Origin of the sequence: Serratia bockelmannii, from assembly GCF_008011855.1 — a bacterium.
Classification (GTDB): Bacteria; Pseudomonadota; Gammaproteobacteria; order Enterobacterales; family Enterobacteriaceae; genus Serratia; species Serratia bockelmannii.
Window position 1 is genome coordinate 1 of record NZ_VOUX01000027.1, and the last position, 49,151, is coordinate 49,151.

Annotated in this window: 51 protein-coding genes, 3 tRNA genes and 1 pseudogene; 21 read left to right on the forward strand and 34 right to left on the reverse strand. The window is 59.2% G+C overall.

The features are described 5' to 3' along the window. The 4 genes from FOT55_RS13520 to FOT55_RS13535 form a co-directional block, all read right to left on the reverse strand. Positions 1–73: transfer RNA gene (locus tag FOT55_RS13520), tRNA-Val, on the reverse strand. Positions 74–93: 20 nt separating this feature from the next. Then, positions 94–170, reverse strand: a tRNA-Val gene (locus FOT55_RS13525). A gap of 20 nt (positions 171–190) precedes the next feature. Next, a tRNA-Val gene (locus tag FOT55_RS13530) sits at positions 191–267 on the reverse strand. Positions 268–448: 181 nt separating this feature from the next. Beyond that, positions 449–1,825, reverse strand: a complete 1,377-nt coding sequence (locus FOT55_RS13535) for an MATE family efflux transporter (protein ID WP_043141143.1) — start codon at positions 1,823–1,825, stop codon at positions 449–451. Between the two features lie 239 nt (positions 1,826–2,064). Here FOT55_RS13535 and FOT55_RS13540 point away from each other — a divergent pair, with 239 nt between their 5' ends. Both FOT55_RS13540 and FOT55_RS13545 read left to right on the forward strand, forming a co-directional pair. After that, the gene (locus tag FOT55_RS13540; protein WP_025302652.1) at positions 2,065–2,715 is read left to right on the forward strand and encodes a riboflavin synthase; all 651 of its coding nucleotides are present in this window, start codon (positions 2,065–2,067) and stop codon (positions 2,713–2,715) included. Positions 2,716–2,769: 54 nt separating this feature from the next. Further along, positions 2,770–3,063, forward strand: a complete 294-nt coding sequence (locus tag FOT55_RS13545) for an I78 family peptidase inhibitor (RefSeq protein ID WP_049207088.1) — start codon at positions 2,770–2,772, stop codon at positions 3,061–3,063. Positions 3,064–3,136: 73 nt separating this feature from the next. Here FOT55_RS13545 and cfa read toward each other — a convergent pair whose 3' ends face one another. Together cfa and punC are read right to left on the reverse strand one after the other, a co-directional pair. Further along, on the reverse strand, positions 3,137–4,288 hold the full coding sequence (gene cfa / locus FOT55_RS13550) for a cyclopropane fatty acyl phospholipid synthase (RefSeq protein ID WP_025302653.1): 1,152 nt from the start codon (positions 4,286–4,288) through the stop codon (positions 3,137–3,139). A gap of 343 nt (positions 4,289–4,631) precedes the next feature. Next, on the reverse strand, positions 4,632–5,843 hold the full coding sequence (gene punC / locus FOT55_RS13555; protein WP_049204292.1) for a purine nucleoside transporter PunC: 1,212 nt from the start codon (positions 5,841–5,843) through the stop codon (positions 4,632–4,634). Between the two features lie 123 nt (positions 5,844–5,966). Here punC and punR point away from each other — a divergent pair, with 123 nt between their 5' ends. Further along, on the forward strand, positions 5,967–6,911 hold the full coding sequence (gene punR, locus FOT55_RS13560; protein ID WP_147823568.1) for a DNA-binding transcriptional activator PunR: 945 nt from the start codon (positions 5,967–5,969) through the stop codon (positions 6,909–6,911). Here punR and purR read toward each other — a convergent pair. Further along, entirely contained in the window at positions 6,908–7,933 is a 1,026-nt protein-coding gene (gene purR, locus FOT55_RS13565; protein WP_025302656.1) for an HTH-type transcriptional repressor PurR, read from the reverse strand. The genes punR and purR overlap by 4 nt on opposite strands. Positions 7,934–8,257: 324 nt before the next feature. Between purR and cydH the strand changes: the two genes are divergently transcribed. Then, the gene (gene cydH / locus FOT55_RS13570; RefSeq protein ID WP_019455989.1) at positions 8,258–8,347 is read left to right on the forward strand and encodes a cytochrome bd-I oxidase subunit CydH; all 90 of its coding nucleotides are present in this window, start codon (positions 8,258–8,260) and stop codon (positions 8,345–8,347) included. A 61-nt stretch (positions 8,348–8,408) separates the two neighbouring features. Here the strand turns inward: cydH and sodB are convergent, their stop codons facing one another. Beyond that, positions 8,409–8,987, reverse strand: a complete 579-nt coding sequence (sodB, locus tag FOT55_RS13575) for a superoxide dismutase [Fe] (protein WP_004931333.1) — start codon at positions 8,985–8,987, stop codon at positions 8,409–8,411. Between the two features lie 198 nt (positions 8,988–9,185). Further along, a complete protein-coding gene (locus tag FOT55_RS13580) occupies positions 9,186–10,004 on the reverse strand; it encodes a C40 family peptidase (RefSeq protein ID WP_043141154.1) in 819 nt (272 codons plus the stop codon). A gap of 416 nt (positions 10,005–10,420) precedes the next feature. Between FOT55_RS13580 and FOT55_RS13585 the strand changes: the two genes are divergently transcribed. Then, positions 10,421–10,768 carry a Grx4 family monothiol glutaredoxin gene (locus tag FOT55_RS13585; protein WP_004931329.1) on the forward strand — a complete coding sequence of 116 codons (348 nt, stop codon included), beginning with the start codon at positions 10,421–10,423 and terminating at the stop codon, positions 10,766–10,768. Between the two features lie 68 nt (positions 10,769–10,836). Here the strand turns inward: FOT55_RS13585 and rnt are convergent, their stop codons facing one another. From rnt to FOT55_RS13615, 6 genes are all read right to left on the reverse strand, one after another. Beyond that, on the reverse strand, positions 10,837–11,520 hold the full coding sequence (rnt, locus tag FOT55_RS13590) for a ribonuclease T (RefSeq protein ID WP_049295485.1): 684 nt from the start codon (positions 11,518–11,520) through the stop codon (positions 10,837–10,839). Positions 11,521–11,599: 79 nt separating this feature from the next. After that, positions 11,600–12,007, reverse strand: coding sequence for a lactoylglutathione lyase (gloA, locus tag FOT55_RS13595; RefSeq protein ID WP_004931325.1), 408 nt, complete (start codon positions 12,005–12,007; stop codon positions 11,600–11,602). Positions 12,008–12,342: 335 nt separating this feature from the next. Next, the gene (nemA, locus tag FOT55_RS13600; RefSeq protein WP_147823569.1) at positions 12,343–13,446 is read right to left on the reverse strand and encodes an alkene reductase; all 1,104 of its coding nucleotides are present in this window, start codon (positions 13,444–13,446) and stop codon (positions 12,343–12,345) included. 87 nt (positions 13,447–13,533) lie between these two features. Beyond that, on the reverse strand, positions 13,534–14,154 hold the full coding sequence (locus FOT55_RS13605; RefSeq protein WP_025302659.1) for a TetR/AcrR family transcriptional regulator: 621 nt from the start codon (positions 14,152–14,154) through the stop codon (positions 13,534–13,536). Positions 14,155–14,256: 102 nt separating this feature from the next. After that, positions 14,257–15,894 carry a phosphoethanolamine transferase EptA gene (gene eptA, locus FOT55_RS13610; protein WP_147823570.1) on the reverse strand — a complete coding sequence of 546 codons (1,638 nt, stop codon included), beginning with the start codon at positions 15,892–15,894 and terminating at the stop codon, positions 14,257–14,259. A gap of 139 nt (positions 15,895–16,033) precedes the next feature. Then, the gene (locus tag FOT55_RS13615; protein ID WP_025302661.1) at positions 16,034–16,675 is read right to left on the reverse strand and encodes an NAD(P)-dependent oxidoreductase; all 642 of its coding nucleotides are present in this window, start codon (positions 16,673–16,675) and stop codon (positions 16,034–16,036) included. Between the two features lie 139 nt (positions 16,676–16,814). Between FOT55_RS13615 and FOT55_RS13620 the strand changes: the two genes are divergently transcribed. From FOT55_RS13620 to FOT55_RS13630, 3 genes are all read left to right on the forward strand, one after another. After that, positions 16,815–17,744, forward strand: coding sequence for a LysR substrate-binding domain-containing protein (locus FOT55_RS13620; protein WP_025302662.1), 930 nt, complete (start codon positions 16,815–16,817; stop codon positions 17,742–17,744). Positions 17,745–17,767: 23 nt separating this feature from the next. Then, positions 17,768–18,007 (forward strand): DUF1289 domain-containing protein, encoded by a 240-nt coding sequence (locus tag FOT55_RS13625; protein ID WP_015377731.1) that lies wholly within the window; start codon positions 17,768–17,770, stop codon positions 18,005–18,007. A 99-nt stretch (positions 18,008–18,106) separates the two neighbouring features. Continuing rightward, complete coding sequence (locus FOT55_RS13630; protein WP_025302663.1) at positions 18,107–19,003, forward strand: aldo/keto reductase; 897 nt, start codon at positions 18,107–18,109, stop codon at positions 19,001–19,003. Positions 19,004–19,064: 61 nt separating this feature from the next. On the opposite strand, the gene FOT55_RS13635 is transcribed toward FOT55_RS13630, so the two are convergent. Next, the gene (locus FOT55_RS13635; protein ID WP_147823571.1) at positions 19,065–20,909 is read right to left on the reverse strand and encodes a polyurethane esterase; all 1,845 of its coding nucleotides are present in this window, start codon (positions 20,907–20,909) and stop codon (positions 19,065–19,067) included. 241 nt (positions 20,910–21,150) lie between these two features. Here FOT55_RS13635 and sodC point away from each other — a divergent pair, with 241 nt between their 5' ends. Continuing rightward, the gene (sodC, locus tag FOT55_RS13640) at positions 21,151–21,672 is read left to right on the forward strand and encodes a superoxide dismutase family protein (RefSeq protein WP_025302665.1); all 522 of its coding nucleotides are present in this window, start codon (positions 21,151–21,153) and stop codon (positions 21,670–21,672) included. On the opposite strand, the gene FOT55_RS13645 is transcribed toward sodC, so the two are convergent. The 3 genes from FOT55_RS13645 to FOT55_RS13655 are packed head-to-tail and all read right to left on the reverse strand — an operon-like array spanning position 21,673 to position 24,810. Continuing rightward, positions 21,673–23,703: an FUSC family protein gene (locus tag FOT55_RS13645; protein ID WP_025302666.1), complete on the reverse strand. Its 2,031-nt coding sequence runs from the start codon at positions 23,701–23,703 to the stop codon at positions 21,673–21,675. It lies immediately after the preceding gene. Between the two features lie 3 nt (positions 23,704–23,706). Beyond that, positions 23,707–24,570, reverse strand: a complete 864-nt coding sequence (locus FOT55_RS13650; RefSeq protein WP_004931305.1) for an efflux RND transporter periplasmic adaptor subunit — start codon at positions 24,568–24,570, stop codon at positions 23,707–23,709. Between the two features lie 3 nt (positions 24,571–24,573). Further along, complete coding sequence (locus tag FOT55_RS13655; RefSeq protein WP_004931303.1) at positions 24,574–24,810, reverse strand: DUF1656 domain-containing protein; 237 nt, start codon at positions 24,808–24,810, stop codon at positions 24,574–24,576. 180 nt (positions 24,811–24,990) lie between these two features. Here FOT55_RS13655 and slyA point away from each other — a divergent pair, with 180 nt between their 5' ends. Further along, positions 24,991–25,422 carry a transcriptional regulator SlyA gene (slyA, locus tag FOT55_RS13660; protein WP_004931301.1) on the forward strand — a complete coding sequence of 144 codons (432 nt, stop codon included), beginning with the start codon at positions 24,991–24,993 and terminating at the stop codon, positions 25,420–25,422. Between the two features lie 92 nt (positions 25,423–25,514). Here slyA and FOT55_RS13665 read toward each other — a convergent pair whose 3' ends face one another. Beyond that, complete coding sequence (locus tag FOT55_RS13665) at positions 25,515–25,979, reverse strand: outer membrane lipoprotein (protein ID WP_025159710.1); 465 nt, start codon at positions 25,977–25,979, stop codon at positions 25,515–25,517. 351 nt (positions 25,980–26,330) lie between these two features. Here FOT55_RS13665 and anmK point away from each other — a divergent pair, with 351 nt between their 5' ends. The 5 genes from anmK (at position 26,331) to pdxY (ending at position 30,899) form a co-directional block, all read left to right on the forward strand. After that, positions 26,331–27,452: an anhydro-N-acetylmuramic acid kinase gene (gene anmK / locus FOT55_RS13670; RefSeq protein WP_025302667.1), complete on the forward strand. Its 1,122-nt coding sequence runs from the start codon at positions 26,331–26,333 to the stop codon at positions 27,450–27,452. A gap of 45 nt (positions 27,453–27,497) precedes the next feature. Then, the gene (locus FOT55_RS13675; RefSeq protein ID WP_004931294.1) at positions 27,498–27,800 is read left to right on the forward strand and encodes an MliC family protein; all 303 of its coding nucleotides are present in this window, start codon (positions 27,498–27,500) and stop codon (positions 27,798–27,800) included. An 88-nt stretch (positions 27,801–27,888) separates the two neighbouring features. Further along, positions 27,889–28,542, forward strand: coding sequence for a pyridoxamine 5'-phosphate oxidase (gene pdxH / locus FOT55_RS13680; protein WP_147823572.1), 654 nt, complete (start codon positions 27,889–27,891; stop codon positions 28,540–28,542). 138 nt (positions 28,543–28,680) lie between these two features. After that, positions 28,681–29,955, forward strand: coding sequence for a tyrosine--tRNA ligase (gene tyrS, locus FOT55_RS13685; protein WP_025302669.1), 1,275 nt, complete (start codon positions 28,681–28,683; stop codon positions 29,953–29,955). A gap of 83 nt (positions 29,956–30,038) precedes the next feature. Further along, the gene (pdxY, locus tag FOT55_RS13690; RefSeq protein WP_049209382.1) at positions 30,039–30,899 is read left to right on the forward strand and encodes a pyridoxal kinase PdxY; all 861 of its coding nucleotides are present in this window, start codon (positions 30,039–30,041) and stop codon (positions 30,897–30,899) included. 39 nt (positions 30,900–30,938) lie between these two features. Here the strand turns inward: pdxY and gstA are convergent, their stop codons facing one another. The 4 genes from gstA to FOT55_RS13710 form a co-directional block, all read right to left on the reverse strand. Then, a complete protein-coding gene (gstA, locus tag FOT55_RS13695) occupies positions 30,939–31,544 on the reverse strand; it encodes a glutathione transferase GstA (protein WP_025302671.1) in 606 nt (201 codons plus the stop codon). Positions 31,545–31,636: 92 nt separating this feature from the next. Further along, entirely contained in the window at positions 31,637–32,521 is an 885-nt protein-coding gene (dapA, locus tag FOT55_RS13700) for a 4-hydroxy-tetrahydrodipicolinate synthase (protein ID WP_147823573.1), read from the reverse strand. 360 nt (positions 32,522–32,881) lie between these two features. Further along, positions 32,882–33,145 (reverse strand): YjbD family protein, encoded by a 264-nt coding sequence (locus tag FOT55_RS13705; protein WP_004938373.1) that lies wholly within the window; start codon positions 33,143–33,145, stop codon positions 32,882–32,884. 95 nt (positions 33,146–33,240) lie between these two features. Beyond that, the gene (locus tag FOT55_RS13710; protein ID WP_049204298.1) at positions 33,241–33,936 is read right to left on the reverse strand and encodes an HD domain-containing protein; all 696 of its coding nucleotides are present in this window, start codon (positions 33,934–33,936) and stop codon (positions 33,241–33,243) included. Positions 33,937–34,138: 202 nt separating this feature from the next. Here FOT55_RS13710 and FOT55_RS13715 point away from each other — a divergent pair, with 202 nt between their 5' ends. After that, the gene (locus FOT55_RS13715; protein ID WP_004938379.1) at positions 34,139–34,531 is read left to right on the forward strand and encodes a nuclear transport factor 2 family protein; all 393 of its coding nucleotides are present in this window, start codon (positions 34,139–34,141) and stop codon (positions 34,529–34,531) included. Here the strand turns inward: FOT55_RS13715 and FOT55_RS13720 are convergent. Then, on the reverse strand, positions 34,528–34,797 hold the full coding sequence (locus FOT55_RS13720; RefSeq protein ID WP_004938382.1) for a hypothetical protein: 270 nt from the start codon (positions 34,795–34,797) through the stop codon (positions 34,528–34,530). The two genes, FOT55_RS13715 and FOT55_RS13720, sit on opposite strands and share 4 nt — an antisense overlap. Before the next feature lie 276 nt (positions 34,798–35,073). Here FOT55_RS13720 and FOT55_RS13725 point away from each other — a divergent pair, with 276 nt between their 5' ends. Then, positions 35,074–35,454 carry a nuclear transport factor 2 family protein gene (locus FOT55_RS13725; RefSeq protein ID WP_025302674.1) on the forward strand — a complete coding sequence of 127 codons (381 nt, stop codon included), beginning with the start codon at positions 35,074–35,076 and terminating at the stop codon, positions 35,452–35,454. 712 nt (positions 35,455–36,166) lie between these two features. Here the strand turns inward: FOT55_RS13725 and FOT55_RS13730 are convergent. After that, positions 36,167–36,547 carry a RidA family protein gene (locus tag FOT55_RS13730; RefSeq protein ID WP_049300534.1) on the reverse strand — a complete coding sequence of 127 codons (381 nt, stop codon included), beginning with the start codon at positions 36,545–36,547 and terminating at the stop codon, positions 36,167–36,169. Positions 36,548–36,729: 182 nt separating this feature from the next. On the opposite strand from FOT55_RS13730, the gene FOT55_RS13735 reads away from it, so the two are divergent. Then, positions 36,730–37,584: an aminoglycoside phosphotransferase family protein gene (locus tag FOT55_RS13735; RefSeq protein ID WP_147823574.1), complete on the forward strand. Its 855-nt coding sequence runs from the start codon at positions 36,730–36,732 to the stop codon at positions 37,582–37,584. Here FOT55_RS13735 and FOT55_RS13740 read toward each other — a convergent pair. Together FOT55_RS13740 and FOT55_RS13745 are read right to left on the reverse strand one after the other, a co-directional pair. Next, the gene (locus FOT55_RS13740; protein ID WP_033652588.1) at positions 37,549–38,052 is read right to left on the reverse strand and encodes a cupin domain-containing protein; all 504 of its coding nucleotides are present in this window, start codon (positions 38,050–38,052) and stop codon (positions 37,549–37,551) included. The genes FOT55_RS13735 and FOT55_RS13740 overlap by 36 nt on opposite strands. Positions 38,053–38,152: 100 nt before the next feature. Continuing rightward, entirely contained in the window at positions 38,153–39,340 is a 1,188-nt protein-coding gene (locus FOT55_RS13745) for a benzoate/H(+) symporter BenE family transporter (protein ID WP_147823575.1), read from the reverse strand. A gap of 115 nt (positions 39,341–39,455) precedes the next feature. On the opposite strand from FOT55_RS13745, the gene FOT55_RS13750 reads away from it, so the two are divergent. Then, complete coding sequence (locus tag FOT55_RS13750) at positions 39,456–40,019, forward strand: helix-turn-helix domain-containing protein (protein WP_025302679.1); 564 nt, start codon at positions 39,456–39,458, stop codon at positions 40,017–40,019. Between the two features lie 194 nt (positions 40,020–40,213). Beyond that, positions 40,214–42,307, forward strand: a complete 2,094-nt coding sequence (locus tag FOT55_RS13755) for a prolyl oligopeptidase family serine peptidase (protein ID WP_147823576.1) — start codon at positions 40,214–40,216, stop codon at positions 42,305–42,307. A 76-nt stretch (positions 42,308–42,383) separates the two neighbouring features. Here the strand turns inward: FOT55_RS13755 and dtpA are convergent, their stop codons facing one another. The 5 genes from dtpA to rsxD all read right to left on the reverse strand — a co-directional run bounded on the left by dtpA (position 42,384) and on the right by rsxD (position 47,563). Next, positions 42,384–43,898 carry a dipeptide/tripeptide permease DtpA gene (dtpA, locus tag FOT55_RS13760; RefSeq protein ID WP_025302681.1) on the reverse strand — a complete coding sequence of 505 codons (1,515 nt, stop codon included), beginning with the start codon at positions 43,896–43,898 and terminating at the stop codon, positions 42,384–42,386. 604 nt (positions 43,899–44,502) lie between these two features. Further along, positions 44,503–45,144: an endonuclease III gene (gene nth, locus FOT55_RS13765; protein WP_019455952.1), complete on the reverse strand. Its 642-nt coding sequence runs from the start codon at positions 45,142–45,144 to the stop codon at positions 44,503–44,505. Continuing rightward, on the reverse strand, positions 45,144–45,842 hold the full coding sequence (locus FOT55_RS13770) for an electron transport complex subunit E (protein WP_060432973.1): 699 nt from the start codon (positions 45,840–45,842) through the stop codon (positions 45,144–45,146). The genes nth and FOT55_RS13770 overlap by 1 nt, the downstream gene beginning before the upstream one ends. Then, positions 45,839–46,468 carry an electron transport complex subunit RsxG gene (rsxG, locus tag FOT55_RS13775; RefSeq protein WP_025302683.1) on the reverse strand — a complete coding sequence of 210 codons (630 nt, stop codon included), beginning with the start codon at positions 46,466–46,468 and terminating at the stop codon, positions 45,839–45,841. Before rsxG ends, FOT55_RS13770 begins: the two co-directional genes overlap by 4 nt. A 9-nt stretch (positions 46,469–46,477) precedes the next feature. Continuing rightward, complete coding sequence (gene rsxD / locus FOT55_RS13780) at positions 46,478–47,563, reverse strand: electron transport complex subunit RsxD (protein WP_060432974.1); 1,086 nt, start codon at positions 47,561–47,563, stop codon at positions 46,478–46,480. 366 nt (positions 47,564–47,929) lie between these two features. Between rsxD and FOT55_RS13785 the strand changes: the two genes are divergently transcribed. Beyond that, positions 47,930–48,823, forward strand: a complete 894-nt coding sequence (locus FOT55_RS13785; RefSeq protein ID WP_025302685.1) for a helix-turn-helix domain-containing protein — start codon at positions 47,930–47,932, stop codon at positions 48,821–48,823. 33 nt (positions 48,824–48,856) lie between these two features. Here FOT55_RS13785 and FOT55_RS13790 read toward each other — a convergent pair. Further along, positions 48,857–49,151: pseudogene (locus FOT55_RS13790) on the reverse strand (electron transport complex subunit RsxC); the annotation flags it as partial.

Sequence of the window (49,151 nt, forward strand, 5' to 3'; positions counted from 1 at the left end):
GCGTCCGAGTGGACTCGAACCACCGACCCCCACCATGTCAAGGTGGTGCTCTAACCAACTGAGCTACGGACGCACTGCACTGCTTCTGGAATTTGGTGCGTCCGAGTGGACTCGAACCACCGACCCCCACCATGTCAAGGTGGTGCTCTAACCAACTGAGCTACGGACGCACTGTACTGCTTCTGGAATTTGGTGCGTCCGAGTGGACTCGAACCACCGACCCCCACCATGTCAAGGTGGTGCTCTAACCAACTGAGCTACGGACGCATCTTTTCCTGTCTGTCATGGCTGACAGCGGGGACGAATATTAACGAGCTACCTGCGCGCTGGCAAGGGGAAAAGCGCAATTTTATTCGGTATTTCACGCGATTGCTGAGGTTGTGCGCAGTCCGGCGTTTTTTTCCGCAAACCGCAGCCCGGCCGGGGATGAAACCGGCCGGGAGCGAATTCAGCGCGTGGATCGCTGCAGGATGACGGCGGTCGGCTGTTTCTGCAGCCAGCGCATACGCAGCGCCATCATGATGGCGGCGAAGGTCAGGCCAATGATAAAGCCGATCCAGAAGCCGCTTGGCCCCATTGCCGGCACCACCACGTCGGTTAACGCCAGCAGATAGCCGCTCGGCAGGCCCAATACCCAATAAGCGATAAAGGTGATGAAGAAGATCGCTCGGGTGTCTTTATAACCACGTAGCACGCCGCTGCCGATCACCTGGATCGAGTCCGAAATTTGGTACAGCGCCGCCAACAGCATCAGCTGCGAGGCCATAGCCACCACCGCCGGGCTGTCGTTGTACAGCAGGGCGATCGGTTCGCGCAAGGTGGCGGTAAACAGCGCGGTGCAGACGGCCATGGTGATGCCGACGCCGATGGCGGAATAGGCGGCGACGCGCGCGCCTTCGACCGAGCCTTCCCCCAGACGATAACCGACGCGGATGGTGGCGCCGACGCCCAGCGACAGCGGCAGCACGAACATCAGCGCGCTGAAGTTAAGCGCGATCTGGTGGCCGGCGACCGCGACGATCCCGAGCGGCGAAACCAGCAACGCCACCACGGCGAACAGCGTGACTTCGAAGAACAGCGCCAGCGCCACCGGCATGCCGATGCCGATCAGGCGCTTCAGCGCTGCCCAGTCCGGGCCGCCGAGATCGCCGGCCTGGCGTTTGATGTCGCGCTGCGACGGCGCGCGCTTCACGTACCAGCGCATCATCAGGAACATGATCCAGTAGACGCTGCCGGTGGCGACGCCGCAGCCGACGCCGCCGAGTTCCGGCATGCCGAACTTGCCGTAGATGAAGATGTAGTTGATCGGGATATTCACCAGCAGGCCGAGGAAGCCGATCACCATGCCGGGCTTGGTTTTAGACAACCCCTCGCACTGGTTGCGCATCACCTGGAAGAACAGGTAGCCCGGCGCCCCCCACATGATGGCGTGCAGGTAGCCGACGGCTTTATCCGCCAGCTGCGGATCGATGTTGTGCATCATGTCGATGACGAACTTGCAGTTATACAGCACGACGATCAGCAGTACGGAGACGCCGGAGGCCAGCCAAAAACCCTGGCGCACCTGATGGCCGATACGATCGCGGCGGCCGGCACCGTTGAGCTGAGCGATAACCGGGGTCAACGCCAGCAGCAGACCGTGGCCGAACAGGATGGCCGGCAGCCAGATTGAGGTGCCGACCGCCACCGCCGCCATGTCGGTGGCGCTGTAAGCGCCGGCCATGATGGTATCCACCACGCCCATAGCGGTTTGCGATATTTGCGCGATAATGACCGGGATAGCGAGAGCCAATAAACTACGCGCTTCAATTAAGTACTTCTGCACGCATACACCTTTTCTATTTATATATGTGGGAGGGAGGGCTGCCGCGAGAGGACAACAATTAAAATAGCGGAATTTTGTCAAAAAGATTGTACCTGCTCGGCGTCGTTAAGCAAACGCCGCAGATAAATAGTTATTAAATGCGCAGCCATTCCTTTTTTACCGTCGCGGATTTGGTTTTCAGCGCCAACTGGGGCAAACTGCCGGTAGCGTTTTAACCTATTTAGCAAGAAGAGGCACATATGTTCACCGGTATCGTACAAGGCACCGCGCCGCTGGTCGCCATTGATGAGAAACCCAATTTCCGCACCCACGTGATCGAAATGCCTACCGAGCTGCTGCCGGGGCTGGAGCTGGGCGCGTCGGTGGCCCATAACGGCTGCTGCCTGACCGTCACCGCGGTGGAAGGCAACCGCGTCAGCTTCGATTTGATCAAAGAAACGTTGCGCCTGACCAACCTCGGCGATCTGGCGCTGGGCGACATCGTCAATATCGAGCGCGCGGCGAAGTTCAATGATGAAATTGGCGGCCATTTGATGTCCGGCCATATTATCTGCACGGCGGAGGTGGCCAAGATTTATACCTCGGAAAATAACCGCCAGGTATGGCTGCGCATGCCGGATGCGGAATTGATGAAATATGTGCTGCACAAAGGTTTCATCGGCATCGACGGCATTAGCCTGACCATCGGCGAAGTGGTGAATAACCGTTTCTGCGTGCACCTGATCCCGGAAACGCTGGATCGCACCACGCTGGGTAAAAAACGCCTCGGTGACAAGGTGAACATCGAGATCGATCCGCAAACGCAGGCGGTGGTGGACACCGTCGAGCGCGTGCTGGCCAACCGGGAAGCGACGCTGGCGGCGGCGGTGGCGCCGGCGCACAAAGACTGACAGCGATTCGGGCGTTGCCGCCGGAATCGAATCATAAGCAGAGAGGAGAAACGCGTGAAGTTTTATGGGAAAACGTTGTTGTTAACCGCGTTGCTGGCGCTGAGCGCCTGCAGCAGTTCGCCTGAGCAGGGCGCGGGCGCGCAAATGGCCGATGCGGACGATACCTGTGGCGCATCACAGTATCAAAACTTCGTCGGCAAACCGATGAGCTCGCTGGAAGGCGTACGGATCGACGCCAAGGTGCGAGCCATTCCGTACAACTCTGCCGTCACCATGGATTTCAACCTGCGCCGCCTGAACTTCCTTGGCGACAGCGACGATAAAATCATCCGCGTTTACTGCGGCTAAGCCGTACGCTTCGAACGAGCAAAAAAGGCCCCGGCGATGTGACTACCGGGGCCTTTTTTGTCGGGCAAGTGGCTTAGCGGGCGACGCGGATGCCGCCTTCAACACCTTTCGGGCTGAATACCACCTGCCACAGTTGCAGATCGCGCGCCCGGAACGCGCCGGCGCAGGCGTTCAGGTAATAGCTGAACATCCGCTCGAAGCGTTCGGAGTAGCGCGGGGCAAGCTGCGGCCACGCCTGTTTGAAGCGCTCGAACCAGGCCATCAGCGTGCGATCGTAGTCGGCGCCGATGTTGTGCCAGTCTTCCATCACGAAATGGCCTTCGCTGGCTTCGGCGATATGGCTCACTGAAGGCAGGCAGCCGTTCGGGAAGATATATTTGTTGATCCACGGATCGACGTTCATGTCGGTTTTGTTGGAACCGATGGTGTGCAGCAGGAACAGGCCGTGCGGCGCTAAATTGCGTTCTACCACATTGAAATAGGTGCGGTAGTTTTTCGGCCCGACGTGCTCGAACATGCCGACCGAGACAATGCGATCAAACTGCTGATGAAGATCGCGATAATCCTGCAGCAGGATCTGCACATCCAGCCCGGCGCAGCGAGCCTGGGCCAGCTTCTGTTGTTCGGCGGAAATGGTCACGCCGACCACCGACACGCCGTAATTCTTCGCCGCATAGGCAGAGAGGCCGCCCCAGCCGCAGCCGATGTCCAGTAAGCGCATGCCCGGCTGCAGCTGCAGTTTTTCGCAGATCATCCGCAGCTTCGCTTCCTGCGCTTCCTCCAGCGTGGTGGCGTCTTTCCAATAGCCACAGGAATACTGCATGTAAGGATCGAGCATCAGGGTAAACAGATCGTTGCCGAGATCGTAATGTTCTTTGCCGACGATCCAGGCGCGCTTTTTCGATTGCAGGTTGGTCAGGCGCGCGGCGGCGATCCGCAGGGTATCTTTCAGGTGGTGGGGAAGTTTCTTCTCCAGCCCGGCGCTGACCACGCGCTGGAAGAATATATCCAGCCGTTCGCACTCCCACCAACCGTCCATATAACTTTCGCCGAGGCCCAGTGACCCTTGTTGCAAAACGCGTTTAAAGAATTCGGGATTTTTAACCTGAATATCGAAAGGGCGCGATCCATTGATTTCGATACCGGCCAGACCGAGCATTTCGTGCGCGATGCGATACCACTGGTTATCCTGGATGCTCAGATCTTCTATACACGATGAACTCATAGCTTCTCCATCACCTTCTTCTGACTGATGACCCGTTAGGAAACAGCTTAGACAATTTCTGCGGGTGCATACGTATACCGACGGGAAATAAGCCCGCGGCGTCTGATATCCGACTATGAACAGAGGAAATTTAAAGAAACGACCCGACGCAAATGGCGCAGGATAAACGCCTCTTTAAAAAAGAGTGTGACGCAAGACGCGTACACAAGAGCTAATTGAGATATAGAGATTATAAGGTGTTACTTTATAAAGTTGTTTTTGAGTATAGGCGTGCCGAGGCGTTGACTCAACTGTAAATCGCACTCGGCGCGCATATTCTTTAAGTGATTATTAAGCTTGGCAATTATGACGCTGAGTTAGCATGTTTCCGCTGCGCCTTTTGCTGTGCATCGCCCGCTTTTCCCCGCTGGAGGAAATAGCCCAGCGCGGCGAGGATCACCGTAGACACCATCACCGTCACCGTCGCCAGCAGCGGCTGGGCAATAAACGCCGACACCAGCATGCTCGCCACAAAACACAGCCCCAACTGCAGCGTATTTTGCAGCGCGGCGGCTTTGCCGCTGCTTTCCGGGAACGGCATCAGCGCATTCGCCACCATGATCGGGTAGCCCGCGCCGTTGACCAGCGCCATCACGCAGAACGGGATCAGCAGCGTGGTGAGCGTCGGAGTGGTTACGGTCGCCACCAGATACAGCGCCACCATGCTGACACCATAAGCTACCAGCAGCCACGGCAGCAGGGTTTTGCCATTGATGCGTTTGAGAGCGGCGCGGCAGCCATAGCCCCCCAGCAGGAAAGCCAGCGTCTGCGGCACATAGCTCAGACCAATGTCGCTCGGGCCATAGCCCATATCACCGAGGATGAACGGCGAGCCGGTCAACCAGGCAAAGAAGCCGGCCGAGCAGGCGGCGTACATGGCGACGTTGCCGCTGAACACCGGGGATTTCAATAATTGCCAAAAACTGACGCTGCTTTTTGGCGCATCGGCAGCGGGTTGAGTTTTGGCGCGATCTTTGAGCAGCAACGTCGGCAGCAGCAGCAGGGCGGTGATGGCCAGCAACACGGCGAAGATCGCACGCCAGCTGGCGTGGTTAAGCAGCCAGGCGCCAAGCAGCGGCGCCAGCGCCGGCGACAGCGCGACCAGCGGCATGATGGTGGCGAATACGCGATTGGCCTGGCCTTCGCGATAGCGGTCGACCACCAGCGCTTGCCAGATGGCGGCGGCGGAACAGACGCCGACGGCCTGAATAAAGCGCAGTATCCAGAGTTGCACGGCATTTTCCACCCACAGCATGCCCAGGCAGCCGAACGCGAACAGCGTCAGGCCAATCAATAATACCGGTTTGCGGCCCAGCCGGTCGGAGAGCGGCCCCCACAGCAGCTGCGCGAAGGCGAAGCCGGCCAGAAATATGCTCAGGCTGGCGCTGACCGCGCCGGCGGAAATTTGCAGTTCCTCCCGCATGGCGCCAAAGGCGGGCAGGTACATATCGGTCGCCAGATAACCCAGCATGCTCAGGCCGGCGAGATAGAACATAAAACCAAAGGAGTTTCGCATGGTATTTCTCGTTAATATTTTAGTGTCGCAGGTTTTTAGCGCCGGCCAGTGTATCCGGCTGGATCTCTGCTTGTGAAACGGTAATATTTGCAAAGTGCTGTTAAAAAAATTGAAGGCAAAGCGATGTGGTCTGAATATTCTCTTGAAGTGGTTGACGCGGTGGCGCGCACCGGCAGTTTCAGCGCGGCGGCGCAGGAGCTGCACCGGGTGCCGTCGGCGGTGAGCTACACCGTGCGGCAGTTGGAACAATGGCTGGCGGTGCCGCTGTTTGAGCGGCGTCACCGTGATGTGGAGCTGACGCCGGCCGGCGCGTTATTTATCAAGGATGCGCGAGCTGTTATCAAAAAAATGCTCGACACACGCCGCCATTGTCAGCAGGTGGCTAACGGGTGGCGCGGTCAGCTGAATATCGCCGTGGACATCATCGTCAAACCGCAGCGCAGCCGCCAACTGGTGCTGGATTTCTACCGCCATTTCCCCGACGTTGAACTGATGTTGCAACCCGAGGTGTTTAACGGCGTGTGGGATGCGTTGGTGGACGGCAGGGCGGATATGGCGATTGGCGCCACCCGCGCGGTGCCGGTCGGCGGCGGCTTCGCCTTTCGCGACATGGGGTATATGAACTGGCTGTGCGTGGTCAGCCCGCAGCACCCGCTGGCGCAATTGGCAGGGGCGTTGAATGACGATCGGCTTAGGCCGTACCCTGCGCTTTGTCTGGAGGACACTTCGCGCAATCTGCCCAAGCGCGTCACCTGGACGCTGGATAACCAGCGGCGGCTGGTGGTTCCGGACTGGACCTCGGCGTTCGACTGTCTGTGCGCCGGGCTGTGCGTCGGTATGATGCCGGCGCATCTGGCGCTGCCGCGGGTGCAGCGCGGTGAGTTGAAGGCGTTGCAGCTGCAGCAGCCGTTTCCCGCCAGCCCGTGCTGCCTGACCTGGCAGCAGGATAAACCGTCACCGGCGATGAGCTGGCTGCTGGCGTATCTGGGTGATGGAGAGACGTTGAATCAGGAGTGGCTGAGTGAGGTGGAGCCGGAAGCTGCGCAGGCTTCCGGCGCGGGGGATTAGCGGCGGTAGTCGATGAACGGGCCGTCGGCGACCGAGCGGCGTTCGATCAGCTTCGGATGCACTTCGATCACCTGCGACTCTTCGCGCTTGCTGATGATGCGATCTAGCAGCATGGTGAAGGCCATTTCGCCCAGGCGCTCTTTCGGCTGGTGAATGGTGGTCAGCGCCGGGGTGAAGTAGCGGGCGTTGCGCACATTGTCGTAGCCGATCACGGAAATATCCTGCGGCACGCGCAGGCCCAGCTCGTCGGCGGCGCAGATGGCCCCCATCGCCATGATATCGCCGCCGCAGAATACCGCGGTCGGCCGCTGTTTTTGCGACAGGATTTGGTGCATCGCCTTATAGCCGGACTCCGGCTCGAAGTCACCCTGGACGATCCACTCTTCGCGAATGTCGATATTCGCTTCCTGCAGCGCCTTCATAAAGCCCTGGTGACGGCCACCGCCGGTGTTGCGTGACAGTTGGCCGGGAATGGCGCCGATATCGCGGTGGCCGCGCTCGATCAGGTAACGGCCGGCCAGATAGCCGCCTTCGAACGCGTTATCGATGATGGTATCGGTGAAGTCGCCGCGCGCGGCGCCCCAGTCCATCACCACCATCGGGATGTTACGGTAGTCTTCCAGCATGCCCAGCAGCTGATCCGGATACTCGGAGCACATGACCAGCAGGCCGTCGACGCGCTTTTGCGCCAGCATCGCCAGGTAGGCGCGCTGCTTGTCGAGATTATTGTGCGAGTTGCACAGGATCAGGGTGTAGCCTTTGCTGTAGCAGCTGTTTTCCACCGCCTCGATCACTTCGGCAAAGTAGGGGGCTTCGCTCGAGGTGGCCAGCAGGCCGATCGACTTGGTGTGATTGACTTTCAGGCTGCGCGCTACGGCGCTCGGCGAGTAGTGCAGCTCTTTAATGGCGGCCCACACGGCCGCTTTGGTCTCTTCGGCGACGAAACGAGTCTTATTGATGACGTGCGAAACGGTGGTGGTGGAAACGCCCGCGCGTTTGGCCACATCTTTAATCGTTGCCATGTAAGGAATGACTCCTGAACTCACATGTTTACAGCATGTAAGTGTGATGTTAATCGTTTGCCTACGTAGATCCTTCTCCAGAGAAGCGAAAACTGAGTTTTTAGTGTGTTGAAGTCTTCAGCGCTTAATCAGGAGGGGCATGAATGCCGGTACGCAGTTGTGAACTGCGAATTTTGTCGCATATTGAACAAAAGTGGAAGAGGTAATCGAGATTATAAACCGGGAAATGATAACAAGATTTTATCGGCGAACTGTGGGAAAATGATTTGACGTACTAATTGTGCGCCTTTTATCCTTAGGAAAGCCCATTTTAAAGGAGTTGTCATGGATACCGAATTGAAGATGTCGCTGTTCACTACCGTCTGCGCGCTGGCGGTCATTATCGCTTTCAGCTTCGTTGCCGCGTTGAACTGATTTACCCCCGGTTATAAAAAAGGCGCAGCCAGGCTGCGCCTCATCACCTCAGAACCTGCGCTTACGCCAGGTTTTCCGCTGCGAAGGTCCAGTTGACCAACGCCCAGAAGTTTTCCAGGTATTTTGGACGCGCATTGCGGTAATCGATGTAATACGCGTGTTCCCACACGTCAACGGTCAGCAGCGGTTTGTCTTCACCGGTCAGCGGGGTGGCCGCGTTGGAGGTGTTGACGATCGCCAGCGCACCGTCCGGTTTTTTCACTAGCCAGGTCCAGCCGGCACCGAAGTTTTTCACTGCGGCATCGGTGAACTGCTCTTTGAACGCAGCGAAAGAGCCGAAGGATTTGACGATCGCTGCCGCCAGTTCGCCCTGCGGTTCACCACCGCCCTGTGGTGACAGGCAGTGCCAGTAGAAGGTGTGGTTCCACACCTGCGCGGCGTTGTTGAAGACGCCGCCGTTAGAGGTCTTGATGATCTCTTCGAGCGATTTGCCCTCGAACTCGCTGCCTTTCACCAGGTTGTTCAGGTTAACCACGTAGGTGTTGTGGTGCTTGCCGTAGTGGTATTCCAGGGTCTCGGCGGAGATGTGCGGCTCGAGCGCGTTTTTCTCATACGGTAATGCAGGTAATTCAAACGACATTGCTTCCTCCTTTACAGCGCCATTCGCCTCTCGCCGGGCGAGAGTCATATGGGCCGTTTTTTATTGTGGTCATTCAATCTTAACAATTTTCATCATAAAAAACAGGAAGAAAAGCGAGAAATGCGCGTGGGGAGGTGCGATGGGCGATAGCTTGAGCAGGCGGTTGCGACCGGGGCCGCAACCGCACAGAGCAGGGAATTAACGGATAGTTTTCGGCGTTACTACGCGGCGTGCGCCGATGTAGTGGTTCTGCCAATAGTCGTTGTCGAGCTGGCTGATGCGGATCTCTTCACCGGTGCGCGGTGACTGGATGAATTTGCCGTTGCCGAGGTAGACGCCAACATGGTCCGCCACGCCGCGGTTGTTGATGCGGAAGAACACCAGATCGCCGCTTTCCAGTTCGCTTTTCTTGATCGGCGCCGCGTCGCGCAGGTGATACATCTCGTTGGCGGTGCGCGGCATTTTGATTTTCACCACGTCTTTATAGGCGTAATAGATAAGGCCGCTGCAGTCGAAGCCGGTGCGCGGCGAACTGCCGCCCCAGCGATAAGGCTTGCCCATCTGATCCATCAGCTTGGCCATCGCGGTCTGCTTGGCGTGTTGGTAGCGTTTTTTGTGCGCCGGGCTAAGTTTTAACGGCTTCTCGTCACGCACCAGTTTAGCGGTGGCCATACCGGCTTCGCGGTGGCGACCATAGCCTTTTTTATAGCCCTTCTTCGGCGGGGTGACTTTAATCTTGGCAGTTTTCTGCGCTTTGGCCTTGGGTTTTGCGCTGGCGATCTTTTTCGCGCTTTTCTCGCTTTTCGCCTTGGCGGTCTTGGTTTTTTTCGCGGGGGCCGTCACTTTGGCTTTTTTAGCGGCTTTGTCCGCTTTCTTTTTTCTGCGGTCATCGGGCCGCGCTTCATTAGCATGGCTTTTACGCTGCTCGGCGGCAACACGCGCCTGTGGCGCAGCGTGCGCCAAATTGAAGAAGAGCTGCGTAAACAGCAGCGCAAAGAGCGTAAGAATTAAACGCATGTCGACGTCACCAACCTTGGCCCCGAAGCGGATATCGAAAGAGTTACAGTATTCCCGAATTTCGCCATATAAAACAGCGAAGAACTCATAAATAATAATCCATATTGTGAGAAAACGTTAATGACATTTTTTTTGTTTCAAAATCAGCCTGTTGGTGTATAAAAAAGCGCCAGTCGGCGGTGGCGGATATAATTAAGTCGCGCCGTCATCGCGGCGCAATATATTAGTGAAATGGTCGGATTAAAAATGTTATTCTCAACGTATGTTTTGACCGGAATGACGTGGCCGGTGAAACGCGATCGGCGGCGGGCGAATATCCTTGCAAAAGATGGCGTTTTCTTGCGACTGTTCCAGCCGCTACAATAGCCCGCGTGATGCATGTTGTAGCCATGAAATGTGGCTTGAGGAAGCAATAAATGACGACGACACTTGAAAAAATTCAGCACCAGATCGCTGAAAACCCGATTCTGCTGTACATGAAAGGTTCGCCAAAGCTGCCGAGCTGTGGCTTCTCCGCGCAGGCAGTGCAAGCGCTGTCCGCCTGCGGCGAGCGTTTCGCCTACGTGGATATTCTGCAAAACCCGGACATCCGCGCCGAATTGCCAAAATACGCCAACTGGCCGACGTTCCCGCAGCTGTGGGTAGACGGTGAGCTGGTCGGCGGTTGCGATATCATCATCGAAATGTATCAGCGCGGCGAACTGCAGCAGCTGATCAAAGAAACGGCAGAAAAGTATAAAGCGCAGGAAGACCAGCAGTCTTAATCGACAGGCTTGTGGTTATCGCGTAACGGGCGGCGCCAGTGCAAACTGGGCCGCCTTTTTTGTTGGGCTTATTCGGCGAGATCGCCGGCGGGCAGCGGCCAGCCGCCGAGACGTTTCCAGCGGTTAACCAGCTCGCAAAACAGCAGGGCGGTTTGCTCGGTGTCGTACAGCGCAGAGTGCGCCTGGCTGCTGTCGAACGGCATACCGGCGGCGATGCAGGCTTTCGCCAACACCGTTTGGCCCAGCACCAGGCCGCTCAGCGCAGCGGTGTCGAAGGTGGCGAACGGATGGAACGGATTGCGCTTCAGGCCGGCACGTTCGGCCGCGGCCATCAGGAAGCTGTGATCGAAGTTGGCGTTGTGCGCCACGATAATGGCCCGGTTGCACCCGCGCTCCTTGAGCCCTTTGCGCACCGCTTTGAAAATGGCGTGCAGCGCGTCGTATTCGCTGACCGCGCCGCGCAACGGGTTGTGCGGATCGATGCCGTTAAACGCCAGCGCTTCCGGCTGCAGGTTGGCGCCCTCGAAAGGCTCCACGTGGAAGTGCAGAGTCTCGTCCTGCTGCAGCCAGCCATCTTCATCCATTTTCAGCGTCACGGCGGCGATCTCCAGCAACGCATCGGTATTGGCGTTGAAGCCGGCGGTTTCAACATCTATTACTACGGGATAAAACCCACGAAAACGACCACTCAGGGCGTTAAGATCACTTTTTTCGGCCATCAGTTTCTTATCTTCATCGAATGCAGCGCGCATTATGGCAAATTTTGCGCCCGGTTGCAGGCGCTATCGCGCGGAGAATCAGCAGGGCGCCAGCGCGCCCTGAAGGGGTGGCTTAATGGCCGAGGCCCTGACCGGCGTGTTTGTTTTCGATCAGCTCAATTTTGTAGCCGTCCGGATCTTCGACGAAGGCGATCACCGTGGTGCCGCCTTTCACCGGGCCGGCTTCGCGGGTGACCTTGCCGCCTGCGCGACGGATGCTGTCGCAGGTGGCGGCAACGTCGTCTACGCCCAATGCCAGGTGGCCGAAGGCGGTGCCCATGTCGTAGCTGTCGGTGCCCCAGTTATAGGTCAGTTCGATAACCGCGCCTTCGCTCTCTTCCGTATAGCCGACGAAAGCCAGGGAGTATTTGTACTCCGGGTTTTCGCTGGTGCGCAGCAGACGCATGCCTAATACCTTGGTGTAAAAGTCGATGGCACGTTGCAGGTCACCGACGCGGATCATGGTATGGAGTAAGCGCATAATTCCTCTGAATTGACTGTGCCGTGGCAGACGGCGGGTGGATTGAAGCACAAGCGAGTATAGCCTTGTCCTACAAGGGAATTCAATGTGACGAATGAGTGACAATGTCACCTGTCGGGTTTGGAGCGGTGGTGTTTAAATATTGATCGAGCGTACCGATCGATACGAAGTAATTGATCTGCACAATCAATTATCAATTCCCCACATAACCGTGTAGAAATTGAACTGCAGCATAAACAACACCAGGGAACCCCGGCCCGCCTTGTGCGGGCCTTTTTGCGCGCGGCGCATAAAAAACGGCCATGCGATTGCGTGGCCGTTGGGATCAGGACGGGTTACTTCGCCAGAAACGGATAGTCGGTATAGCCTTCGGCACCGCCGCCGTAGAAGGTTTCTGGCTTAGGTTCGTTCAGCGGGGCGTGCTGACGGAAACGCTCGACCAGATCCGGGTTGGCGATATAGCTGCGGCCGAAGGCCACCGCGTCGATGAAGCCTTTTTCGATCAACGCTTCGGCTTTTTCAGCGGTGTAGGCGCCGGCACCGACAATCACCCCTTTAAAGTGGGCGCGCACCGAGTCGCGGAAGGCGTCGGAATACGGTTTGCCGCCGGCCCAGTCCGGTTCGGAGATGTGCAGGTAAGCGATGTTGCGCTTATTCAGCTCTTCCACCAAATACAGCGCCGCTTCTTCCTGATCTTCACCGTTGTCCAGCCCATTGAACGGCCCAAGCGGCGAGATACGAATACCGATGTGCTCGGAACCCCATTCGGCAATGGTGGCATCGACCACTTCCAGCGTCAGGCGGGTGCGGTTCTCAATGCTGCCACCGTATTGATCGGTACGTTGGTTGGAAGCCGGTGACATGAACTGGTGCAGCAGATAGCCGTGGGCCGCATGCAGTTCGATGAAGTCGAAGCCGGCGTCACGCGCGTTGGCGGTCGCCTGGCGGAAATCGTTAACGATGCCCGGGATCTCGCTGGTTTCCAGCGCGCGCGGCGTAGAGGTCGGTACGCGTACCCAGGCGCCGGTTTCATCACGCACGGTGGTGCGGGTGTCGGCGTTGATTGCCGAAGGCGCGACCGGCGCTTGCCCGCCCGGCTGCAGGCTGGCGTGGGAGATGCGGCCTACATGCCACAGCTGTACGGCGATGTGGCCGTTTTTGTCGTGTACCGCCTGCGTGATGTATTTCCACGCGGCGATCTGTTCCGGGGTATGCAGGCCTGGCGCACCGGCGTAGCCTTTCGCCTGGAAGGAGATCTGCGTCGCTTCGGTCACGATCAGGCCGGCGCTGGCGCGCTGCGCATAATATTCCGCCATCAGTGGCGTAGGAATATCGCCCGGTTCGATGCTGCGCAGACGCGTCAGCGGAGCCATAAACACGCGGTTGGGCAGGGTGACGGCGCCAACCTTCAGCGGAGAGAGCAATTTTTCAGTCTTCATAGTGCATCCTGTATTTAATAGACCGGTCGTCTAGTGGTGGGCGATAAAAAAACACGAACTGCATTTTCACGAAAAAAGACGGTGGTGTTACGGCTGCGGCGGGCGCAGCAGCAACTCGATGCTTTCCAGCGCGCTGGTTAACGGCGCCAGCGAGTGACGGATCTTGGCGCGCAACGAGGCGCCGAGCCACAGTGAATACAGCGTTTCTGCGGTCGCCGCGGGGCTCATGGCCACCGACAGCGAGCCCTCGGCGATACCGCGCTCGATGGCCTCCTGCAGATGGCCGATCACGCGAGCGGTGCCCGTTTCCAGCGCATGGCGCATCGGTTCCGACAGATCGCTCACCTCGGCGGAAAGCTTCACCGCCAGGCAGGCGTTATGGCATTCGCTGCGGCAGTGATAGCTGATAGCCTGGGCGTAATAGCCGAGCAGCTGGTGGCGGGCATCGCCGCGTCTGTCGGCAAACAGCGCCTGCATCTGTGCGTCATAATGCGTGAAATAGCGTTGCAGCATCGCTTCGCCGAAGGCTTCCTTCGAGCGAAAATAGTGGTAGAACGAGCCTTTCGGCACGCCCGCGGTAGCCAGCAGTTCGCTCAGCCCCATGCCGGTAAAGCCCAGGCGCAGGCTGAGGGTTTCGCCGGTGGCGAGCAGATGTTCACGTGTATCCACGTTGCAATGCGTTGATTTGGTCATCATGGCGCCGAGCATAATAGACCGATTGGTCTAGGTCAATGGGAATAAAAAAACCGGCGCACAAAACGCCGGTTGTCTGCAAACTATTGTGCCCCAGTGGCACACGGAAGTTAAGCGCTACGCCGCGTTGCGGCAACGCTGCAGGATATCCAACTGGGATTGATATTCGCGGGTCTGTACGTTCAGCATGCCCAACAGGGTGTGGAACAGGTTGTCCTGCGACACGTCGTCCTTTTCCGCCAGCGTGTTCAGGCACTGGCGATCAATGCCGAAATTGCGCTGATAGTCGGCAGACATCCACATCAGGAAAGGCACGTGCGTTTGCTGACTCGGCGCGAAGACATAAGGCGTGCCGTGCAGATACATGCCGTTTTCCCCCAGCGATTCGCCGTGATCGGACAGGTAGACCAGCGCGGTATTGAACCGGTCGTCATACTGCCGCAGCAGCTTGATGGTGGCATCGAGCATTGCGTCGGTATACAGGATTGAGTTGTCGTAGGTGTTCACCAGCTGTTCATGACTGCAATCCTGGATCTGGTTGCTGTTGCAGGTTGGCGAAAACGTCTGGAATTCTGGTGCGCTGCGGCGGTAGTAAGCCGGGCCGTGGCTGCCCATCTGGTGCAGCACGATCACGCCGTCGTCTTTCAGGCTATTGATGTAGTCGTTCAGCTTGTACAGCAGCACGTTGTCCATGCAAACCTCACCGTCACAGTCCTGCGGCAGTTTCAGCTTGGTCATGTCCACGTGCGGCACCCGGTCACAGGCACCTTTGCAGCCGCCGTCATTATCGCGCCACAGCACATTGACGCCGGCATGCGCCAGCACGTCGAGCATGCCTTCTTGATACGTTGCCTGAGTCGCGTCGTACTCCTTGCGGGGCATGTTGGAGAACATGCAGGGGACGGAGATCGCCGTTTCGGTGCCGCAGGAACTGGCGTTCTTGAAGTAGACCACGTCGTCCTGCTTCAGGCGCGGGTTGGTTTCGCGCCCGTAACCTCCGAGGGAGAAGTTTTCGGCGCGGGCGGTTTCGCCCACCACCAGGATCACCAGCGTTTTCTTGGTCTGCTTGGCGATCAGCGGCCCTTTACGCGCGTCTTCACCGATCTTGACCAGCGGCAGATTGCGGGTGAAGTAACGTTGTTCGGTAAACTTGATGGTGCCGGCCACGAAGTTGGAAGGCGTCAACATCTTCACCACGCTTTTATTGTTGCGGATCAGCGAAGCGTAGTCTTTGTAGAACAGCGCGGCGACGATCAGGATCACCACCAACGACAGCATGACATTAGCGGCGCGCAGCCCGACCATGTACCACCAGGGGCGAGTCTGGCGAATTTGGGTGAAGCAGACCGCTACCGCCGGCAGAATGCCGAGCAGCGCCAGCCACAATCCCATGCGCGGCGTCAGCAGCGCGGTCGCCTCCTGCGGGTTGGTTTCGAAGGCGTTTTGCATCATGTTGCCGTCGATCACCACACCATAGCTGAACATGAAATAGTTGGCTGCGGCGCTGCCGAGCAAGAAAAAGATGATCAACGGCTTACGCAGGTAGGGCACGGTCAACACGCTGAAGATAATATTCAGCGCACAGAAGATCACCACCGGCATGCTCGCCGCGAAAATCACGCTGTGGACGCTATCGAAGGTGATATACGACCAGGCGCGATGCAGGAATAACGCGTTTTGAAATAGAGTGAAGAACAGGGCGGTGGCGAGGGTAAAACCGAGGCTGTTGCACTGTAAGCGTTGACGTAACCACATTGCCAATGTCGGGATCCTGAAAGTAGATAATGTCGTGAAATCTACCGGATGAAACTTAAGAAAACCTTAGAAATTCAGAATACTGGCGACGGAGAATACGTGAAAACCGCCAGGCCTTATGGCCTGGCGGTGGGGCAGTTTAGTAGGCGGCGGTGAATTGCGCGCGAATAAACTGAGGTTTTTCAATCTCATCAACGATAGCGACCGCCAGATCTTCCACCGAAATGCTGGCCGGCGCGTCGCCGTTCATCAGCAGTTGCGTGGTGCCGAGGCGGAACTGGCCGGTGCGTTTGCCCGGCTCCAGCAGGGCGGCCGGCGAGAGATAGGTCCAGTCGAGTGCTGATTCGTTGCGCAGTTTATTGCGCAGATCGCGCACCGCCTGCGCGCCGGGGCGGATATTTTCCGGGAACTGCGGCGTATCCACCAGTTCAACGCCCGGCGCCACTTCCAGGCTGCCTGCGCCGCCCACCACCAACAGGCGCTTGACGCCTGCCTGCCCGACAGCGGTAAGGATCTGCTGGGCGCCGCGCGTAGTCTTCTCATACAGGTTGTCTTCGCCCCAGCCGGGATTGTAGGCGCTGATCACCGCATCCTGACCGTGCAACTGCCCCGCCAGCCAGGCGGTGTCGGCGACGTCGCCCAGTGCGATGGTCAGATTGGCGTGCTCCGGCAAATCTTTTTTCTGGCGGGCGATTGCCGTTACCTGAATACCGCGAGCCAGCGCTTCATCTACCACGCGGCGGCCAACAAAACCGGTTGCTCCAATAATGGCTACTTTCATCTGTATGCTCCTTCGGGGATAGGTTCAGTATCGTAAGGCAGGCCGATGTGCCTGCTGCGTGGTGTCTACTCTAGTCCTTAACAATAGCCGTGATTAGTGCCATATTCATGCTTTCTTGATTAAGTAAAACTTCATAATCGTGGATAAACTCAATCGAATGGCGGTATTCGCCACCGTGGTGGCGGAGGGATCGCTGGCCGGCGCGGCGCGGCGTCTGGGCATGACGCCGTCGGCGGTCAGTCAGCATATGCGCTCGCTGGAGAAGGCGCTCGGGGTGCCATTGCTGCATCGTTCCACCCGCCGTCTGGCGCTGACCGAGGCGGGAGCCGCGTTCTATCCCGGCTGCGAGGCGATGCTGCAACAGGCGAAGCAGGCGGAGCAGCGGCTGGCGGAGCTGCGGGATACGCTGGTGGGCGAGCTGCGCATCGCCACCCCGGTCGGCATCGGCGGCCGTTCGTTGGCGGAGGCATTGTCGCCGCTGCTGCAGGCGCACCCCAAGCTGACGCTGCGGGTGCTGGCGGACGATCGCATCGTCGACATGATAGAACAGCGGGTCGACATCGCGCTGCGGGCCAACCGTCAACTGGCGGACGCCAATATGATCGCGCATCCGCTGACGGCGTGGCCGATGGTGCTGTGCGCCGCGCCGCGTTATCTCAGCCAGCATGGGGTGCCGGAAAAACCGCAGGATTTGGTGCAGCACCGCTGGATCTCCAGCGGCTACAGCGGGGCCCATCTGGACTTGCTGCATCAGTCCGGCCAGCAGGTTAAGCTGCGGCTGGCGGAAGGGCAGATCGTCAGTGAGAGCATGAACGTAATGCGCGCCTTTACCCGTGCCGGGCTGGGCATTTCCGTTCAGCCGCTGTATGAAATTGGCGATGAGCTGCAGCGCGGCGAGCTGTTGCTGTTGTTGCCGGAGTGGCGGCCGGCGCCGCTGCGGCTGAACGCGCTGACGCTCGAACGCACTATGCCGGAGAAAAGCCGCCAGGCGCTGCGCTATTTGCGCGACTATTTTCGCCGCAATGGCGAAAAGGGACTTGCCAGCGGCGGCGATGGCGTCTTCAATTAGCAAGAGAACGCAGGAGGAGCCCCGTGGCGCAGCAGCTTGAGTTTTTCGACATTCCCAGCCCGTGTCGCGGCATTTGCCAGGCTGACGATCGCGGATTCTGCCGTGGCTGCCTACGCAGCCGCGAGGAGCGTTTCGGCTGGATGAACATGAGCGACGCGCAAAAGCGCGAGGTGCTGCGCCTGTGCCGTCAACGCTTCCTGCGGCTGCAGCGTGCCAATAAAGCGCCTGACGAGCCGCTGCCTGAGCAGCCGTCGCTGTTTTAACCTTTCCTGATCTGCCGCACGTTCGTGTGGCTTACCGCTTCCCTGTGCCTCACCGGCTTGTGTATGCTGACTGACAACTAATGTCATGAGGTTTTCGCAATGGTAGAACGTATTCGTCTCGCGCCGCAGGGGCCTGAATTTTCCCGCATGATTTGCGGTTACTGGCGGTTGATGGAGTGGGGCATGTCGCCGCAGCAGCTGCTGACGTTCATCGAACAGCATGTCGAACTGGGCGTCACCACCGCCGATCACGCCGATATCTACGGTGGCTATGCCTGCGAACAGGCGTTCGGCGATGCGCTGCGCCTGAAGCCGGCGCTGCGCCAGTCGCTGGAATTGGTGACCAAGTGCGGCATCGCCACCACCGCCAAGCCCGGCAACCCGATCGGCCACTACATCACCGATCGCGATCATATCGTACAGAGCGCGGAACAGTCGCTGCGCCATCTGCATACCGACTACCTGGACCTGTTGCTGATCCACCGCCCGGATCCGTTGATGGACGCTGACGACGTGGCCGAAGCCTTTGTCGCGCTGCACAAAAGCGGCAAGGTGCGCCATTTTGGCGTCTCCAACTTTACGCCTGCGCAGTTCCAACTGCTGCAGTCGCGCCTGCCGTTCTCGCTGGTCACCAATCAGGTGGAGATCTCGCCGATTCACCAACCGGCGATCCTGGACGGCACGCTCGACCAGTGCCAGCAGCTGCGCATCAAGCCGATGGCCTGGTCCTGCCTGGGCGGCGGCCGCTTGTTCAACGATGCTGAGTTCCAGCCGCTGCGCGACGAGCTGCAGCGGGTGGCGCAAGAGATCGGCGCCGAGACCATCGAGCAGGTGGTGTACGCCTGGGTGATGCGCCTGCCGTCTTCGCCGCTGCCGATTATCGGCTCCGGCAAGATTGAGCGGGTGCGCTCGGCGCTGAAGGCGCAGAAACTGGTGTTGAACCGCCAGCAGTGGTTCCGCATTCGCAAGGCGGCGCTGGGGTATGACGTGCCCTAAGGCGGAGCAGAAAGAGGAAAGCCGGGCGGCGAAAGCGCCCGGCTTTTTTTTATGCTGATCCTTAGGCCAACACCACCTGATCGGTATTGAAGTGATCGAGCGAGACGCCGATCAGCGTGACCTGGCTGTGCCCGAAGGCCAGCACCAGATCGTCGTTTTGCTGCGTGGCGTAGTCGCGAATATTCCCGCTGGCGCCTTCGGTACCGATAAACACCAGTTTATCGGTGGCGTTGAAGCCATACAGCTGGTCGCGGCCAAAATCCCCGCTGAACAGGAAGGTATTGCCGTTGCCGACGCCCTTCAGGATGTCATCGCCGCTGCCGCCGACGAAGGTCAGGTTGCCGCCGGCGTGGCCGATCAGCGTGTCGTTGCCGGCGTTGCCGAACAGCCAGGCGTCGTGGCCGCGAGCCTGCAGGAGATCATCGCCGTCGCCGCCGGTGGTAGTGGCGGCATAGGCTTTGAGGCCCGCATCCGATTTCAATCCGGTTGCTGTCACCTGGTGATCCACCTCTTTGCTGAAAATCAGCCAGGAGGTTTCTTTGCTGCGCAGGGTGCTGATGTCGTCCGCCAGCGTAATGCCGCCCTTGGCATCGCGCAGGTAAAGCGTGTTGCCGTCGTAGGCGACCTCGGTGTTTTTCAACGCCTGCTGGGTATCGAAGATATTGTGGCCTTTGCCGCCGGCGATCAGGTTATAGCCGCCGGCGTCGCGGAAGATATCGTCGCCGTCGCGGCCCTCGAGATAGTCGTTGCCTTTGCCGCCCTTGATCAAATCATTGCCGTCGCTGCCGATGATAAACGTCGGTCCGCTGTGCGTTTCCGCGTTGCGGTTCAGGTCTTCCACCCAGGTATTGCCGCGCGTCACGTTCGACAGGTTGGAGACGATGATGGTCGAGTCCTTGTCGGTCAGTGAATAAAACTCGGAGTTCAGCACCCGCATCAGGCCGTCCTGATAAAAGAACGGCAGGTGCGACAGCCAGGTCGGAATGTTGAGAATGGAAAACGGCAGCAGGTTCCAGGCGTCCGACGCGTAGTGGTCGTTGAAGTTGACGATATTGTTGGTGGCGGAGGCGTGCGGCGCATCGTGTACGCCCAGTGACGGCAGGGTCAGTGAGGTGCCGTCGAGCGCGCGGAACACCGGGTCGTTCTCGTAGCCGATGTTGATCACCTTACCGCCGGCTTCGTACTGGGTCGGCGAGGCGAAGGCGACATAGTTGGACTGCGCGTAGAAGCCGCCCCAGTTGGCGTCGCTCTGCGCTGCCATGCTATTGACCGCCAGCCCGCCGAGGCTGTGGCCGCTGACCACCACGTCTTCACCGCTCAGCCCGTGGGCCTTAGCGAATTTCGCCACGTCGCCCAGCAAATTGCCGAAGGCCTTCAGCGTATAGCCGTCGGCATAGCCTTTCGGCCCGAACCCGGCCAGCAGATCGTTAATCACATCGCCGATGGTATCGCCGATCAACGACTCGCGCGGGCCGCTGGTGCCGCGAAATGAGATGCCAATGGCGGTGAGATTGCCTTCGCTGTCATATTTGCCCAGTACTTCGGCCTGCGCGGTGGTGTAACCGGCTGTCTCGCCGTAGTAGGTGCCGCGCGCATCGGTTTTGCCGGCGTAACCGAGCTTCGCGGCGCTGATCACCGACCAGCCGGCATTGTTTACCGCCTCCTGCGCGGCCTGTTCGGAGTCGGGGTTCCAAGGGAGGCCAGGCAGGCCACCCTGCGACTGGGTACTGCCGATCAGCGCAGTGACCAGCGTCAGCGGCAGACCGAGGCCGAAACCGGTCTGGTGATAGCCTTCATCGAAGCCGTTATCGATATTATGGTAAGCGTAGGTAGAGATGGCCAAGGCGTCGGAAAACAGCGCCTTCGACGCATTTTCGTCCAGATCCTTATAGCTAAAGATGCCCATATCAGTTCCTTATGAAGTATGCCGCCTGGCCGGGGAGTGAACTCTCATGCGTCGGCGGTGGAAACAGGGAAACAACGTTAGCCGAACGACAGCTGGTCAGAGGACCAACATCGGTAGAAATAGTATTAGCCCTAAATATTAGGCCTGCGAATCAAATTAGCGAGATTGTGCGTTGGTTAACAGTGCCGGCGCAGGCTCTCCTATACTGATAGCTCGATGTAGTCATTAAGGAGACTGATTGATGAAACGTTATTGGTATGCGGCGCTCGGCTTGATGGCGTGTGGCGCGGCTCAGGCGGCGACAGCTGACGTTGAGATGCATCTGGTGACCGGGCAGGGTATCGGTCAGGATATCGGCAAGGTAGTCATCAGCGAAACGCCGTATGGCTTACTGTTCACGCCGAGCCTGAAAGCGTTGCCGGCCGGAGTACACGGTTTCCACGTGCATGAAAAAGGCAGCTGCGAGCCGGGCATGAAGGAAGGTAAAGCGGTGGCGGCGCTGGCGGCCGGCGGACATTTCGACCCGCAAAAGACCGGGAAACACCTCGGGCCGTACGCCGACGGGCACCTGGGGGATTTGCCGGCCATCTATGTGACCGCCGACGGCATGGCAAACTACCCGGTGCTGGCACCGCGGCTGAAAAAAATCAGCGAAATAGAGGGTAAGGCGCTGATGGTGCACGCCGGCGGCGATAACCATTCGGATCATCCACAGCCGCTCGGCGGTGGCGGCGAACGCTTCGCCTGCGGCGTGGTCAAGTGATCATCCGCCGCTAACGGCCGGTGCGGCGGCGGGCTGCCCCATCGCCTGTTGCAATTGCTGCAGTGAGCAGTAGAGCCGCCAGATCAGGCCGGCCAGATCGCGCGCCGCCTGTTCCGGGTGGTGCGCCAACGCGTTGCTCATGCGCAGCAGCTCCTGCAGCGTGGCGTCCAGCGAACTGTGCTGCACGCCTTTCTCCGTCATAATGCCGCGCAGGCAGTGGATACAGACGTTGCGCACCGCCGACAGCGGATCGGAACGGGTCTGCCAGTCGCGCAGCTGCCAGACGATATGGCTGCAGTTGAGCAGCACCACGCCCCAGCGCAGCAGCCAGGTGCGGGCCTCCTGATCCTGACTCTGATTGAGTTGGCTGATGCGATGGTAGATCAGCGATTCGAACTGGCTTTCGCTCTGCTGCGGCTTTTTGCTCAACTGATCGATAAAATCGCGCCGCAGCGCGCGGATAATGCGGCGGCTTTTTCGCTTGTCCGAACTGGGGCGTAGGATCTGAAACGCCAACCCGGCCAGCAATACACCGACGATTTTACCGATGTTGTCATTGATAAAGGACTGGTAGTCATAGCTCGGCGGGTTGCTGACGGTCAGAAACGAGCCCATGAAGACGATCAGCTGCCCCCAGAGCGCGGCATAAGGCGGATTCTGCAGCTTGAGCATTTGCATGGTCACCAGAATAGGGAACAGGAAGGCGCAGAACACCCAGAAGTCGTCAATCTGGATCATCAAACCGAATTTCACCACAAAGCAGGCGACCGAGAGCAGCAGCACCGCCTTGAGCAAGGTGCTGACGCTGTTGATCGGCGAAGGCGTGGAGGAGTAGAGCACGCAGCTGATGGCGGTGAGCGTTAGCGCCGCGCTGCCGGCGTCCCACTGCGTGTTGATCCAGTAGGCGCAGCCGATCACGATGCATAAAAAGGTGCGCAGGCCGTTATAGGCGGCTTCGTAGCTGTCGGTGTGGCGCGCCAGTGAGGTGACGTGCGGCGGCTGGAGATCGCTGACCGCCGTGGCGCTTTCCAACCGCAGCAGCCAGCGGTTGCAGCGCAGGTAAAGCCAACAGAAATCGCGCAACCGCAGCCAGAAGGCGCGATGGCGGTAGTCCGTCGCATCTTGCGGGGCGATCTGCTGGAGCAGACGCGCCAAGCGATATTTATCGGTGGCGGGATCGCGCAGCTCGTCCAGCAGCTGTGTCAGCACCGGCATCAGATTAGCAGGGCGATCCGGCCAGTTCAGCAGCATGCGGCGCAGGCTGGAAATGACGCTGGTAATGCGCAGCTGCTGGTGCAGCAGATAGTTGAGCAGGTTATTTTGCCGCCGCAGCCGGTAGTGGCTCCAGAATGCCTGAATGCGCAGCAGGTTCATGGTCAGGATCTGGCCGATGACCCCCTCGTGCGAGGTGCGCATCTGCGCGGTGACCTCCGGCTGCCACAGCATGGCGGCGTGCTCCAGCAGGCGTAGCTGCATGCGCCGCAGCGAGGTCAGCAAGGCTTCGCCGTCAGAGGTGCTGGGCAGGATCATCATCATCAACCCGCCGCACAGAATACCGGTGATCACTTCGCAAACCCGCGCCTGAGCGATATCGAATATCTGCTGGGTATCGGTGACGTTGACCGTACCGAAGGCGATGATGGCGGCGGTATAGCCCGCCAGCGCGAAGGCGTAAGAGACGTTGTTTTGGTAATGATTCGAGACGTAGGTGCACAGCCCGATCCAGGCGGCGATGAACAGCGTAAACAGCCAGGGATCGTTCAGACAGTGGCCGGCGATCGCTACCGAGGCGGCGGCGCCCACCAGGCTGCCGAAGATGCGGCCGATGCTTTTGCTGATCACGCCGCCGATGGTGGGGAAACTCACCACCGCGGCGGAGGTGAGCGCCCAATAGGGTTCGTCGAGCTCGAGCACGAACGCCACCCACAACGCCAGACACATCGCCAGCGAGTTGCGCAGCGCATAGCGCCATTGGCCGCCGGTCGCCTTACCCCAGGGGGTACGGCTCCACTCCAGAAAAGGCAGGTTCACACTTTAGTTCCGCTGATGAATCGAAATGGTGCAGGTGGTACCGGCGACCAGCGTCAAATCGGCGGGCACGTTGAGCAATTTTATCCGCACCGGCACACGCTGGGCCAAACGTACCCAAGGAACATTGGGCTTAACGTCCATTAATAGATCGTTGCTGCTGTCGACGCTCTGATCGTAAATGGCGCGTCCGATGCTCTCTACTTCCCCCTGCAGCGGCGTGTTGCCGTTATATAAAACGATGTCCGCTTTATTGCCTTCTTTTATATGCTTCAGCTTGGTTTCTTCGAAATATCCGAGCACATAAAACGAATGCACATCCACCAACGCCACCAGGGGCGTGCCGGCGTTGGCGTAGTTTCCGACGCGTGCCTGCAGGTTGGTGATATAACCGTCGGTTGGCGCATAAATTTTGGTTTTGCTCAAATTCCATTTGGCCTGTTCCAGGTTGGCCAGGGCGGCTTTATAGGCGGCCTTCATTGCCTGAGCGGCTAAATTGGACTCGTCCAAGTCTTCAGCGGAAATAACGTTACGCGGTAAACCGCGGCGGCGGGCAGCCTCATGGTCCGCTTTGGCCAGATCGGATTGCGCTTTTGCCACCGCGGCCTCGGCATTGTCCAGCGCAATCTGGTAGGGCACCGGGTCGAGGGTAAAAATCAGACTTCCCGCAGGTACGAACTGATTGTCATTCGCGCTTATTTTCTCTAATCTTCCAGAGACTTCAGGGGTGATATTGACGAGTTCTGCGCGCACTTTTCCGTCACGGGTCCATGGGGATTGCATATAATAATTCCATAGCCACCAACCGGCGCAGACGGCAATGGCGCAGACGATCACCGTAGAGAAGTATTTTAATGTTTTATGCTGCATGGGTTACCAACTCGCTAAAATCCATAAGGAACCGCTGACGGTCAGAACGAAAATGGACAGGTCCATCAACATGGGATGCCAGATTTCACCGGAATACATCCAGTCTCTCAGCAGCTGATGAATCAGCAGCCATAAGACCAGTCCTAGTAAAAAAGCTTTAAATATAGGTGGAAAATAAAGCGATGCCCCCAGGACCAAATCGGGTAAGGGGGATGAGGTGTGTAACCATGATGTATTCACATTAACAATCCCTAAGGGTGAATATGTTGAATATTTGCATAACGATTAAACAATAGCGGCTAAAAATAGTGGTTATTTCCACAATATACATTATATACATTTGTGTTTTTAATGTGAGTTACCCAAAATAGTCTAAGCTCTGGGAGGTAATGTTAGCATGCTAATTATAAGGAGGGGTAAGTGGAGTCAACATTAGGTTCAGATTTAGCACGATTGGTTCGTGTTTGGCGAGCGCTCATCGATCACCGGCTCAAGCCGTTGGAGCTGACCCAAACGCATTGGGTTACGTTGCACAATATCAATCGCTTGCCGCCGGAGCAGTCGCAAATCCAGCTGGCCAAGGCGATCGGTATCGAGCAACCGTCACTGGTTCGCACGCTGGACCAACTGGAGGAGAAAGGGCTGATCACGCGTCACACCTGTGCCAACGATCGCCGCGCGAAGCGCATCAAGTTGACCGAAGCGGCCGATCCGATCATCAGAGAAGTCGATAGTGTGATCACGTCTACGCGCAGTGAGATTTTAAGCGGCATTACCGCCGACGAAGTGCATCTGTTGGTAGGGCTGATTGGCAAGTTAGAACAAAATATCACCGAACTGCAGAACAAATAATAATATTCTTATTTTCTACGATTACAGTTTCACAGCATCAGAAATAAAACCGGAGGCGATTGCCTCCGGTTTGCCGTGTGCCGCCGGCTGACTTACAGCGGAGAGACGGTAATGGTGTCGCCCATGCGCGCCATGCGCACGCGCTGGCCCGGGCTGAACTTGGTGTCGCCCGCTTTCTGCACCACGACGATGTTCTCTTTCTGGTCGGTTTTGATTTCCAGCTCGTAGCCTGAGGTACGACCGGCCACTTCACCGATGCTGTTGCCCGCTGCGCCGCCGGCGATAGCGCCCGCCGCGGTAGCCAGCGTACGACCGGTGCCGCCGCCAACGGTGTTACCCAACAGCCCGCCAATCACTGCGCCGCCGATCATCCCCAAGGCGTTGGAACCTTCCCCGCCCTGAATTTTCACCGGACGCACGGAAACCAGCGTCCCGTAGGTGACGTTCTGCACCTGTTTGGCCTGCGAGGACGAGTAGACATCGCCGGACATGGATTCATTGGCACACCCAGCCAACGTAACGGCGGCGACGGCAACGACGAGAAGACGCTTGATCATATAAAACTCCTGGTGGTAGTAGTCCATAACCTGGCAATGCTCACCAGGCAAGATTCAGTGAAAATGATAGACAAAGTATGGCTGAAAGTTGATACAGCGCCATGCCTCATCGCTGCACGCAGCTTAACTTTTCTCTGTTCAACCAATAATAAACCGCGGTTTACCTTTATGACAGCCTCACCGACATTCCGTTGCCGGTTAACGCACGGTTTAACACATGAAATGTGCCACCGCGGCGCACCTGGCTCACGGCCTGTAAAAAAAGCATCATAATTCATGGCGTTAATCCGGCAATTCTGGTTTATTTGTCAGGATGAAATTTGCTTACCGCGCGGGTTAGAGGATGTTGCTATGAAGTCAGGCCGCTATATAGGCGTCATGTCCGGCACCAGTCTGGACGGAATCGATGTGGTATTGGCCGCGATCGACGATCGCATGGTGGCGCAGCAGGCCAGCTATAGCCATCCGATGCCGATCGCGCTGAAAAAAGAGATCCTGGGGATGTGCCAGGGGCAGCAGACCACGCTGGCCGCCGTCGGCCGATTGGACGCACAGCTGGGCACGCTGTTTGGCGAGGCGGTGCTTGGCCTGCTGAAGCAAACCGGCATCGACGCCGAGCAGATCACCGCCATCGGTTGCCACGGCCAGACGGTGTGGCACGAACCGGAAGGCGACGCGCGTTTCTCGATGCAGCTCGGCGACAACAACCGCATCGCCGCGCTGACCAATATCACCACCGTCGGCGATTTCCGCCGGCGCGATATGGCCTACGGCGGGCAGGGCGCGCCGCTGGTGCCTGCGTTTCATCAGGCGCTGCTGGGGCATCCCGTCGAGCGGCGTATGGTGCTGAACGTCGGCGGCATTGCCAACCTTTCTCTGCTGTTGCCCGGTGCGCCGGTGCGCGGTTTCGATACCGGGCCGGGCAATATGCTGATGGATGCCTGGGTCTGGCGTCACCGTGCGCAACCTTACGATCAGGACGGCGGCTGGGCGATGCAGGGGCGAGTCTGCTTGCCGCTGTTGCAGCAAATGCTGGCGGACCCTTACTTTGCGCTACCGGCGCCGAAAAGCACCGGCCGAGAGTATTTCAATATCGCCTGGTTGGAGCGGCAGCTGGCCGGATTGCCGGCGATTGCGCCGGTCGACGTGCAGGCCACGCTGACAGAGCTGACCGCCGTCAGCATCAGCGAACAGGTACAACTGGCCGGCGGGTGCGAGCGCCTGCTGGTCTGCGGTGGCGGAGCGCGCAACACGCTGCTGATGGCGCGCCTGTCGGCGCTGTTGCCGGGCACGGAGGTCGGGCTGACCGACGATTGCGGCGTCAGCGGAGACGACATGGAGGCGCTGGCCTTTGCCTGGCTGGCGTTTCGCACGCTGTCCGGCCAGGCCGGCAACCTGCCTTCGGTCACCGGCGCCAGCCGTGAAACGGTGCTGGGTGGGATTTATCCGGTTTTGCCGTTGAGGGGCCGTTAGCTCTGTTAGGATAACCTGTGAAGGATTTCTCTAAGGAGCAACAGCATGAAAAAAGTCATTTTCGTCGCCGGCGCGCTGGCGTTGTCCGGCTGCAGCTACATCCTGCCGCAGAGCAGCCAGACGATGCACTACCAGTGCGGCACTACGCCGCTGACGGTGGCGCTCGACGGCAAGGCGAGCGAAGTCAGCCTGCTGATGGACGGCGAGCAGCTGCATCTTAAGCAGGTGCTGGCGCTGACCGGTGCCAAATACAGCGACGGTAAATACACTTTTTGGTCGAAAGATCGTAACGCCTATCTTGAGCGCAACGGTAAGGTAGTCATGAGCGACTGCGTGTTGACGGAGTGACGGTCACGGCGGCGTCGGAGCGATTGAGTTCCTGACGCCGCAGGCGCAGAATGTAACGACGGATTTTTTCAGTTGGTCGATAAACCAGATGATTGAAAAGAATGAGTTTGATGTTGCGGACCTGCGCCGTGAATATACCCGAGGCGGCCTGCGCCGCAACGATCTGACCGCCAACCCGCTCGAACTGTTCGAACGCTGGTTGAAACAGGCCTGCGACGCGTGCCTGGCCGATCCTACCGCCATGTGCGTCGCTACCGTCGACGAACACGGCCAGCCGTATCAGCGCATCGTGCTGCTCAAGCATTTCGATGAGCAGGGGCTGGTGTTCTACACCAACCTCGGCAGCCGCAAGGCACAGCAGCTGGCGCAAAACCCGCATATCAGCCTGCTGTTTCCCTGGCACATGCTCGACCGTCAGGTGATTTTCCTGGGGCAGGTGGAGCGCCTGTCGACCCTCGACGTGCTGAAGTACTTCAACAGCCGGCCGAAGGACAGCCAGATCGGCGCCTGGGTGTCGCAGCAGTCGTCGCGCATTTCCGCGCGCGGCGTGCTAGAAAGCAAATTCCTCGAGTTGAAGCAAAAGTTCCAGCAGGGCGAAGTGCCGTTGCCGAGTTTCTGGGGCGGATTCCGCGTGAAATTTGACTCCGTCGAGTTCTGGCAAGGCGGCGCCCATCGCCTGCATGACCGTTTCCTGTATCAGCGGGACGGGAATGACTGGAAAATTGACCGACTGGCACCTTGAAGACGTAAAATCCCCTCTAAGCGCTGGTGCTGACGCCGCCGGCGCTTTATTCTATGCGCTACCCTGAATTTTTATTTCGCCACTGGGCGAAAGGCCGTGTACCGGCAAAGGTGCATTCGTTTATACATGGAGTCATTGATGGCAAGCAGCAACTTGATTAAACAACTGCAAGAGCGGGGCCTCGTTGCCCAGGTTACGGATGAGGAAGCGTTAGCGGAGCGACTGGCGCAAGGGCCAATTGCACTGTATTGCGGTTTCGATCCGACCGCTGACAGCTTGCATTTGGGCCATCTGGTTCCTCTGTTGTGCCTGAAGCGCTTCCAGCTGGCCGGCCACAAGCCGGTAGCGCTGGTGGGCGGCGCCACTGGCCTCATCGGCGATCCGAGCTTCAAAGCGGCGGAGCGCAAGCTGAACACTACCGATACGGTGAACGAGTGGGTCGAGAAGATCCGCAAGCAGGTTTCTCCGTTCCTCGATTTCGACTGCGGCAGCAACAGCGCTATCGCGGCCAACAACTACGACTGGTTCGGCGGCATGAACGTGCTGACCTTCCTGCGTGACATCGGCAAGCACTTCTCCGTCAACCAGATGATCAACAAGGAAGCGGTCAAGCAGCGCCTGAATCGCGATGACTCCGGTATCTCCTTTACCGAGTTCTCCTATAACCTGCTGCAGGGCTTCGATTTCTCCGAGCTGTACAACCGCCACCAGGTGGAGCTGCAGATCGGCGGTTCCGATCAGTGGGGCAACATCACCTCGGGTATCGATCTGACCCGTCGCCAGCACCAGAAGCAGGTGTTCGGTCTGACCGTGCCGTTGATCACCAAAGCAGACGGCACCAAGTTCGGTAAAACCGAAGGCGGCGCGGTCTGGCTGGCGCCGGAAAAAACCAGCCCGTACAAGTTCTACCAGTTCTGGATCAACACCGCCGATGCCGACGTCTACCGCTTCCTGAAGTTCTTCACCTTCATGAGCCTGGAAGACATCAACGCGCTGGAAGAAGAAGACAAGAACAGCGGCAAGGCGCCGCGCGCCCAGTACGTGCTGGCGGAAGAAGTGACCGGCATGGTGCACGGTGCGGAAGGCCTGGCGGCCGCCAAGCGTATCACCCAGAGCCTGTTCTCCGGCGCGCTGCATGACATGACCGAAGCGGACTTCGCCCAGTTGGCGCAGGACGGTATGCCGACCATCAAACTTGATGGCGACGCCGATCTGCAGCAGGCGTTGGTGAATGCCGAACTGGTGCCGTCACGCGGCCAGGCGCGCACCATGATCGGTTCCAACGCGGTGACCATCAACGGTGAGAAACAGTCCGATGCCGAATACCGCTTCAGCGATTCAGATCGTCTGTTCGGCCGCTACACGCTGCTGCGTCGCGGCAAGAAACACTACTGCCTGGTGGATTGGCAGTAAGCGAATAATGACGGTAAGGGGCCCTGGCGGCCCCTTTATTTTTGCGCAGCCGCCCGGCTGCCGTATTCAGAACGAGTCTGTCGATGAAAAACATTCTTTCTATCCAGTCGCACGTGGTGTTTGGTCACGCCGGCAACAGTGCGGCTGAGTTTCCGATGCGCCGCATGGGCGTCAACGTCTGGCCGCTGAACACGGTGCAGTTCTCCAACCATACGCAATACGGTCAGTGGACCGGCTGCGTCATGCCGGCCAGCCATCTGACCGAAATCGCGCAGGGCATCGCCAATATCGATCAGCTGAAGCGCTGTGATGCGGTGTTGAGTGGCTATATCGGTTCGCCGGAGCAGGGCGACCATATTCTGGAGATCGTGCGTCAGGTTAAGCAGGCGAACCCGAATGCCTGGTATTTCTGCGATCCGGTGATGGGGCATCCGGAAAAGGGCTGCATCGTGGCGCCGGGCGTGGCCGAGTTTCACTGCCGCCAGGCGTTGCCGTGCAGCGACATGGTGGCGCCGAACCTGCTGGAGCTGGAAATGCTGAGCCAGATGGCCGTCGCCGACGTGGCTGATGCGGTGCAGGCCGCCCGCGTGCTGATTGCCAAAGGGCCGCGGCTGGTGCTGGTCAAGCACCTGGCCCGCGCCGGCTATCACGCCGACTGTTTCGAAATGCTGCTGGTGACAGCGGACGAGGCCTGGCACATCAGCCGGCCGCTGGTGGACTTCGGCGCGCGTCAGCCGGTCGGCGTCGGCGATTTGACCAGCGGTCTGCTGCTGGTGGATCTGCTGAAGGGCGAGGCGCTGGATAAAGCGCTGGAGCACGTGACCGCCGCCGTGTATGAGGTGATGCTGACGACTCAAGAGATGGGCGAATACGAGCTGCAGGTGGTGGCGGCGCAGGATCGGATCGTGCAGCCGCGTAGCGAATTCAAAGCGGTAAAACTGTAAGTGCAACGGGCCCCGGCGATAGCCACCGGGGCCGAGTGTTTACTTCAATCCTTCGGCGTTCAGCGCCGCGTCTACCGCCGGGCGCGCCGCAACGCGATCGAACCAGGCCGCCAGATGGGCGTGCTTGCGCACGTCAAACTGAAGGGCGAATGCCCAGCGCAGCACGGTGAACAGGTAGGCGTCAGCCACGCTGAAACGGCTCCCCAACAGGAAGTGCTGCTTCGCCAGCACCGAATCCAGATAGCTGAACTGCTGCTCCAGCCTGGCGCGCGCGATGGTTTTGTATTCCTCGGGCGTCTTCGGGTTGAACAGCGGGCTGAACCCTTTGTGCAGTTCGGTGGCGATGTAGTTCAGCCATTCGATCGCGTGGTAGCGCGACAGGGTGCCCGCCGCCGGGATCAGGTTGCGGTCCGGCACGCGGTCCGCCAGGTATTGTACGATCGCCACGCCTTCGGTCAGCAGGCTGCCATCGTCCAGCAGCAGCGCCGGGACCTGTCCCTTGGGATTGATGGCAAGGTAATCGGCGCCGCTCTCGGTTTTCTTCTGCGCCAGATCGACCTTCTCCGCCGTGAAATCCAGCCCTGCCTCGCGCAGCACGATATGCGGGGACAGCGAACAGGCGCCGGCTTTATAGAACAGTTTCATCGGAAGCTCCTTGTTGATGACGAATGACGGGCATGCTTAACCTCTCATCGTAGTCCCATAGCGCCAAAATTACAGCGGCTTAGCTTACAAATTTAACCGATGAGCGCCTCGGCTGTCTGCAGCTGCGCCAGCGTTGCGGCGATCTGCTGTTGCAGCGCCTGCGGCGCCACCTGCATGGGTGAACGTAACTCATTGGCGATCAGCCCCTGTTGGGCCAGTACCGTCTTGACCGGCGCCGGATTCGGGAAGCTGAACATCTGGTGGATCATCGGCAGCAGCTCATAGAAGTTGCTGCGCGCAGCGGCCAGATCGCCGGTGGCGACTTGCTGTACCAGCTGGACGAAACGCTCCGGGTGAACATGCGCGGCGGCGGAAATGGCACCGGTGCCGCCGAGGCACAGCGTGGTGAGGATCAGATTGTCTTCCCCGGTCATCACATCGATTTCGCCGTCGGCGATCAGCGCCATGGTAGCGTCAGGGTTGCCGCCGCAGTCCTTGATGGCGGTGATGCGCGGGTGACGTGCGAGCCGGCGCAGCGTGGCCAGCTCCATGGCGATGCCGGTGCGCTGCGGAATGTTGTACAGGATCACCGGCACGGTGGAGGCGTCGGCCAACTGGGTGAAATAGTCGATCAGGCCGCATTGCGAAGGGCGGATGTAGTAAGGCGCCGGGATCAGCACGCCGGCGATGTCGCGCAGCTGAATGGCTTGCTGCATCTGCAGCGTGGCGGCCATGTTATTGCCGGAAAGGCCCATCACCACCTGATGGGCGGGCGCCACCTCCAGCACGGCGTCGAGCACCACCAGCTGTTCTTCCTTGCTCAGCGCGGCGGCTTCACCGGTAGAGCCGCAGACCACCAGGCCGTCGATGCCGGCGTCGAGCAGGTGCCGCGCTAGGCGTTTAACCGCCGGCAGATCGACGGCATCTTGATTGAAAGGGGTAACCATCGCCACCCAAATACCCGAAAATGAGGCCATAAAATATTCCTTCTGTGTGACCGACAGAGAAGCCAGATGAGAAAATTGAAGGCGGGGCGTTGCAGGCCATCCAGTCAGCTCATCTGACGGGACAGCGCGCCCCGGTCAAATGAGCGTCTGTTTCTTCGATTTAACCGCCGCCAAACCGCCAACGGACAACGCAGGTGTCATCAGAATATCAGCGTTGCGTGGGTAGGCCATGGCAGTCTCGTGAAAAGGGGAAGTGGGGTGATAATGAATATTCTTCATCAGGCTGTCAATTTACAACAGATTGATAACATTGTTATTCATGATTCATCAGCAGGGATGAGTTTGGCTAATAAATAAAATCCCCGCCTCGGCGGGGAGGGTTTGACTGGCTCAGCGCGGCGGGCGGGAGCCGATAGTGGCGGACCAACTGAAGGTGTCGCCGCTTGGCCGGTAGCGGTTGGCTTTGCGTTCTGCACGCTCTGCCTTGGCGAGCTTTGCTCTGGCGGCCATGATGCGCGCCACCACTTCATCCTTGACCTTGTGCTGTTCGGCGTTGGTCAGCGGCCGGCCGTGGCTTTTACGCGCTTTGTCCAGCTCGGTTTTGACTTCCCGTTGCTCGCTTTCCGTCATCTCTTTCAACGTCAACTTTTTCATCTGTGCCGCCCGTTCGGTGAAGTTGGCTTTCAGTTTAACGGTGTTATGTGACCGAAAATGTTATGGGCATAACGAAAATGCCCCGTAGGCCGGCATTACACCTCCTCCAGCAGATCATCGACAAAACGCCGCATGCGTTCGGTGCGAAGCTCGGCCATGTGCCGCCCGGCGGCAGTCTGGAAGCCGTCTTGCAGTTTGAACAGCTTGGTTTCGAAGTGATCCAGGCTGAAACGTTTGTCGTCGTATTGGCGATGTTCGGCCCGCGGGTCGGCGGCGTCGTACAGCGCACTGCGCATGCGGCCGCCGATATAGAAGCAGCGCGCCACGCCAATCAGGCCAATGGCGTCGAGACGATCGGCGTCCTGCAGGATCTTTGCCTCCAGCGTTTGCGGGGGGATGCCAGCGGAAAAACTGTGCGCTTCAATGGCGTGGGCTACCGCCGCGATGTCCGCCGGCGCCCATTCCAGCCGGGTCAGCGTCAGCGTGGCTTGCTCCGCCGCCATGCGCGAGGCCAGATGGCGCTGCGGCGAGTTTTTTTCCACCGCCACGGCGTCATGCAGCAGCACCGCCGCGCAGAGAATGCGCCGGTCGCCGCCTTCCAGCTTGCTGATGTGGCGGCAGTTCTTCCAGACTCGATGCAGGTGCGCCACGTCATGCGAACCGTCGTCCGACTCGAGGGTGAGCGGCAACAGCGTTTGCGCCAGCGTTTGGTAGGGGGAAAACGGTTGTAACAACTCTTGCGTCAGCGAGGGTAAAGACACGTTCAGCTCCTGTTGGGGAAAATCGGTCAATCAGCATAGCCGTGTCGGATGCCGGGAAAATGACAGAAAAATGGTTATTGTTTACTAAAGTGCAACCCACTATTGTCATAACTGCGGTTTTTGCAGCGAAACTAGCAACCTAGAATAGCCGCATTCCGCCGTCTCCGCTTGGTGAGAGCCTGTGTCCGCGGGGATGGCCGGAATATCCTCATCAGCCATTTGGAGAAGAGACATGCCAACCCCTCTTGAAATAGTGCGCGCAACCTATGAAGGCAGCTCCGAAGAAAACGGCCGCAATCTGCTGGCGGCGCTGGCCCCCGATGCAGAGTGGACCGAAGCCGCGGGTTTCCCTTACGCCGGTACCTATATCGGCCCGGAGAACATCATCAAGAACGTGCATCAGCGCCTGGGCAGCGAATGGCAAGGTTACCGCGCCGACGTCGATCACTTTTACGATGCCGGCGACAACGTGATCGCTCAGGGTTTTTATCACGGCACTTACCGGGCCACCGGCAAATCCTTCAGCGCCTCCTTTGCGCATATTTATACGCTTCGCGCCGGAAAAATCGTGAAGTTCGTGCAGATCGTCGACAGCGCTAAAGTGCTGGAAGCAATGCAGCCTTAATCGCCGCTGCGCTTGCCGAATTTGCGGTCGAACTCGCGCCGGTAACCCCGGGCCTTGTTGCGATCGCGGATCCACAAATAGCCGCACACCAGCGCAACCGCTCCCGAGAAGGTGACGTTGCGCATATCCCGGTCATACCAAAACACCAACAGCGCATCTAGCGCCGCAATCAGCGCGATCCATTTGTACATATGGGATTGGCGCCGCGTGGCGGCGTTGAGTCGTTTTAACTGTCTGGCTTCGTCCAACACCGGTTTTTGCTGCATAGCGTTTCGTTATCATCAGGCTGTTCACGCTAAATTAGCAGAATTTCCCTAACCGCCGCAAAGATTAACGCGTGGCGTTATGCGGTTTTCATCGCCCCTGGCGCGGCGCAGAAAATTTATGCGCGGGCGCTTGAATTAACCATCGGGCGTGATAGGTTATTTATTCGCTATTTTTGGTTTTTTATTCAAAACTCGCCGTGTCATCAAGCTGCAGCACTGGGCGGTTAACGTGATGGGTTCGACGTATGCGGCGGTTAACTTCGGCAGGAGGATGTGATGAACGATAAAACGGCACGCCCGCAGGATGTGGTTCAACAACAGCTTGACGCCTATAACGCCCGCGACATCGAGGCCTTTATGGCCTGCTGGGCGGACGACGCGCAGTATTACGAGCATCCCGACACGCTGCTGGCCAGCGGCAAGGCGGCGATCCGTGAACGACATCTTGTGCGTTTCCAGGAGCCGAGTCTGTATGGCGAACGGATAAAACGCATGGCGGTGGGGAATATGGTGGTCGATCAGGAAGTGGTGACGCGCAACTTCCCGCAGGGGCGCGGCAAAATGGATGTCATCGCCATTTACGAAGTGGAACAGGGGCAGATCGCCAAAGCCTGGTTCAAGATCGGCCCCTGCATGCCGGATGAAGGTGCGCTCTAGCCGCAATGCCGCTCACTTAAGCCTGAGTGGCATTTTTCTTATCCAGCCTCTGGGCGTTCTGTGCAGGGGAATTGCCGTCAATGTTCCGCATTTCTTTGTGGCCAACATGAACGGCAATTGTAGGGGCCGATGGCGCGGCCCCTACACCCGCGCCTTTGCTTAACACCGCCTGTCCGCTGCGCGGATACCCTCGCCGTGTCTGCATTGTCGGGCGGGTCGGCTGCGACAAACGTCCCTGTTAGTCTCGCCTCAACCGGCCTTCCCTGGCCGGTTGCCCCTGACAACGCCGCCTTGCTCGGCAGCCGGTGATGCGCGTTAAAGGTCAACACCCGAGCTGGCAGCTACCGGGAAATCTGCCGCTGATGAGGTTATGGCAGAGAAGTTGGAGATGAGCGCGGTGTTGGGCGCCCTTGAAGACGCCGAACGCAGGCATAGCGCATTAGGAGAAACCGCCATGGACGGCGGTTTCAGGTGAGACAGGCAGGGACGCCTGTCGCAACCGGCCTCAATGTGCTATGGCGGAGAGAGGGCAGTTGGCAAAGCCAACCGTCTGATAGGGCAAAGGCGCGGGTTGCCAGGGGCCGCGCCTTCGGCCCCTGGCTCGGTCGAGGTGCGTGAGCCACATGAGGCATCTCACTTTTATCGACCGAAAATGTCACGAACGCCTGTAGAAAAACGCTTAACTGAATCAGCATTGTGCTCTAGCCGCGCCTTATTGCAACGCCATCACCGCCTCAATTTCCACACACACTGCGGGTGAGAACAACGCGCTGACCGCCATCAGTGAACAGGCCGGCAGCGCGCCGTCGAAATAGTCAAACAGCACCGGGCGCACGCCCGCCAGATCGGCGATGTCGGTCAGGAACACGCTGATTTTAATCAAGGCCTTGAGATTCACGCCTTCGCTGGCGGCGATGGTCGCCAATTGCTCGAGGATCTCCTGCGTCTGTTCCGGCGCGCTTAAGCCTTGCGCGTCGGTGGCGAAGGCCGTCAAGCCCGACACATACAGGCGATCGCTGTGGCGCACCGCATGCACATAGGGGCCGCCCGGCGTAGGCAACTGCGGATAATTCGTGCGTTTTAATGATGTCATGATCAAACCCCGCGCAAGACCGGTTAATAAAAGCGACAAACTTGGTTAGGATACTGAGGAAACGGCGGCCAGACGCCGCACACCGATGATATATGAGCGTATCATCCCTCTTTATTTTATACGTCGTCTCTCACCCGAATGTGACAGTGCGGCGCAGATCGGCCACAAGGACGCATGAGACGATGAACCCGCTTTTTACTCCCTACCTGCAACGCTGGCAACTGGAACAGGACGGTAAAGCCTTCGAAACCCACAGCAGCCTGCTGATGCCGGTGCGTTACCGGGGCGAGGCCGCCATGCTGAAGATCGCCCGCGAGCAGGAGGAGCGCTTCGGCGGCCAGCTGATGTGCTGGTGGCGCGGGGAAGGCGCCGCGCAGGTGTTGGCGTGGCACGAAGACGGCATTCTGCTGGAGCGCGCACAGGGCGAAAGCTCGTTGGCGCAGCTGGTGCGTGACGGCGACGATGAGCAGGCCACGGCGATCCTGTGCCGGGCGATCGCCGCCTTGCATGCGCCGCGCGCGGCACCGCTGCCCGAATTGATCCCGTTGCAAGAGTGGTTTAGCTCGCTGTGGCCGGCGGCGCAGGCGCACGGCGGCATGCTGCGTCTCAGCGCCACGACGGCGGCGGAATTGCTGAGTAGCCCGCGAGATGAAAGCGTGCTGCACGGTGATATCCACCATGACAACGTGCTGGACTTCGGCGAACGCGGCTGGCTGGCGATCGATCCCAAGCGTTTGTACGGCGAACGGGGCTTCGATTACGCCAATATCTTCTGTAATCCCAACTACGGCATCGCCACCGATCCGGCCATTTTCCAGCGGCGCGTGGAACAGGTCTGTCGCTTGGCCGGGCTGGAACGCCGGCGCTTGCTGCAATGGATCCTGGCCTGGGCGGGGCTCTCCGCCGCCTGGTTTATGGAAGACGGGCAGGCGGCGGATATCGACTTCCGCGTGGCCGAGCTGGCGGCGCGCGCGTTGGATCTCCCGCTGCCCGACGGCGATTCAGGGTTCATCCTGCCAGTAATCGAGCGAGGCTGAAGGGCGTTGCAGATAACGCACCTGTTCGCCGTCATTGCCGCGCGCCATCGCCTGGTATTTGCCTGAGTCCGGATACATCACCACTTCCGGCTGTTCGCGCGTGCTGACGGACAGGTACTTCAGCGGCGCATCGGAGGTGTTGATGATCTGGTGCGGGTATTCCGGGCCAGGCGGAATGAAAATGACATCCCCGCTGACGATCGGCAGCATTTCTCCGGCCACGCGCAGCGTACCGCTGCCTTCCAAAATGATGAACATTTCCTCCTGAGCATAGTGAAAATGGTAGGGGCAGGAGCGCATGCCCGGCGCCACACAATCGAAAGAAGCGCCCAGCTTGTCGGCGGCGGTGCCGGTGCCGAGGCGAGCGCCGACGCTGTCATACAGCGGCGGCCGTCGGTCATGCTTCATCTCTACCTGTTCGACATTGCGTATCAGACGCTGGGCCAACAGCGCGGCTTTCTCGGTCATAAGCTTCCTTGGTGACGGCGTCACTTATTAGGTGGATTGACATTCAGACGACAGAGAAAGTGAAGGCGCCACGGCGCCGCTTGTCAATGTAGACCGCCCGTTACGCCTCGGAGGCTCGCCGCGGCAGCGACAGCAGCAGATGGGCGATAGCGCCGCCGACAATGCCCCAGAAGGCCGAACCGATGCCGAGCAGCGTGACGCCGGAGGCGGTGATGAGGAAGGCGATCAGCGCCGCGTCGCGCTGTTTTTCATCATGCAGCGCACGTTGCAGGCTGCCGCCGATGGTGCCGAGCAACGCCAGCCCGGCAATGGTGTGGATCAAGGCGACCGGCAACGCGCTGAACAACAGGCCGATGGCACCGCCGAACAGACCGGCCAGCAGATAGAAGCCGCCGGCGGCCACCGCGCCCATATAGCGCCGCTGCGGATCGGGATGCACGTCCGGCCCCATGCAGATGGCGGCGGTAATGGCGGCGATGCACACCGAGAAGCCGCCGAACGGCGCCAGCAGCAGTGCGGTCAGCGCCGTCCAGGCGATCAGCGGTGAGGTGGGGACGCGGTAGCCCGCCGCCTGCAGCGTGGCGATGCCGGGGGCGTTTTGCGAAGCCATGGTGACCACGAAGAAGGGCACGCCGATGCCGAGCAGCGTCGGCCAATTGAAATGCGGCGCGATAAATTCCGGCATGGCGAACGCCGGCGCTTGCTGCGTTAGCTGGATATTGCCCTGCAGCGCGGCGATCGCCAGCCCAACCGCCAGCGTCAGCATGATGGCGTAGCGCGGTTGATAACGGCGGCTGAGCAGATAGGCCAGCCCCATGCCGGCGCTGAGGGGGAAATTGAGCTGCAGCGAAGCGAAGGCGTCCAGCCCGAAACGCAGCAAGATCCCCGCCAGCATCGCCGCAGAAATCGCCTGCGGGATGTAGTCCATCAGGCGGGCGAACAGCCCGGTGACGCCGCACAGCAGGATCAGACCGGAAGCGAAGATAAACACGCCGATCGCCTCGTTGATCGGCGTGCCGGGCAGGCTGGTGACCAGCAGCGCCGCGCCGGGCGTCGACCAGGCGGTGAGGATCGGGGTGCGGTAGTAAAGCGAGAGCCCGAGCGAGGTGACACCCATCGCGATCCCCAGTGCGCTCAGCCAGCCGCCGATCTGCGCCGGCGTGGCGCCTGCGGCGGCGGCGGCCTGGAAAATGATCGCGGCAGAGCTGGTGTAACCCACCAGAACGGCGACAAAGCCGGCCATGATGGCGGGCAGGGTCAGATGGCGCAGGGAGAGGGCTGGGCGCATGAGGAGCTCCAATCGGTAATTGTGCGTTATAACGCACGACAAGAAATCAGCATAGCACCGTGCGCTATAGCGCACAAGCGGGTATAATCGGGCACGATACGCAGAGGAGAACAGGATGCAGGAACTTGCCGGCCATTTGGCGCACACCCTTCGCACGCTGCGCACACAGCGCGGCTGGAGCCTGACGCAGGCGGCTGAATACACCGGCGTCAGCAAAGCGATGCTCGGGCAGATTGAACGCGGTGAATCCAGCCCGACGGTGGCGACGCTGTGGAAGATCGCCACCGGCTTCAACGTGGCGTTCTCCGCCTTTCTTGAGGCGTCGCCCGCTCAGCAACAGGCGACGCTGCACCGCTACGGTGAACTGCCGGTGTACGATCAGGACAATGCTGATATGCGCGTGGTGCCGCTGTTTCCCTACGACCGCCAGCTGGGTTTCGATATGTTCGTCATCGATCTCGCACCGGGCGCGCTCAGCGAATCGTCGCCCCATGAGCCGGGCGTGATCGAGCATGTGATCGTGATCAGCGGCCGACTAGAATTGGCGATCGACGGCGAATGGCACAGCCTGGCGGCCGGCGAAGCGATGCGCTTTCAGGCCGATCGGCCGCACGCCTACCGCAACGCCAGTTCACAAACGGTGCGCATCCACGATCTGATCCACTATCCTCAATCCTGACTCAACGCGGTGCCCGCGGGCTTTGACTCCGCGCCGCCAAACGCCTACCTTGTTGAAAATGACTCTTATTTCACAGGCTGTCGCCCATGACGGGGCGGCGTTGTAGCCGACTCAAAAGGAGCTTGATTTTGCCGGTCACCAATCGACGTCAGTTCATTAAACTCAGTGCGCAAACCGCAGGAGCCGTATTCGCGATGACTTCATTACCTAACAGTATCCGCCTGGCGATGGCGGCGGAGGGCGGCGCGGCCGCCGGCGATGACTTCCTGTGGCTGGAGGAGCTGCAGGGTAAAAAAGCGCTGCAATGGGTGCAGCAGGAAAATCAGCGCACCGTGGCGCGTTTCGGCCAGGGCGAAGACTTTCAGCGCATTGAGCGCGAGGTGCTGGATATCCTCAATAAAGACACCCAAATCCCGTGGGTGAGCAAGCGCGGCGAGTACTATTACAACTTCTGGCAGGATCGGGCCAACCCGCGCGGCCTGCTGCGGCGCACCACGCTGGACGAGTACCGCAAGGCCAAACCGGCCTGGGAGACGGTGCTGGATATCGATGCGTTGGGCAAGGCGGAGGGCAAGGATTGGGTCTATCAGGGCTCGCAACCGCTGGCGCCGGAATACCGTTATTGCCTGATGCAGCTGTCGCCGGACGGCGGTGACGCCACCGAGATCCGCGAATTCGATCTGGTGGCCAAACGCTTCGTCAAAGACGGTTTTAATGTACCGGTGGCGAAAAGTCGGGTCTCCTGGGTCGATCGGGATACGCTGTTCATCGCCACCGATTTCGGCCCCGGCTCGATGACCCAGTCCGGCTACGCGCGCATCGCCAAGCGCTGGCGGCGCGGCACGCCGCTGAGCGCCGCCGAAACGCTGTACGAAGCGCAGCCCGAGGACATGGCGGTCTTCGCCTATCACGACCGCACACCGGGTTTTGAGCGCGATTTCGTCGGCCGCAGCCTGGACTTCTACCGCCGCGACTATTTCTTGCTGATGCAGGACGGCCGGCAGAAAAAAATCGATATCCCGGCCGACGCCGAGCTGGATACGCATCGGGAATGGCTGCTGATCAAACCGAGCAGCGACTGGGAGGTGGGCGGCAAGCGCTATCCGTCCGGCGCGCTGCTGGCGGCCAACTTCGATGACTATCTGGCGGGTAAGCGCGAGCTGCAACTGCTGTTTACCCCAACGGCGGAGCAGGCGCTGAGCGGCTACAGCGGTACCCGCGATCATCTGATCCTCAGTATCATGGATAACGTGGTCAACCGTCTGGAAGTGCTGACGCCGCAGGGCGGCAGCTGGCAACGTCGTCCGCTGGGCAACCCCGGCGCCATCAGCACCATCTCCGCCGGCGGCATCGACGAAGAGAGCAACGCCTATTTCCTGACCATCAGCGGATTCCTGCAGCCGACCTCGCTGTATATGGGCAACCTCGACGGCGGTGAGGCGACGCTGCTGAAACAGGCGCCGCAGGATTTTGACGCGTCAGGCTACCAAGTGAGCCAGCATTTTGCGCGCTCCAAGGACGGCACCCGCGTGCCGTATTTCCAGATTGCCGCCAAAGATCTCAAACCGGACGGCAGCACGCCGACGCTGCTGTATGGCTACGGCGGGTTTGAAGTGCCGCTGTTGCCGGGCTATCTCGGCGGCAAGGCGCCGGCCTGGCTGGAACGCGGTGGGGTATACGTGGTGGCCAACATCCGCGGCGGCGGCGAATACGGCCCGGCCTGGCACCAGGCCGCGCTCAAGCAGAACCGCCATCGCGCCTACGAGGATTTCGCCGCCGTGGCCGAAGATCTCATCGCACGCCAGGTGACCTCGGCGCCGCATCTCGGTGCGCGCGGCGGCAGCAACGGCGGCCTGCTGGTGGGCAATATGCTGACGCTGTATCCGCAGCTGTTCGGCTGCATCGTCTGCGAAGTGCCGCTGCTGGACATGCAGCGCTATACGCAGCTTTCCGCCGGCGCGTCGTGGATCGCCGAATACGGTGACCCGAGCAAGCCGGAGGAGTGGGCCTACATCAAGACCTTCTCGCCGTACCACAACATTCAGACGCAGACGGCCTATCCGCCGGTGTTGTTCTATACCGCGACCAGCGACGATCGGGTCAACCCGGCCCACGCGCGCAAAATGGCGGCGCGCATGCAGGCGATGGGGTATCAGCAGGCTTATTTCTATGAAAATACCGAAGGCGGGCACAGCGCCGCCGCCGACAAGCAACAGGCGGCATTCCACAGCGCACTGGTAAGCGAATTCATGTGGGCCAACCTGAGCGATAAACCCAAATCAGCGTAAACCCGTTTATTGCGGGCATAAAAAAACACCGGGGCGTTAACCTCGGTGTTTTTATTTACGCCCAATCTGCCGACGATCAGTGAGCCGCGGTGGCTTCCTGCGCTTTCTGATTGGCGTCTTCGGTGGTATCCAGCGTCATGCGGTACAGTTTCGGCGCGGTCAGCATCATCAGGATAGCAATGACGGCGGTGACGATGCCGATTTGCATAAACACATGGCTGTAGATGGCCAGCGAAGCGTGCGCGTCGTTGATGTCGCTTGGGACGGCGGTCAGACCGGCAACCTTACCGGCGATCAGCGCGGCGGCGGCGGTGGTCAGGAACCAGGAACCCATGATGAAGCCCATCAGACGCTGCGGCACCAGCTGTGCCACCATCGCCAGACCCAGGCCGGAAATCATCAGCTCACCGATGCTCTGCAGCGCGTAGCTCAGGATCAGCCAGTTGACCGACACAATGCCCTGTTCGTTGGCGAAGCTGGCGCCCCATGGCAGCACCAGGAAGGCGCAGGAGCACAGGATCATACCGAAAGCGAACTTGTGCGGCATCGGCAGGCGATCGCCCATTTTGTTATACAGCGCGGCCAGAATCGGGCTGGCGAGCATGATCCAGAATGGGTTCAGCGCCTGATACTGCTCAGGCTCGAAGGCGATGCCGAAGATGCTGTGTTCCACGTTGTGGATGGCGAAGAAGTTCAGTGAGGTTGGCATTTGGCTGTACAGCACGAAGAACACCACCGCTTCCAGCATCAACAGGAAGGCGACGATCATCTTGCGGCGTGCGGCGCCGTGCAGGGCGAAGGTTTCCTTGGCGAACACCAGCACGATGCCGGCGGAAACGAGGGCCAGCGCCCAGCGCGCGATCACCTGGTTGTGCAGCAGCCAGCTGGACACGGCGATCAACGCCACGATGCCGACCAGCACCATCAGCAGTTTCGGCAGATGCAGCGGCTTGAAGTCAGGCTTGGAGCCGTTTTCCTTCACCCACTTGTGGCACATCATAAAGTTGACCAGGGTGATCAGCATGCCGACCACGCTCAGGGAGAACGCCACGCTCCAGCCGTATTTCGCTGCCAGCCACGGGGTGGCCAGCATGGAGAAGAAGGAACCGATGTTCACCGACATGTAGTACATGGTGAAGGCGCCGTCGAGACGCGGATCGTCTTTCTCATAGCAGGTGGACAGCAGGGAGGACGGGTTAGCCTTGAACAGGCCGCTGCCCACGGCGATGGTCGCCATACCCATGTAGACCCAGAAGATGTCGTGGCCGGAGTAGGCCACCATGGCGTAACCGGCGGCCAGCACCAGTGCGCCGAGCACGATCACGCGTTTGGCACCCAGCACCTTGTCGCCCAGCCAGCCGCCGATGGCGACGAAGCCGTATACCAGGGCGCTGAAGGAAGAGAACAGGGTGATGGAGTCGGCTTCGCTCATGCCGAGCATCTTGACCAGATAAACCGCCATGATGCCCTGCAGGCCGTAATAGCCGAAACGCTCCCACAGTTCGATCGAGAAGATCAGATAGAACGCTTTCGGTTGTTTGAACGCGTTAAGGCTAACGCTCTCCGGGTGTTGGTTGTTTGCTGTTGACACTGGTACCTCTGTTTTTTCGCAGCCCGTCTTTGGAGGACGGGAAAGTACAAAAGTTGATGCGGAACGGCATCCTTTTGCGTTGTTATAGGATGGGGACGGCGGTTAATGTTCACTATCTTTGTCAACGTGGCAAGCAGTTTGTCATATTCGGTTACATTTAACGCTAGCAGGATTATGCTGCGATGTTGCAAATGTTATGCAGTATTAACTTTCGGGTTTTAATGATTTGCCGATTTTTTGTTTTGATTAAAAGCTATACGGATTTTAAATAGGGATATATTCTGCTGAATTGCTATTTTTTAGCGTATCAGTGTATGTGTGGTTATTAATCCATTGGAATGTTGTGCATATGACGCATTTTGTAAAATTATAGAAATTTAAGAAAACGGGACTGGCATTTGTGAACGCCTTGTGATCCTGAAAGCGTGACGTTCACCGCAATTTTCGACTAATTTTTCGCTTGAAAATAACACGGCACTGAGTTTTTCACTGAAAACCGCGATAACACCGGGGTTACTGCTGCGCGATATCACATTTCCGATAAAAAAGAGGCGCTGGCGGGGAGAGATGAAGCGACGGGTGCGGTTTGCCGCACCCAACAGGCTCAGGATTCCGGATAAACCTTTTCTTTATACTCGCACAGGTCTTCGATAATGCAGGAACCGCAGCGCGGTTTACGCGCGATGCAGGTGTAGCGCCCATGCAGGATCAGCCAGTGGTGGCAATCGACCTTGAATTCGGCGGGCACGACCTTCAACAGCTTCTCTTCCACCTGATCGACGTTCTTGCCCGGCGCGAAGTGGGTGCGGTTGCACACCCGGAAGATGTGGGTGTCGACGGCGATGGTCGCCCAGCCGAAAGCGGTATTGAGCACCACGTTGGCGGTCTTGCGTCCGACGCCCGGCAGCGCTTCCAGCGCGGCGCGATCCTCCGGTACTTCGCCGCCGTGCAGTTCCAGCAGCATGCGGCAGGTTTTGATCACGTTTTCGGCCTTGCTGTTGAACAGGCCGATGGTCTTGATGTACTCCTTGACGCCATCAACCCCCAGCGCCAGCATGGCGGCAGGGGTGTTGGCGACTGGATAAAGCTTGGCGGTCGCCTTGTTGACGCTCACGTCGGTGGCCTGTGCAGACAGCAGCACCGCAATCAGCAGCTCAAACGGCGTGGTGTACACCAGCTCGGTGGTCGGATGCGGGTTGTTGTCGCGCAGCCGGGTCAGAATTTCCAGTCGCTTCTGCTTGTTCATCAGGCCTTCTCAGCACGTCCTTGTCCCAGCAGCGGTTCCACCGCCACGGCGCGGGCTTTGCGCGCCTTCATTTTTTCGTCGATCAGATATTTGACCGCCAGCAGCAGCCCCAGGCCGATAAAGGCACCCGGCGGCAGCATCGCCAGCAGGAACGGGCTGTCGAAATGCACCACTTCGATGCGCAGCGACTTGGCCCAGCCGCCCAGCAGCTGATCGGCGCCGTCGAACAGCGTGCCGTTGCCCAACAGTTCGCGCATCGAGCCCAGCGTCACCATCACGCCGGTGGCACCGAGGCCGATGGCCATGCCGTCCAGCGCCGAGAGGCCGACCGGCTTCTTGGCGGCCACCGCTTCGGCGCGGCCCACCACGATGCAGTTGGTCACGATCAATGGAATAAAGATGCCGAGCGACTGATACAGGCCGAAGGCATAGGCGTTGATCAGCATCTGCACGATGCTCACCACCGCGGCGATGATCATCACGTAGATAGGAATACGCACCTCGCTCGGCACCCAGCGGCGCACCGCGGAGATGGAGGCGTTGGTCAGCGTCAGCACCAGCGTGGTGGCCAGCCCCAGGCCCAGCGCGTTGGTGACGGTGGAGGTCACCGCCAGCAACGGACACATGCCCAGCAACTGCACCAGGGCGGAGTTGTTTTTCCACAACCCCTGGACGATCAATTCTTTGGCTTCACTCATTCGCTGGCTCCACACGCAGGTAAGCTTTCAAGTTTAGGCGGCAGCGTTTCCATATACAACGCCGTGCGGCGCACCGCATTGACCACCGCACGCGGGGTGATGGTCGCGCCGGTGAACTGGTCGAACATACCGCCGTCTTTCTTCACCGCCCAGCGCTTATCGTCCGGGCCTTCGATTTTCTTGCCGCTGAAGAAAGAAATCCAGTCGGAAATGCGCAGTTCAATTTTGTCACCCAGCCCCGGGGTTTCGTGGTGTTCAATCACCCGGGTGCCGAGCACCGTGCCGTTGAAATCGGCGCCGACCAGCAGTTTGATAGCGCCGGAGTAGCCGTCCGGCGCGGTGGTTTCCAGCGCGGCGGCGGTCGGCTGCCCGTTTTTGCGCGCCAGGTACAAACGGTGCGGCGCGCCGTCGCCCAGCGCCGGATCGCTGACCAGGAAGCATTCGTTCTGCATGATGTTGTCGTAGTTTTCCGGTGGCACCACCTGATCGAGCAGCGCTTTTTGCTGCAGCGCCGCCTGATGGGCGATGGTGGTTTTCGTCAGGGCGTAGACCACGGCGGTCAGGCCGGTGGTGACCGCCGCAAACACCGCCAGCGTGGTGCCGTGCTTTCTCATGGAATTCAGCATGGCGGCTCCTTAGCGATGGCCGTACACGCGCGGCTGCGTGTAGTGGTCGATTAACGGGACGGTGATGTTGGCGAGCAGCACGGCGAAGGCCACGCCGTCAGGGTATCCGCCATAGACGCGGATCAGCCACACCAGCACGCCGATCAGCGCGCCGTAGATCAAACGGCCCTTCGGCGTGGTCGAGGCGCTGACCGGATCGGTGGCGATAAAGAACGCGCCCAGCATGCTGGCGCCGGAGAACAGGTGGATCAGCGGCGAAGCCTGATGCGCCGGATCGATCCACCAGGCCAGGCCGGAACAGAAGGCGATGGCGGCCAACATGCTGAACGGGATCTGCCAGTGGATCAGGCGGCGCGCCAGCATAAACAGGCCGCCGGCCAGGAAGCCGAGGTTGACCCACTGCCAGCCGATGCCGGCCAGGGCGCCGCCGAACAGCGGCTGCTGCAACACCTGTTCCACGCTGTGGCCGCTGCGCAGGCCGGTTTTGAAGCCGTCGAGCGGCGTGGCCTGGCTGATGCCGTCCACGCCCATCTGCAGTTCGTGCAGCGTCGCGCCTTGCGAGGTATGGCCGCTGAAAATGGCCAGCAGTGTGTCGTGGAACGGTAGCGCGGTGGCGCGCAGCTCATCCGGCGGCAGCCAACTGGTCATCTGCACCGGGAAGGAGATCAGCAGCACCACGTAACCGACCATCGCCGGGTTGAACGGGTTCTGCCCAAGGCCGCCGTACAGCTGCTTGGCGATGACGATGGCGAAGAACGTACCGATGACGATCATCCACCAGGGTGCCAGCGGCGGCAGGCTGATGCCGAGCAGCAGCGCGGTCAGCAGGGCGGAGTTATCCGCCAGCCGGCTGCGCACCGGCAGCTTGCGCAGTTTTAGGATCGCGCCTTCCGCCGCCAGCGCGACGATCGCCGCCAGCGCCACCTGGATCAACACGCCGTAGCCGAAAAACCAAATCTGCGCCGCGATGCCGGGAATGCACGCCAACATCACCCACAGCATAATGCGGCTGGTGCTTTGCTGGTTGTGGGTGAACGGCGAGCTGGCGATGTGTAAGCCTTTGGCGGCTGTGGGTGATACCGGCCTGAACTTCATAGAGTAACGATACCTTCTGCGCCGCGCCTGCGGCAGTTTCGATGCGCCGAATTGCGGGCGCGGCAAAAAATAATAGCCGAGTATTCTACCTGATTCGATGCGAGGGTAATACGCCTTAATGGTAGGGGTATTCGGCTTTCCGCACATCTGGCGATCGGGACGGCGCGATTTGATTTTTTTTTGGCCGGTAAATGGGCTAACGTGAGGAATTGTCAGTGGAACTTGTGCCGCCATCGACCGCGGAAAATGGGTTAAGCGTCTGAATGAGATATCATTTTTCTCCAGATTTCCGCACAAAATAACAACTTTCACATAATCCGTGTAGGTTACTATCGCGAACATTATTGAGTCAGTGAATCCATAATAATGACAAATGAAGACATTTTTTTTATTGAAGAGCTAATTGAGTGGGTGGAGATACATCTGGAGAAACGGCCAAACCTGGATGAAGTCGCGCGTATTTCGGGCTATTCCAAGTGGCATCTGCAGCGTAAATTCAAGCGTATTACCGGCATTCAACTCGCCACCTATATCCGTTCGCGCATCCTGACGCGCGCCGCGGTGGCGCTGCGCATTACTCGCCGCTCCATCATCGACATTTCCGATGAGCTGGGCTTCGATTCACAGCAGACCTTCACCCGCATGTTCAAGCAGCGCTTCGGCACCACGCCCAATCGCTACCGCTCGATGGCGCACTGGGACGTGAAAAACCTGATGCCGCGCTTTAACTTCGAAGCCAGCTACGGTGCCGGTTATTATCCGGAAGTGAAGCGGTTGACGCTGCCCGACATGCAGTTGGTCGGTTTCACGCGTCGGTTGGATTTCGCCTCCGAACAGGAGCTGGAATATTCTTCCTGCATGGCGATGAAGGACGAGATTTTCAACGACTTCTTCAAGGGGTTGCACGTTGACTGTCGGCGAATTTACAGCATTTATTCTCCTCATGCCGGGGAGGGCGACGAGCTCTCGTCCACGTTGGTGATGGCGGTCGATCCTGAACACAAAAAGGATATTCTTTCCAACCATCAGATCGACACCTTCCATCTGCCGAGCCGCGAGTTTATCTCCATCAACCATAAGGGCACGGCGAAAGAGTGTCTGCAGTTTTTCGGCTACCTGATGTCGCATGTGATGCCGGGGCTGAAGGATGAAGTGCGCGGCAGTATGGAAATGGAGATCATTCAAACCAAAGAGTGGAATCCGGAATCCAAACTGCGCCAGATTGAAGTGGATTACACCTACCTGATTTCTATCGATTAAACGGCGCCGGGCTGTGGCCAGGCGCCGCTGTCATCATTTGTCTTCCGTTTCCGCCGTCAGCGATTCCCTGGCGGCTTTTTTGGCTTTGGCGCGGGCGATAGCCGCTGCCACCGCCGCCTTGCGCGGGTCTTCCTCGGCGGCAGCCGGAGCCGGTTCCGCCGCTGCAGGAGCATCCGCCTGCTGCGCGGCTTTCTTGGCTTTTACACGTGCCAGTGCCGCGGCAACCGCTGCTTTGCGCGGGTCTTCCTCGACGGCAGCCGGAGCCGGTTCCGCCGCTGCAGGGGCATCGGCCTGCTGCGCGGCTTTTTTGGCTTTGGCGCGGGCGATA

Bases quoted from the DNA above. Each gene is read 5' to 3' on its own strand.
- FOT55_RS13540 (WP_025302652.1), top strand. From the start codon at position 2,065: ATGTTCACCGGTATCGTACAAGGCACCGCGCCGCTGGTCGCCATTGAT.
- cfa (WP_025302653.1), bottom strand. From the start codon at position 4,288: ATGAGTTCATCGTGTATAGAAGATCTGAGCATCCAGGATAACCAGTGG.
- punC (WP_049204292.1), bottom strand. From the start codon at position 5,843: ATGCGAAACTCCTTTGGTTTTATGTTCTATCTCGCCGGCCTGAGCATG.
- punR (WP_147823568.1), top strand. From the start codon at position 5,967: ATGTGGTCTGAATATTCTCTTGAAGTGGTTGACGCGGTGGCGCGCACC.
- purR (WP_025302656.1), bottom strand. From the start codon at position 7,933: ATGGCAACGATTAAAGATGTGGCCAAACGCGCGGGCGTTTCCACCACC.
- cydH (WP_019455989.1), top strand. From the start codon at position 8,258: ATGGATACCGAATTGAAGATGTCGCTGTTCACTACCGTCTGCGCGCTG.
- sodB (WP_004931333.1), bottom strand. From the start codon at position 8,987: ATGTCGTTTGAATTACCTGCATTACCGTATGAGAAAAACGCGCTCGAG.
- FOT55_RS13580 (WP_043141154.1), bottom strand. From the start codon at position 10,004: ATGCGTTTAATTCTTACGCTCTTTGCGCTGCTGTTTACGCAGCTCTTC.
- FOT55_RS13585 (WP_004931329.1), top strand. From the start codon at position 10,421: ATGACGACGACACTTGAAAAAATTCAGCACCAGATCGCTGAAAACCCG.
- rnt (WP_049295485.1), bottom strand. From the start codon at position 11,520: ATGCGCGCTGCATTCGATGAAGATAAGAAACTGATGGCCGAAAAAAGT.
- gloA (WP_004931325.1), bottom strand. From the start codon at position 12,007: ATGCGCTTACTCCATACCATGATCCGCGTCGGTGACCTGCAACGTGCC.
- nemA (WP_147823569.1), bottom strand. From the start codon at position 13,446: ATGAAGACTGAAAAATTGCTCTCTCCGCTGAAGGTTGGCGCCGTCACC.
- FOT55_RS13605 (WP_025302659.1), bottom strand. From the start codon at position 14,154: ATGCTCGGCGCCATGATGACCAAATCAACGCATTGCAACGTGGATACA.
- eptA (WP_147823570.1), bottom strand. From the start codon at position 15,894: ATGTGGTTACGTCAACGCTTACAGTGCAACAGCCTCGGTTTTACCCTC.
- FOT55_RS13615 (WP_025302661.1), bottom strand. From the start codon at position 16,675: ATGAAAGTAGCCATTATTGGAGCAACCGGTTTTGTTGGCCGCCGCGTG.
- FOT55_RS13630 (WP_025302663.1), top strand. From the start codon at position 18,107: ATGGTAGAACGTATTCGTCTCGCGCCGCAGGGGCCTGAATTTTCCCGC.
- FOT55_RS13635 (WP_147823571.1), bottom strand. From the start codon at position 20,909: ATGGGCATCTTTAGCTATAAGGATCTGGACGAAAATGCGTCGAAGGCG.
- sodC (WP_025302665.1), top strand. From the start codon at position 21,151: ATGAAACGTTATTGGTATGCGGCGCTCGGCTTGATGGCGTGTGGCGCG.
- FOT55_RS13650 (WP_004931305.1), bottom strand. From the start codon at position 24,570: ATGCAGCATAAAACATTAAAATACTTCTCTACGGTGATCGTCTGCGCC.
- FOT55_RS13665 (WP_025159710.1), bottom strand. From the start codon at position 25,979: ATGATCAAGCGTCTTCTCGTCGTTGCCGTCGCCGCCGTTACGTTGGCT.
- anmK (WP_025302667.1), top strand. From the start codon at position 26,331: ATGAAGTCAGGCCGCTATATAGGCGTCATGTCCGGCACCAGTCTGGAC.
- FOT55_RS13675 (WP_004931294.1), top strand. From the start codon at position 27,498: ATGAAAAAAGTCATTTTCGTCGCCGGCGCGCTGGCGTTGTCCGGCTGC.
- pdxH (WP_147823572.1), top strand. From the start codon at position 27,889: ATGATTGAAAAGAATGAGTTTGATGTTGCGGACCTGCGCCGTGAATAT.
- tyrS (WP_025302669.1), top strand. From the start codon at position 28,681: ATGGCAAGCAGCAACTTGATTAAACAACTGCAAGAGCGGGGCCTCGTT.
- pdxY (WP_049209382.1), top strand. From the start codon at position 30,039: ATGAAAAACATTCTTTCTATCCAGTCGCACGTGGTGTTTGGTCACGCC.
- gstA (WP_025302671.1), bottom strand. From the start codon at position 31,544: ATGAAACTGTTCTATAAAGCCGGCGCCTGTTCGCTGTCCCCGCATATC.
- dapA (WP_147823573.1), bottom strand. From the start codon at position 32,521: ATGGCCTCATTTTCGGGTATTTGGGTGGCGATGGTTACCCCTTTCAAT.
- FOT55_RS13705 (WP_004938373.1), bottom strand. From the start codon at position 33,145: ATGAAAAAGTTGACGTTGAAAGAGATGACGGAAAGCGAGCAACGGGAA.
- FOT55_RS13715 (WP_004938379.1), top strand. From the start codon at position 34,139: ATGCCAACCCCTCTTGAAATAGTGCGCGCAACCTATGAAGGCAGCTCC.
- FOT55_RS13720 (WP_004938382.1), bottom strand. From the start codon at position 34,797: ATGCAGCAAAAACCGGTGTTGGACGAAGCCAGACAGTTAAAACGACTC.
- FOT55_RS13725 (WP_025302674.1), top strand. From the start codon at position 35,074: ATGAACGATAAAACGGCACGCCCGCAGGATGTGGTTCAACAACAGCTT.
- FOT55_RS13730 (WP_049300534.1), bottom strand. From the start codon at position 36,547: ATGACATCATTAAAACGCACGAATTATCCGCAGTTGCCTACGCCGGGC.
- FOT55_RS13735 (WP_147823574.1), top strand. From the start codon at position 36,730: ATGAACCCGCTTTTTACTCCCTACCTGCAACGCTGGCAACTGGAACAG.
- FOT55_RS13740 (WP_033652588.1), bottom strand. From the start codon at position 38,052: ATGACCGAGAAAGCCGCGCTGTTGGCCCAGCGTCTGATACGCAATGTC.
- FOT55_RS13745 (WP_147823575.1), bottom strand. From the start codon at position 39,340: ATGCGCCCAGCCCTCTCCCTGCGCCATCTGACCCTGCCCGCCATCATG.
- FOT55_RS13750 (WP_025302679.1), top strand. From the start codon at position 39,456: ATGCAGGAACTTGCCGGCCATTTGGCGCACACCCTTCGCACGCTGCGC.
- FOT55_RS13755 (WP_147823576.1), top strand. From the start codon at position 40,214: ATGACTTCATTACCTAACAGTATCCGCCTGGCGATGGCGGCGGAGGGC.
- nth (WP_019455952.1), bottom strand. From the start codon at position 45,144: ATGAACAAGCAGAAGCGACTGGAAATTCTGACCCGGCTGCGCGACAAC.
- FOT55_RS13770 (WP_060432973.1), bottom strand. From the start codon at position 45,842: ATGAGTGAAGCCAAAGAATTGATCGTCCAGGGGTTGTGGAAAAACAAC.
- rsxG (WP_025302683.1), bottom strand. From the start codon at position 46,468: ATGCTGAATTCCATGAGAAAGCACGGCACCACGCTGGCGGTGTTTGCG.
- rsxD (WP_060432974.1), bottom strand. From the start codon at position 47,563: ATGAAGTTCAGGCCGGTATCACCCACAGCCGCCAAAGGCTTACACATC.
- FOT55_RS13785 (WP_025302685.1), top strand. From the start codon at position 47,930: ATGACAAATGAAGACATTTTTTTTATTGAAGAGCTAATTGAGTGGGTG.